Annotated in this window: 49 protein-coding genes and 1 other RNA gene (1 of these 50 running past the window's edge); 25 read left to right on the top strand and 25 right to left on the bottom strand. The window is 38.8% G+C overall.

Translation table 11 applies throughout. The annotated features are described in order from the left end of the window. Window positions 1-316: 316 nt before the first annotated feature. The gene (locus G564_RS0105410) at window positions 317-1810 is read left to right on the top strand and encodes a TolB family protein (protein WP_084625585.1); all 1494 of its coding nucleotides are present in this window, start codon (window positions 317-319) and stop codon (window positions 1808-1810) included. 404 nt (window positions 1811-2214) lie between these two features. On the opposite strand, the gene G564_RS0105415 is transcribed toward G564_RS0105410, so the two are convergent. Genes G564_RS0105415 through G564_RS0105425 form a run of 3 tightly spaced genes read right to left on the bottom strand, consistent with a single transcriptional unit; the run spans window position 2215 to window position 4046 of the window. Then, window positions 2215-2643 carry a DUF4268 domain-containing protein gene (locus tag G564_RS0105415; RefSeq protein WP_029036762.1) on the bottom strand — a complete coding sequence of 143 codons (429 nt, stop codon included), beginning with the start codon at window positions 2641-2643 and terminating at the stop codon, window positions 2215-2217. A 3-nt stretch (window positions 2644-2646) separates the two neighbouring features. Next, window positions 2647-3315 carry a ZIP family metal transporter gene (locus tag G564_RS0105420; RefSeq protein WP_029036763.1) on the bottom strand — a complete coding sequence of 223 codons (669 nt, stop codon included), beginning with the start codon at window positions 3313-3315 and terminating at the stop codon, window positions 2647-2649. Beyond that, the gene (locus tag G564_RS0105425) at window positions 3315-4046 is read right to left on the bottom strand and encodes a class I SAM-dependent methyltransferase (RefSeq protein ID WP_029036764.1); all 732 of its coding nucleotides are present in this window, start codon (window positions 4044-4046) and stop codon (window positions 3315-3317) included. Before G564_RS0105425 ends, G564_RS0105420 begins: the two co-directional genes overlap by 1 nt. 45 nt (window positions 4047-4091) lie before the next feature. Between G564_RS0105425 and G564_RS0105430 the strand changes: the two genes are divergently transcribed. Continuing rightward, window positions 4092-5252 carry a THUMP domain-containing class I SAM-dependent RNA methyltransferase gene (locus G564_RS0105430; RefSeq protein ID WP_029036765.1) on the top strand — a complete coding sequence of 387 codons (1161 nt, stop codon included), beginning with the start codon at window positions 4092-4094 and terminating at the stop codon, window positions 5250-5252. Here the strand turns inward: G564_RS0105430 and G564_RS0105435 are convergent, their stop codons facing one another. Genes G564_RS0105435 through rlmD form a run of 3 tightly spaced genes read right to left on the bottom strand, consistent with a single transcriptional unit; the run spans window position 5253 to window position 7814 of the window. Further along, complete coding sequence (locus G564_RS0105435) at window positions 5253-5951, bottom strand: DUF6048 family protein (protein WP_029036766.1); 699 nt, start codon at window positions 5949-5951, stop codon at window positions 5253-5255. Beyond that, a complete protein-coding gene (locus G564_RS18640) occupies window positions 5917-6405 on the bottom strand; it encodes a DUF6452 family protein (protein ID WP_051205326.1) in 489 nt (162 codons plus the stop codon). Before G564_RS18640 ends, G564_RS0105435 begins: the two co-directional genes overlap by 35 nt. Then, a complete protein-coding gene (gene rlmD / locus G564_RS0105445; protein WP_029036767.1) occupies window positions 6402-7814 on the bottom strand; it encodes a 23S rRNA (uracil(1939)-C(5))-methyltransferase RlmD in 1413 nt (470 codons plus the stop codon). The genes G564_RS18640 and rlmD overlap by 4 nt, the downstream gene beginning before the upstream one ends. A gap of 301 nt (window positions 7815-8115) precedes the next feature. Between rlmD and rocD the strand changes: the two genes are divergently transcribed. Then, window positions 8116-9360 (top strand): ornithine--oxo-acid transaminase, encoded by a 1245-nt coding sequence (gene rocD / locus G564_RS0105450; RefSeq protein ID WP_029036768.1) that lies wholly within the window; start codon window positions 8116-8118, stop codon window positions 9358-9360. Window positions 9361-9720: 360 nt separating this feature from the next. On the opposite strand, the gene G564_RS0105455 is transcribed toward rocD, so the two are convergent. Genes G564_RS0105455 through G564_RS0105465 form a run of 3 tightly spaced genes read right to left on the bottom strand, consistent with a single transcriptional unit; the run spans window position 9721 to window position 12204 of the window. Beyond that, a complete protein-coding gene (locus G564_RS0105455; RefSeq protein WP_029036769.1) occupies window positions 9721-10047 on the bottom strand; it encodes a CCC motif membrane protein in 327 nt (108 codons plus the stop codon). Window positions 10048-10076: 29 nt separating this feature from the next. Further along, window positions 10077-10361, bottom strand: coding sequence for a DUF2752 domain-containing protein (locus tag G564_RS0105460; RefSeq protein WP_029036770.1), 285 nt, complete (start codon window positions 10359-10361; stop codon window positions 10077-10079). A 4-nt stretch (window positions 10362-10365) separates the two neighbouring features. Then, window positions 10366-12204, bottom strand: coding sequence for a T9SS type A sorting domain-containing protein (locus G564_RS0105465; protein ID WP_156879179.1), 1839 nt, complete (start codon window positions 12202-12204; stop codon window positions 10366-10368). A gap of 75 nt (window positions 12205-12279) precedes the next feature. Here G564_RS0105465 and G564_RS0105470 point away from each other — a divergent pair, with 75 nt between their 5' ends. Both G564_RS0105470 and G564_RS0105475 read left to right on the top strand, forming a co-directional pair. Continuing rightward, window positions 12280-12510, top strand: a complete 231-nt coding sequence (locus G564_RS0105470) for a hypothetical protein (RefSeq protein ID WP_029036772.1) — start codon at window positions 12280-12282, stop codon at window positions 12508-12510. 5 nt (window positions 12511-12515) lie between these two features. After that, on the top strand, window positions 12516-13064 hold the full coding sequence (locus G564_RS0105475; RefSeq protein ID WP_029036773.1) for a Smr/MutS family protein: 549 nt from the start codon (window positions 12516-12518) through the stop codon (window positions 13062-13064). Here G564_RS0105475 and G564_RS18645 read toward each other — a convergent pair. After that, a complete protein-coding gene (locus G564_RS18645; RefSeq protein ID WP_051205327.1) occupies window positions 13061-14041 on the bottom strand; it encodes a hypothetical protein in 981 nt (326 codons plus the stop codon). The genes G564_RS0105475 and G564_RS18645 overlap by 4 nt on opposite strands. Window positions 14042-14128: 87 nt before the next feature. On the opposite strand from G564_RS18645, the gene G564_RS0105485 reads away from it, so the two are divergent. After that, window positions 14129-15277 carry a cysteine desulfurase family protein gene (locus G564_RS0105485; RefSeq protein WP_029036774.1) on the top strand — a complete coding sequence of 383 codons (1149 nt, stop codon included), beginning with the start codon at window positions 14129-14131 and terminating at the stop codon, window positions 15275-15277. Window positions 15278-15386: 109 nt separating this feature from the next. Here the strand turns inward: G564_RS0105485 and G564_RS0105490 are convergent, their stop codons facing one another. Together G564_RS0105490 and G564_RS0105495 are read right to left on the bottom strand one after the other, a co-directional pair. After that, entirely contained in the window at window positions 15387-17840 is a 2454-nt protein-coding gene (locus tag G564_RS0105490) for a TonB-dependent receptor (RefSeq protein ID WP_084625582.1), read from the bottom strand. Between the two features lie 8 nt (window positions 17841-17848). After that, window positions 17849-19540 (bottom strand): M23 family metallopeptidase, encoded by a 1692-nt coding sequence (locus tag G564_RS0105495; RefSeq protein ID WP_029036776.1) that lies wholly within the window; start codon window positions 19538-19540, stop codon window positions 17849-17851. A 181-nt stretch (window positions 19541-19721) separates the two neighbouring features. Here G564_RS0105495 and G564_RS0105500 point away from each other — a divergent pair, with 181 nt between their 5' ends. The 5 genes from G564_RS0105500 to G564_RS0105515 all read left to right on the top strand — a co-directional run bounded on the left by G564_RS0105500 (window position 19722) and on the right by G564_RS0105515 (window position 22733). Further along, on the top strand, window positions 19722-20012 hold the full coding sequence (locus G564_RS0105500) for a hypothetical protein (RefSeq protein WP_029036777.1): 291 nt from the start codon (window positions 19722-19724) through the stop codon (window positions 20010-20012). An 11-nt stretch (window positions 20013-20023) separates the two neighbouring features. Continuing rightward, window positions 20024-20314 (top strand): cell division protein ZapA, encoded by a 291-nt coding sequence (locus G564_RS0105505; protein WP_029036778.1) that lies wholly within the window; start codon window positions 20024-20026, stop codon window positions 20312-20314. Between the two features lie 59 nt (window positions 20315-20373). Next, window positions 20374-20480, top strand: a non-coding RNA gene (gene ssrS / locus G564_RS20115) — 6S RNA. Window positions 20481-20532: 52 nt separating this feature from the next. After that, window positions 20533-22104, top strand: a complete 1572-nt coding sequence (gene rny, locus G564_RS0105510) for a ribonuclease Y (protein WP_029036779.1) — start codon at window positions 20533-20535, stop codon at window positions 22102-22104. Between the two features lie 197 nt (window positions 22105-22301). Next, window positions 22302-22733 carry a hypothetical protein gene (locus tag G564_RS0105515; protein ID WP_029036780.1) on the top strand — a complete coding sequence of 144 codons (432 nt, stop codon included), beginning with the start codon at window positions 22302-22304 and terminating at the stop codon, window positions 22731-22733. Between the two features lie 563 nt (window positions 22734-23296). On the opposite strand, the gene pncA is transcribed toward G564_RS0105515, so the two are convergent. Genes pncA through G564_RS18650 form a run of 3 tightly spaced genes read right to left on the bottom strand, consistent with a single transcriptional unit; the run spans window position 23297 to window position 26247 of the window. Further along, complete coding sequence (pncA, locus tag G564_RS0105520; RefSeq protein WP_029036781.1) at window positions 23297-23902, bottom strand: bifunctional nicotinamidase/pyrazinamidase; 606 nt, start codon at window positions 23900-23902, stop codon at window positions 23297-23299. Next, window positions 23899-25311 (bottom strand): nicotinate phosphoribosyltransferase, encoded by a 1413-nt coding sequence (locus G564_RS0105525; RefSeq protein WP_029036782.1) that lies wholly within the window; start codon window positions 25309-25311, stop codon window positions 23899-23901. The genes pncA and G564_RS0105525 overlap by 4 nt, the downstream gene beginning before the upstream one ends. A gap of 42 nt (window positions 25312-25353) precedes the next feature. Further along, window positions 25354-26247 (bottom strand): transporter, encoded by an 894-nt coding sequence (locus tag G564_RS18650; RefSeq protein WP_037373559.1) that lies wholly within the window; start codon window positions 26245-26247, stop codon window positions 25354-25356. 105 nt (window positions 26248-26352) lie between these two features. On the opposite strand from G564_RS18650, the gene G564_RS0105535 reads away from it, so the two are divergent. From G564_RS0105535 to G564_RS0105550, 4 genes are read left to right on the top strand one after another with little or no spacing between them, the layout of a single operon-like run. Next, window positions 26353-26631 (top strand): hypothetical protein, encoded by a 279-nt coding sequence (locus G564_RS0105535; RefSeq protein ID WP_029036783.1) that lies wholly within the window; start codon window positions 26353-26355, stop codon window positions 26629-26631. Window positions 26632-26655: 24 nt separating this feature from the next. Continuing rightward, complete coding sequence (locus G564_RS0105540) at window positions 26656-29073, top strand: YfhO family protein (protein ID WP_029036784.1); 2418 nt, start codon at window positions 26656-26658, stop codon at window positions 29071-29073. A gap of 19 nt (window positions 29074-29092) precedes the next feature. Further along, entirely contained in the window at window positions 29093-30376 is a 1284-nt protein-coding gene (locus G564_RS0105545; RefSeq protein ID WP_029036785.1) for a glycosyltransferase family 4 protein, read from the top strand. Continuing rightward, window positions 30376-31833: a lipopolysaccharide biosynthesis protein gene (locus G564_RS0105550; protein WP_029036786.1), complete on the top strand. Its 1458-nt coding sequence runs from the start codon at window positions 30376-30378 to the stop codon at window positions 31831-31833. Before G564_RS0105545 ends, G564_RS0105550 begins: the two co-directional genes overlap by 1 nt. A gap of 73 nt (window positions 31834-31906) precedes the next feature. Here G564_RS0105550 and G564_RS19825 read toward each other — a convergent pair whose 3' ends face one another. Together G564_RS19825 and uvrA are read right to left on the bottom strand one after the other, a co-directional pair. After that, window positions 31907-33019 (bottom strand): hypothetical protein, encoded by a 1113-nt coding sequence (locus G564_RS19825; RefSeq protein ID WP_051205328.1) that lies wholly within the window; start codon window positions 33017-33019, stop codon window positions 31907-31909. Between the two features lie 251 nt (window positions 33020-33270). Then, the gene (gene uvrA, locus G564_RS0105560; RefSeq protein ID WP_029036787.1) at window positions 33271-36057 is read right to left on the bottom strand and encodes an excinuclease ABC subunit UvrA; all 2787 of its coding nucleotides are present in this window, start codon (window positions 36055-36057) and stop codon (window positions 33271-33273) included. A 248-nt stretch (window positions 36058-36305) separates the two neighbouring features. Here uvrA and G564_RS0105565 point away from each other — a divergent pair, with 248 nt between their 5' ends. Continuing rightward, window positions 36306-36890, top strand: coding sequence for an RNA polymerase sigma factor (locus G564_RS0105565; protein ID WP_029036788.1), 585 nt, complete (start codon window positions 36306-36308; stop codon window positions 36888-36890). Window positions 36891-37097: 207 nt separating this feature from the next. Here G564_RS0105565 and G564_RS0105575 read toward each other — a convergent pair whose 3' ends face one another. After that, entirely contained in the window at window positions 37098-37760 is a 663-nt protein-coding gene (locus G564_RS0105575; protein WP_029036789.1) for an endonuclease III domain-containing protein, read from the bottom strand. 943 nt (window positions 37761-38703) lie between these two features. Between G564_RS0105575 and G564_RS0105580 the strand changes: the two genes are divergently transcribed. The 5 genes from G564_RS0105580 to G564_RS0105605 all read left to right on the top strand — a co-directional run bounded on the left by G564_RS0105580 (window position 38704) and on the right by G564_RS0105605 (window position 46255). Further along, on the top strand, window positions 38704-39096 hold the full coding sequence (locus tag G564_RS0105580) for a hypothetical protein (RefSeq protein ID WP_156879180.1): 393 nt from the start codon (window positions 38704-38706) through the stop codon (window positions 39094-39096). A gap of 5 nt (window positions 39097-39101) precedes the next feature. Continuing rightward, window positions 39102-39941: a hypothetical protein gene (locus G564_RS0105585; protein ID WP_029036791.1), complete on the top strand. Its 840-nt coding sequence runs from the start codon at window positions 39102-39104 to the stop codon at window positions 39939-39941. Then, window positions 39938-40432 (top strand): hypothetical protein, encoded by a 495-nt coding sequence (locus tag G564_RS0105590; RefSeq protein WP_029036792.1) that lies wholly within the window; start codon window positions 39938-39940, stop codon window positions 40430-40432. The genes G564_RS0105585 and G564_RS0105590 overlap by 4 nt, the downstream gene beginning before the upstream one ends. Window positions 40433-42366: 1934 nt before the next feature. Further along, window positions 42367-45510, top strand: coding sequence for a type ISP restriction/modification enzyme (locus tag G564_RS18660; protein ID WP_316928844.1), 3144 nt, complete (start codon window positions 42367-42369; stop codon window positions 45508-45510). Between the two features lie 88 nt (window positions 45511-45598). Continuing rightward, complete coding sequence (locus G564_RS0105605; RefSeq protein ID WP_156879181.1) at window positions 45599-46255, top strand: hypothetical protein; 657 nt, start codon at window positions 45599-45601, stop codon at window positions 46253-46255. Between the two features lie 143 nt (window positions 46256-46398). Here G564_RS0105605 and G564_RS0105610 read toward each other — a convergent pair whose 3' ends face one another. After that, window positions 46399-46929 carry a tyrosine-type recombinase/integrase gene (locus G564_RS0105610; RefSeq protein ID WP_029036794.1) on the bottom strand — a complete coding sequence of 177 codons (531 nt, stop codon included), beginning with the start codon at window positions 46927-46929 and terminating at the stop codon, window positions 46399-46401. 42 nt (window positions 46930-46971) lie between these two features. Then, complete coding sequence (locus tag G564_RS0105615) at window positions 46972-47469, bottom strand: hypothetical protein (protein ID WP_037373563.1); 498 nt, start codon at window positions 47467-47469, stop codon at window positions 46972-46974. A gap of 866 nt (window positions 47470-48335) precedes the next feature. Between G564_RS0105615 and G564_RS0105625 the strand changes: the two genes are divergently transcribed. From G564_RS0105625 to G564_RS0105635, 3 genes are read left to right on the top strand one after another with little or no spacing between them, the layout of a single operon-like run. Beyond that, window positions 48336-49802, top strand: coding sequence for a PAS domain S-box protein (locus tag G564_RS0105625; protein WP_029036796.1), 1467 nt, complete (start codon window positions 48336-48338; stop codon window positions 49800-49802). Then, window positions 49777-50184 (top strand): response regulator, encoded by a 408-nt coding sequence (locus G564_RS0105630; RefSeq protein WP_029036797.1) that lies wholly within the window; start codon window positions 49777-49779, stop codon window positions 50182-50184. Before G564_RS0105625 ends, G564_RS0105630 begins: the two co-directional genes overlap by 26 nt. Window positions 50185-50224: 40 nt before the next feature. Then, complete coding sequence (locus G564_RS0105635) at window positions 50225-51367, top strand: sensor histidine kinase (protein WP_029036798.1); 1143 nt, start codon at window positions 50225-50227, stop codon at window positions 51365-51367. Window positions 51368-51672: 305 nt separating this feature from the next. Here the strand turns inward: G564_RS0105635 and G564_RS0105640 are convergent, their stop codons facing one another. The 5 genes from G564_RS0105640 to G564_RS0105690 all read right to left on the bottom strand — a co-directional run bounded on the left by G564_RS0105640 (window position 51673) and on the right by G564_RS0105690 (window position 56633). After that, window positions 51673-52137: a hypothetical protein gene (locus G564_RS0105640; RefSeq protein ID WP_029036799.1), complete on the bottom strand. Its 465-nt coding sequence runs from the start codon at window positions 52135-52137 to the stop codon at window positions 51673-51675. 201 nt (window positions 52138-52338) lie between these two features. Next, complete coding sequence (locus tag G564_RS0105650) at window positions 52339-52587, bottom strand: hypothetical protein (protein WP_029036801.1); 249 nt, start codon at window positions 52585-52587, stop codon at window positions 52339-52341. Between the two features lie 906 nt (window positions 52588-53493). Continuing rightward, the gene (locus G564_RS0105660) at window positions 53494-53901 is read right to left on the bottom strand and encodes a BLUF domain-containing protein (RefSeq protein ID WP_029036803.1); all 408 of its coding nucleotides are present in this window, start codon (window positions 53899-53901) and stop codon (window positions 53494-53496) included. Window positions 53902-54783: 882 nt separating this feature from the next. Further along, a complete protein-coding gene (locus tag G564_RS0105675; protein WP_029036804.1) occupies window positions 54784-55155 on the bottom strand; it encodes a hypothetical protein in 372 nt (123 codons plus the stop codon). Window positions 55156-56264: 1109 nt separating this feature from the next. Then, window positions 56265-56633, bottom strand: a complete 369-nt coding sequence (locus tag G564_RS0105690; protein WP_156879182.1) for a hypothetical protein — start codon at window positions 56631-56633, stop codon at window positions 56265-56267. A gap of 207 nt (window positions 56634-56840) precedes the next feature. Here G564_RS0105690 and G564_RS0105695 point away from each other — a divergent pair, with 207 nt between their 5' ends. After that, a protein-coding gene (locus tag G564_RS0105695) for a DnaJ domain-containing protein (protein WP_029036807.1) crosses the window boundary here: on the top strand, window positions 56841-57671 show its 5' portion. It continues 756 nt past the right edge of the window; the window shows 831 of its 1587 coding nt (coding positions 1-831); it begins with the start codon at window positions 56841-56843; its stop codon lies off the right edge, out of view.

Here is a 57671-nt window from a genome sequence, read left to right on the forward strand (position 1 = left end):
TTTTGGTTAACAACGAACTTTAAATCCTGAACAAACCGCTGTCAGGGTTTAAAACCGCTGACAGGGTTGCATATTGGTAGAAAAGCCCTTTAAGTTTCGCTGGCGCGGATTTTTAATCCGTGCCGGGATATAAAAAGCTTTCCACAGTTAACAAACCTGGTAGCTTCTGCTGCTAAACTTAAACTTATTTCTTTGCTCTTCACAAAACATCACTTAAATTTAAGGTGTTAGATCTTCCATGATCCGGAATGCTCTTTAATTTGATCATTCCTTAAGGAGGAGGTACTGAATATCCCCATTTACCTAAATGAAAAAAATGAAATCTTCTCTGGTGATTTTTTTAATTCTTACAACAGTTCCAACCATGGCTCAAGATAGTATAGGCATTTTTAGTCAAAGCAGAAGTGTGGCAAGTGTTGATAATAAAGAATTTGCAATCTTCGATCCTCAAGACCAAAGTTATCTTTTAAGAAGTCATGGATTAGATAAGGAGGATAAATCCAATTTTATCTACAATGATTTAAATGGTGATTTTATCATTACTGCTAACATCGATCCTTCCGTTATGGCACCAGGGATTCAGGCAGGATTACTCATCGAAAATTCTACACAAGAAAATAATGGTCAGATCAGCGCAACAGTAGAAGGAAGTGGGCAAACTTTTTTCCGGTGGAACCAAATAAAAAGGGGTACAGGGACCGAAAAAGAGCAAGTGTTAGCACCAAAATTTAGATATGACATACTCCAATTGGAGCGACAGGGGAAAGAAATCATTATGAAAGCCGCACATTTTGGAGAACCATTGCAAAAGATTGGTTCGGTAAAATTGCAGCGCCTGGATGAGACAGTGCGGGTAGGTTTATTCATCAATTCACACAATCCGGATATCACTCAGGAAGCAAAATTTTATAATGTAAGAATAGACAAACCGGTACCTAATGAATATGATCCGGAACAGGATGGGTGGCTGGGCTGCCGAATGGAAATAATAGATGTAGAGAATGGGAAACGGATGGTGATCTTTGAAAAAGATGATCGTTTTGAGGCACCAAACTGGATGCCCAATGGAGATCACCTCCTTTTTAATATGGAGGGGTCTTTGTTTACGATTCCGATTGAAGGCGGGGAACCGGAAAAATTGAATACAGGATTTGCAGACGAGCTTAATAATGACCATGGTATTTCTTTTGACGGCCAAATGATCGCCATTAGTCATCACGTGAAGGATAAAGGTTCTATGGTATTCACTGTTCCTATTCAGGGAGGAGTGCCGCAACCGGTAACCGATGAAGGGCCTTCATACTGGCATGGCTGGGCGCCAAATAATGAAGGAGTGGTTTATGTTGCAATGCGTAAAGGCAAACCTGGTTATGACATTTACAAAAAGCCAATTCATGGCGGTGATGAAATTGCCTTGACCAATACCAGAGAAGGGGAACATGTTGATGGCAGTGAATATTCACCAGACGGAGAATATATTTATTACAATGGCAGTGCCTCTGGTACCATGCAAATATGGAGGATGAAACCAGATGGTTCCGGGAAGGAGCAACTTACCTTTGATGAGCGGAATGATTGGTTTCCACACATTTCGCCCGATGGGAAATGGATAGCTTATATTTCTTTTCCTACTACTATTCCTGTAAATTCCCATCCTTCGTTCAAAAGAGTCACTTTAAATTTAATGCCTACGTCTGGAGGTGCACCAAAGGTTATAGCTTATCTCTATGGAGGACAGGGTAGTATTAATGTCCCTTCCTGGTCTCCGGATAGTAAGTATCTGGCCTTTGTAAGTAACTCCGGAAAGTAGACATCCTGCCCTGAGTGATTTTAATAATTGTAAACTCTTGATCGACTCCTTTAGGTCTTATTTATTATGTCCTCAGGGTGCAACCGCTGTCAGGGTTTCAAACCGCTGACAGGGTTGATCATGAACTTTGAATCTTGAATCTTGAATCATTGTTGTCCGATGAAAAAGAAGGAACCTTTGAAAAAGCCCGCTAATGCTGATTAGAGATCTTATCTATCAATCTGAGGGGGTGGTTTTTAATTCTTTGAATTTCAAATATTCTACCAATGAAAACAACTTTTCACAACATTGAATTTCAGTATCTTGAAAAAAGTCTTGGTTCTAGATTCTAGAAGCGGAGCGATCTAGATTCTTTTTCCGGACAACAATGATCTTGAATCTTGAATTTTGAACCTTGAACCCTTTCACTGCTCAATAAAATCCCTGTACTCCAAAAAGAATCTTTCCAAAGCATCCATTTTTTCAGCCAGCCATTCCTGTACAATTGGCCAGTCATTTTTATTGTGGATGTTTACCGCTTCCTTGGTCACATAGACGCGGGAGATGATCTTGCCATTTTCCAGTTTATATTCTTCAGCGAATACAGCTTCGGGTAAGAATTCATCTTTTAGAATGGATTGCAGGCTTTGTAGTTTTTCAAAGTAGTAGAGCCTCATGATCTCATCTGTAGCATCCAGGTCTATGGAAACTTCAGCAATTCTTCGGGTGAAAGTAAACTTCAGAGAAAAATCCTTGATCCTGGTATTGTACAAAAGCCACTTATGGGGATAATTTTTTCCGAAGCTGGTCCAGAACTCCTGGCGGATCTTTTTGCTTTCTTCCCGGCTGTACATTACCTACAGGAAATATGCAATCAAAATTCCGGCAATGACCACAGCAAGTTTAGTGGCATTAAAGCTGTGATTTTTTGAGGCTTCAAAAAGAATGGTAGTAGATACATGAAGAAAAATTCCTATCACAATAGAATTAATATATACTGAATGCACTTCAGAAATTGAAAAATTCTCATTTATCCAGCTTCCCAGCGGTGTCATTAGTCCGAAGATGGCAAGAAAAAGAAAGGCTTTTATTTTTCCTATTTTTGAGTGGAAAAGGAAAGCTGCAAGTATAGCAGCTACGGGAATTTTATGAATTACGACCCCGTGCAGAAGATCACTGCTTTGGTTTAAAGGAAAACCTTCAAGTAATGCATGCAGGGACAGGCTGAAAAGTAACAGGAAAGGAAATTTAACCGAATTTTCGTTATGATGCATATGTCCGTGCTCCACACCCTTAGAAAGAAACTCCAGAAAGATCTGTAGCAGGAGTCCGGCCATGATAAAGAGGCCAACCTGATCAAATCCTGAGCTATAGACTTCGGGTAGCATTTCGAAAACTGTCACCGAGAGGAGGAAAGCTCCACTAAAAGAAAGCAGTAGCTGAAATCCTGTCGAGGAAGAAGGCTTGAGAAATAGAGATATGAAATATCCTATAACTACCGCGAGCAATGGCAGTATATACAGCATTATCTAAAGACAAGTATTAGACGGTCCGATACAGTTTCTTTATAAGGTTCAAGTTCATAATTGCCAAAGATGTGCACCAGTTCTATACCTGCCTGATCAAAATAATCCTTAAATTTTTCCAGGCTTATAGCCTTTACTTTTTCAGTAAAGGCATAATCTTCACCTTCATCTTCGAATTCAATATCTTTTAAAATAAAGCCGTTTTCGACTCTTCTGGAGATGTGAAAGTCTATGCCTTTAACTGTTTTAACTTCAGAAGGTACAAGATTGGATATCACTTTCTTTACGTTCATAAAGTCTATAACTCCCCATCCTCCTTCTTTGATCTCTTGTTTTATTGCTAAAATGCTTTCCCTGTTTTCTCTTTCATCCTCAAAATATCCCAGACTGGTGAAAAGATTGAATACCGCATCAAATTCTTTCCCCACCGGTTTACACATGCAGTGGGTGCGGAAATGCAAACGTTCATTTTCAAACTGTTTGGCATATTCAATGCTATTGGCGGAGAGATCGACACCGGTAACATCGTATCCCAGTTTATTCAGGTAAACAGAGTGCCTCCCTTTCCCACAGGCAAGGTCAAGAATGCTTGCGCCTTTTGGTAGTTTTAGAAAGTTGATAAGGTTCTGCATGAACTTTTGTGCTTCTTCGTCACCCCTGTTTTTGTAGAGAATATGGTAGTAGGGAGTATCAAACCATGAAGAAAACCACTTATTTGCTGCTAATTCCATATCCTGCAAAATTAATGTATTTTTGTCTCTCACAGAAACGAACAAATGGGAAATAATTATCAAATGCTGGCCAAAACTCTTTTTGGCTTTGAACCCTTACTTGCGAAAGAATTAAGAAATTTAGGAGCTATAGATGTTAAGGAAGGTGTACGTTCTGTGTCTTTTATTGGGGACAAAGGTTTTATGTATAAGGCAAACCTCTCCCTGCGTACAGCGATAAAGATCCTTAAACCGATAACCGGATTTAAAGTTTATTCTGAAGATGATCTATACCGTGAGGTCAATAAGATCTCCTGGGAGAAATATCTGGATTCTAATCAAACCCTGGCTATTGATGCCACTGTGCATTCCGAAAAGTTCACTCACTCTAAATATGTGGCTCTAAAATCCAAGGATGCTATTGTGGACAGGTTTAGAGACAGGACAGGAGAGAGGCCGGGAATTGATCTTGACCATCCTTCATTGCGTATCAATATCCATATCGAAAAGGATTATTGCACCGTTTCACTTGATAGTTCGGGGCAGTCACTGCATAAGCGTGGTTACAAATCGGCAACTAATATAGCGCCCATCAATGAGGTTTTGGCGGCGGGTATGTTGTTACATTCAGGTTGGGATGGACAATGTGATTTCTTGGATCCTATGTGTGGCAGCGGTACCATTCTTATTGAAGCTGCAATGATCGCCTGTAATATTCCGCCGAATCTAAACCGAAAGGAATTCGGTTTTGAAAAATGGAAGGATTGGGATGAAGATCTTTTCGAGAAGATCCAGGAATCGGTATTAAAAAAGGTGAGGGATTTCCACTTTACTATAAAAGGTTATGATAAAGCACCTTCGGCAGTACACAAGGCCAAGGATAATATTGAGAATGCAAATCTGGCGGAATTCATCACTGTAGAACATGAGGATTTCTTCAAAACCGAAAAGCAAACCGAAAGGCATCTGCATATGGTCTTTAATCCGCCATACGGGGAACGGCTGAATATTGATATGCCCGAATTCTATAAGTCGATTGGGGATACCCTGAAGCAAAGCTATCCCGGCACCCACGCCTGGTTTATTACTTCCAATCTTGAAGCCATCAAACATGTTGGCCTGCGTCCCTCCCGTAAGATCAAGCTTTTTAATGGTTCCCTGGAATCAAGGTTGCTGAAATATGAGATCTACGAGGGTAGCAAAAAAGCAAAAAAACAGGAGGCTTAATTATTTTTTGTAGAAAGGAAGGAGGTAAGATATTGTATAACCGTATCCCACACCTATGGTACTGTCATCATAGGTCCTGTTAAATCCCGGAATGTATAAATTGTCAAAATTGTTTGGCCGGGTTTCGTTTACTCTGCGTTTAAGCTGTACATGAGTTCCCAGAAAAAGGTTGTTTAAAACTTCAACTTTTATCCCCAGCTGAAGTTCGATCCATCCTGCGGTGAGATTATTAAACTCCCTGGCGTCAAAACGAACATCGGGTTCAAAGTATGAGTTTGTGGTATAAATGGAATACTGCTGAAGTTCACTTGAAAAGGTAGCAAAACCGTACCTGATCCCAACATAGATCAAATTCTCCATTCCTGCCCAGTTGTCGTAAGCGTTGTAATTCGCTCCAAGTTTTATATAGCTGCCTTTTGCGGAAGCCGTGACATTAGGTTCAGAAATTACATTTTGTTCGTTACCCAATTCCCCGGCAAAATAAATATTCTCATACAAGCGATAATCTCCAGATAGTTCCAGCCCCTTATAATCTTCTTCAATTAAACTTCTTACCGGCTTGCTCAGGTCTATTCCCACACGAATACCGTATTTTTCGCGGGTATCTACAGTATCTGTTTGCCGGGCCTGTTGTCCCCAAACTACAGAAGAATGAAACGCAATGCTAATGAGTAAAAGAAATATGTGCTTCTGTTTCATTTTCTACGTTTTCTTGTAATATTATTTCTGAAAGGATCCAGTTTTGATCATCTTGCTGGATTCCGACATCGAGATTGGTGTAATTGATCTTATACCCGCACGCCCTGTTGATATATTGTGGATTGGGAGAATAGCTGAAGCTTACCAGATCCTCATTTTCCTGGTCACTACCACTATTATAAGTAAAAATATACTCTGTTGAGTTCGCATCTGTTCTTAAAGGAATGCTAATTTCATTTGTAGTAACGGGGCCCAGATAATTTTCCTCCATTCCGCTGGCACGAACCGTTAAATTCTGCACAGCTTTGAGACGGGTTGGATCCTCAGGGTCATAAAACTGTATGATCAACAGGGGAGTAGTTTCAGTTCCCTCCGGACAAATATCATCTTTTTGGCAACTCAAAGAGAGAAAAATAAATATTCCTGAAAAAAGCCATTTTTGGAACTTTCTCATTTTCGTCTTTCTAAACATACTACGTTCTCTACATGAAAGGTTTGCGGAAACATATCTACTGCCTGTGTTCTTGTTACTTTATAATGCTCATCCAGTAAAGAGAGATCCCTCGCCTGGGTGGCCGAGTTGCAACTAACGTACACAATTCGCTGAGGCAAGATACCAATTATTTGCTCAACTACATCCTTGTGCATGCCATCGCGGGGCGGATCTGTAATGATCACATCGGGATGCCCATGTTGCTCAATAAAGTCTTTGGTAAAGACCTTTTTCATATCCCCTACATAGAATTCAGTATTGGATATATTGTTATTTCGGGCGTTTTCTTTAGCGTCTTCAATTGCTTCAGGCACTGCTTCAACTCCGATAACTTTTTTTGCTTTAGCTGCGACAAATTGAGCAATAGTTCCTGTGCCGGTGTAAAGATCGTAAACGAGTTCATCTCCGGTTAGTCCGGCGAAATCACGGGTGATCTTGTAAAGCTGGTAAGCCTGCTCAGAATTTGTTTGGTAGAAAGATTTTGCATTGATCTTGAATTTCAGGCCTTCCATCTCCTCAAAGATATGATCCCGGCCTTTATAGCAGATCACTTCCTGGTCATAAATAGTGTCATTTCCTTTCGGATTAATGACATACTGCAGGCTGGTTATTTCAGGAAATTCTTCCGCAATATGATCAAGAAGCAGCTCCCTCTTTTCTTTATTTTCCTCAAAAAACTGAATTAACACCATGATCTCTCCCGTAGAAGAAGTCCTTATCATCAGGGTTCGCAGCATGCCTTTCTGTTCCCGGGTATTGAAGAACGGGATGTTATTGGCAATTGCGAATTTTTTAACGCTGTTCCTTATTCCGTTGCTGGGCGCCTGCTGGAGGTGACACTCCTTAATATCCAGGATCTTGTCCCACATTCCGGGAATATGGAATCCCAAAGCATTTCTGTCCTCAATGTCTCTCCCGCTCTGAATTTCTTCCTGTGTCAGCCAACGGCTGTCGCTAAAGGAAAATTCCATTTTATTCCGGTAAAAATAGATTGCTTTACTTCCTAAGATCGGAGTAACCTCCGGCAATTCTACCTTTCCAAGGCGGGTAAGATTATTCACTACCTCCTTTTCCTTATAATAAAGCTGGTGTTCATAACCCATGAATTGCCATTTACAGCCACCACAAACACTAAAATGTACACAGGGAGGATCCACACGTTTGTCTGAATACTTGTGAAACTTCGTAGCCGTTCCTTCATAATATGCCCGCTTCTTTTTAGTGGTCTGCACATCAACCACATCTCCGGGAACCGCATTTCCTATAAAGATCACTTTTCCGTCCGGAGCCTTTGCAATACTTTTTCCCTTTGCACCCGCATCCAGTACGCTAAGCTCCTTAAATTCTTTATTCTTGTTCTTTCTTGCCATGTGGCAAAAATAATCTTTTGAAGAAGGAATAGATAAATTAGCAACGGAAATTTCTATATCCCAAAATTTTGAACAAGATCTCTGAATTGGAGTATGTGAGACAAAAATTACATACTAACGAAAGACTTTCCGGCTTTCCCGAAACAACTATGATTGAATAAGGTATTTACAGGAATATTAGGTAATTTTGTGGCACTCCCGGATGATTTCTCTCCTATTGTATTTAATTTGAGCTGTTTACGTTCAAATGAAAAACAAGAAAGAAGGAATAAAGAGATACTAAAATTTTAAATTAATTGAAATGCATTTAGAAAAAATCACATCATCACAACAGGCCATTGACCTTGAAGATAAACACGGTGCACATAACTATCACCCGCTTCCGGTAGTGCTGGCAAAGGGGGAAGGAGTCTACGTGTGGGATGTAGAAGGAAAAAAATATTTTGATTTCCTTTCAGCATATTCGGCAGTAAATCAGGGGCATTGCCATCCGAGAATTGTGGGAGCAATGACAGAGCAGGCGGAAAAACTTACCCTTACCTCAAGAGCATTCCATAATGACATTTTAGGGAGGTATGAAAAATATGCTACGGAATATTTTGGTTTTGACAAGCTGCTTCCAATGAATACCGGAGCCGAGGCTGTCGAAACTGCTATAAAACTTGCCCGTAAATGGGCATATGAGAAAAAGGGAGTAGAGGAGGCCGAGGCTAAGATCATTGTCTGTGAAAACAATTTCCACGGAAGAACTACTACTATTATCTCCTTCTCAAATGATGAAGGCGCCCGAAAAAACTTTGGACCCTATACACCGGGATTTATCAAGATCCCTTACAATGATACCGAAGCTTTAGAAAGAGCTTTGAAAGAAAATGAGAATATTGCCGGATTCCTGGTGGAGCCAATCCAGGGTGAAGCCGGTGTTTATGTTCCTGCCGAAGGATTTCTTACCCGTGCAAAGGAACTTTGTGAGCAACATGGTGTTCTTTTCATCGCAGATGAAGTACAAACAGGAATTGCACGGACCGGAAAACTTTTGGCCGTTGATCATGAGAATGTAAAGCCCGATGTACTTATTCTTGGTAAAGCAATTTCAGGGGGAGTATATCCCGTTTCGGCGGTATTGGCTAACGATGAAGTGATGAATGTGATCAAACCAGGCCAACATGGCTCAACATTCGGAGGTAATCCTGTGGCCTGTGCAGTAGCCATGGCTGCTCTGGAGGTTATTAAAGATGAAGATCTTGCCGAAAATGCGGAAAGACTCGGAAATCTTTTCCGTAGAAAAATGAATGACTATATACGTAGCTCTAATATTGTGAATCTGGTGAGAGGAAAAGGTCTTCTAAATGCCATTGTGATCAATGATTCTGAAGACAGTTCAACTGCCTGGGATATCTGTATGAAACTTAAGGAAAACGGACTCCTGGCAAAACCAACTCATGGTAATATTATTCGTTTTGCACCTCCATTGGTTATGAATGAAGAGCAATTGCTGGAATGTGTGGATATCATTTCCAAAACCCTACAGGATTTCGAAAAATAAACTTCAGGAGTAAAAATAAATAGGGGCGAAAAATAGCATTTTTCGCCCCTATTTATTTTTGGTTCCAAGTTCAAGGTTCAAAGTTCCAGGTTCCTCGTTATCCGAGCTTCTGACCACTGATCACTGAGCACTGATCACTGAGCACGGGGTTAACACCCCGGGCTACCTATATTTCGCCCCGCTGGGGCTGGCAAAAGCAGAAAATCAAATATGTACGTCTAAAATCTACATTTTGCCTTCCTGAAAAGTCATATTGCAGGTTAGTCCCGCAAATGGGCGCGGGAGGTGACCACTTACCACTGGAACACTGAACACTATACACTGATCACTGAACACTGAACACTGAACACTGAACACTTCCTATTGATTCTCATAGACCCTCATCCATTCTTCAGACATCTCCTGTAATCCGTCCCAACCATAAATTGCGATGAAAACTATATTTACAATGAGATATAGGGCTGAAAGAATAATTCCAATGATCGCCAGGATCCTTCCGGTCTTGACATTATTATAACCTTTGTACATCTCTGGCTCTGCCAGGTATATTTCTTTTGCTTTCCTGGCGAGGACAAGGGCTACGATTCCAAAGATGAGACCAAGGATACCATAGCAGCAGCAGGTAACAATGGAAAGAATTCCGAAGATGAGAATAAGAGTTGAATTTGGTAAGGTTGGTTTTTCCATAATTATTGGTTAGTTAGGATATATTGACTTTAATTGATTAGAAAACTCATTTTATAAAAATAGGCACCTATGATAATTAGTGCATTGACTATTATCAGTCCGGCTTTGACATACCAGTCACCTTTAAACTTTAGAAAAAGGTTGGAGATTAGAAATCCTAAAAGAAGCAGGATGGTATAAATTGCAGGAAACATTTTTAAAGCAGCAACAAATTCTCCTCTAAACACCATTACCAGTGCTCTTTGAGCGCCACACCCCAGGCAATCCAATCCAAAGAGTTGCTTGTTAAGGCAGGGAAGCATAAATTCCTCCATAAAATTATTTATTAAAAACGGTGATCTTTTTAATGGTTTTGGTATTGTCCATTCCTGTTACTTTCACAATATAAACAGCATTGGCCCAATAGCTTGTTCCAATACTTATTGATCTGCGGTTATCGAAGTTCGTGCGGTACAACATCCTCTTCCCTTGTAAATCAAATACTCCCACTGCTTTAACGGGAAACTGATCATTGCCAATGATCTCCAGTTCCTTCAGATAATTATTCTGCACAATATCAAATTTAGGTAATACAGAAACATCTTCAAAAAAGACCTGCGGCAACTCCTCCTGCGATATTTTTTCAGCAAAGCTAAGCCTGAAACGTCCGTGGTAGGTACCCGGTGGCAATTCAAAAGTCAAACCTTCTTCGGTAATAGCAGAATAATCATTTGTTTCTGTGTCTAAGATAAAAAGATTATTAATATCTGTGCTTTCTGAAAATCCTTGTGAAAATGATATTTTCGAATGGGCTTCATGCACTTTTAGAAAAAGTGGAATCTCATCTGAAATATCCATGGGACGTACGTCTATCACAAAACTCCTTTCTTCATGCAGCCAACCCGCATCTGTGGCTGCCATCTCGAAAGCTTCGGCATCCATTCCGGCATCAATGCCTGGTGTCGCTTCATTCCAGAAGGCCATGCTAAGCCTGCGTTCGTATAAGTTATCTACGGAAAATATCAGCTGAATTTTTGAAAGTTCTACCGGTTCTTTTTGTTCTATATGTTTCTTATGTGCTGAAGCCGTTTCTTTTTGAGAGGTTTGATGTTTTTCAGTTTTAAAGACTCTCTGGCCATTTTGGAAAATCACCTTTCCCTCCTGTACAGCCTGCACCATGAATCCGCGTGCCATTGAAAGGATACGCGGATCGAAATTTTTGCCTTTGCTACCGGCATCTTCGCCGCTTAGTACCTTTTTAAAGACCGGCACCTCATAAACTCCCGTGGTACAGGGATCTACAGGGCTGTAAGCACCATAACCTCCAATGTAATCCTGCAAATAATGGGAGGAGCCATCTTCTTTTGAATCCCAGAAATATGCAATTCCTGTGGTGATATTCCTCCTGTCCAGGTCTCCGTAACAGCCCGTTTTTAAAGTTCCCTGCCCGGAATTTTCCAGAAGGAACAGACTAAGGTCAAGACCCGAAGGATATGGATTGCCAAGGAGAACAAAGTCATTTTCTTTTACAGGGATCTCTATCTTTCCCGAATTTGGCCTGCCTCTAAAATCATATCTCTGGGCATTACCCGGATTGTTTGCTCTTCCGTCCACAAATGTAGGATCTATTCCGTCTGTACCCTTCATGGTGAAACCATAACCGGGAGGTATAACTATTCCATCACCTACGAAATTCCAGTTGGCATAGCCATTTCCGGTAAAGGTATAAATCCAGCGGGTGGAGATGGTGAGTGGATTTGCTTTACCGTTAAGAGACGGACTTAGTTGCGCAGGCGCACTTTGTAAGATGGAAACAGGGGAATGAAGTAAGGCAACTCCAAAATGACCTTTTTCAGGAGAGATGACCGGGGAGCCCCAGTAGTTATAGTCATATGCATTTGCTGTTCCTTCAGAAAATACAGAGATCAAACCTGTGCCCGTGTTCTTATGCTCTCCTTCTCCCTGAAGGAGTTGTGCTTCGTCTCTTAAAAAAATGGATGGTTCACGACCTGAAGAAGGATTTTTATTCAGTTTAAGATCAGCATTTACGTAAAGGAGATCTCCTTTTACATAAATATATTGGTCTGTCTGGCCGCTTTGGGAGGGGATAACCGTTAATTGTGCAAAAGACCAGTTGGAAATAAATAAAAAAGTTGTAATCAGCAGAAATCCTCTCATTTTACCGAAATTTGTAGCATCAATTTTGAAGTTAATATTCTTCTTTGTATTTAATGCACTGGTAAACAAATAATTATGAAAAAACCTACAACTCAGTTTCTCAATTCAATGCTAATCATTGTAGGTGGGGCTGCCCTGCTTTTTGAGATTTCGGGAGAAGAGAGAAATGTTTATGTAATGGTGGGAGGTCTCATAATGCTAATGCTCGGCCTCTACAGGGCCACGAACTTTTGGGTAGAAACAAAGGATGATCATAAAAAAGATCCTGAAGAAGAGGATAAAAAGGAATCTGAAGATAAACTCTAACCAGTATGTTTAAACCCGGAGATAAAGTCGCTGTACTGGATGAAGACCTTGAAGGAAAAGTGCTTTCTGTTTCCGGTTCTCAGGTGGATATTGAAACTAATGAAGGATTTCTGCTAAGCTTCGAAGAAAAAGACCTTGTAAAGATAGGGTCCGGACTTCCAAATATTTTACCCGAAGATGTGAATGATCTTTCTGAGGTCATTAAACAAAAAGAATCTTTCAGGAAGAAAAAGTCTGTAAGGGTAAAACCTAAAGAACGAAATATTCCACCAATGGAAGTGGACCTTCATATCAATAAACTGGTGCCAAAAACAGGTGGTCTTTCCAATTATGATATTCTTTCCATACAGACGGATACTGCAAAGAGGCAGTTGGAATTCGCAATGAAGAAACGCATTCAGAAGGTAGTTTTTATTCACGGAGTAGGGGAAGGTGTCCTTAAGGCAGAACTGGAAACCTTATTCAACCGTTACGAGAATCTGAAATTTTACGACGCCGACTACCAGAAATATGGCTTAGGTGCTACAGAGGTGTATATATTTCAGAATTACTAATCTTCTCCAGTACCGTCTTCGCCTGTATTATCTTCTTCATCTCCATCTTCATCTTCATCTCCATCACCTCCGGTGGGATTAATGACCACATTTTGAGAAGGAGAAATGATCACACCTAATTCGTAATTCTCAAGCCTTATTTGCTCCCCGTCACCACCCTGGTTGACCAGGCTAAGGTTCTGTGCAGTCACTACATACCTGAAACTTCTGGAGATCGTATTTTCTCTGGAACCTGTTACAGGAAAGGAATCGGTGATCTCCGGGTTCAAATAATGCGGAATTCCTTCAGAGTTTCGATCATCTGCGGGATTAAGATTTTGGTTCCAGTCTTCATTCCGGGTAAGCACTCCATCATTATCATCATCTGCATCGAGATAATCGGGAATTCCGTCTCCATCTGAATCGGGATAACCATTAGCTGTATTATCGGCTTCCACTTCCCGCTCAATCCGGGTAAGGATATTGTCACCGTCATCATCTATATCGAGATAATCAGGAATTCCGTCGCCATCGGTATCCCGCTGCTCTGCCATTCCTTCATTTGCAGAGAGAATACCATCACCATCATGATCTGTGACATTGCTTAGAGTAGAAGTGATCACTACCTGGCCTCCGCTGGTGCTTCTAAATTCTCTTATCACATTCGGATTTACCGGCGGAACTTCATTACAAAAATAGTCACTCCTTACTTCGCCGTCAAAAACCCTGTAAATAACCTGATTGGTAGCGTTTATTGGAATAGTGAGTCGGCCTTCTTCCGGCAGGAAGAACTGTGGATTTGGAGTATTGAGATCAAACCTGAAAGCTATAGCTTCATTAACACCTGTATTGTTAGTTTTAAACAGAACATGGGATTGTGTATCTCCACACCATTGTAGTTGTGGGTTCTCAAAATTAAAGTCGGTCACAATTATCTCCCCGTCGTCACACGAAAACATCAGTGAAGCTGCAAAAATTAGGCTCAGAATTTTTCTCATAAGGAGGATTTTCAGCAAAATTAAAAGTAATATATAATTTTGAGGAGTGTTCCTTAAATAATTTTAAATCTATTATTTTTGTGGACCATGAAAAAAGTCTACTTTGATAATGCCGCAACTACGCAGATCCGCGAAGAAGTGGTAGATCGCATGGCAGATGTTTTGAAGGAAGTCTACGGGAATCCTTCTTCCACTCATGCCTTTGGTCGCAGTGCAAAAACCCTGATAGAACAGGCCCGTAAAACAGTCGCCGGTATTTTAAATGTTGCCGCGTCTGAAATTATATTTACTTCGGGCGGTACAGAAGCCGATAATCTTATTTTGAACTCGGCCGTAAGGGATCTCGACGTAAAGCGGATCATCACCTCAAAAATTGAACATCATGCGGTTCTGTACACACTTAATAAACTACATGAAGTCTATGGTGTGGACCTGCAATATGTTGATCTTGATGACTGCGGAAGGGTAGACCTTCAACATCTTGAAGAGCTTCTTAAGGAAAGTGATGTAAAGACTCTTGTGAGCCTTATGCACGTCAATAATGAAGTAGGGAACCTTCTGGATATCAAAAAAACAGGAGAAATTTGTAAAGCATATAATGCTCTCTTTCATTCCGATACCGTACAGTCGGTAGGTCATTATGAGCTGGATCTTTCCCAGATCAAAATAGATTTTGCAGCTGTTAGTGCCCATAAATTTCATGGTCCTAAGGGTGTTGGTTTTGCTTACATCCGCAAAAACAGCGGACTGCAGCCGCTTATTTTTGGCGGGGAACAGGAGCGGGGTTACCGCGCCGGTACCGAGGCGGTACATAATATTGTGGGCCTGGAAGAGGCTCTCAAACTTGCATATCTGCATCTCGATGAAGAGCGGGAATATATTACCTCTCTAAAAAGGCATTTTACAGACCTTCTTAAAAAGGAAATTCCTGAAGCAAAATTCAATGGAGATTGTGATGATTTCGAGCATAGCACCTATACATTGCTGAATGTATGCCTGCCTATGTCTCAGGAAAAGGCTTTGATGTTGTTATTCCAGCTGGACCTTCACGGAATTGCCTGCTCTAAGGGAAGTGCCTGTCAAAGCGGAAGCGGCCAGGGATCTCATGTGCTAAATGCATTTTTGTCTCAAGAAGACCTGCAGAAACCCTCTCTTAGATTTTCTTTTTCCAGGTATAACACTAAAGAAGAGGTGGAATATGTGGTGAAGGTGTTGAAGGAGTATATGGAGAAATAGGAAGGGTAAGCAACAAATTTCAGGCACCAAATCATTATTGTCCGATAAAAGAATCTGCACCGCTCCGCTTCTAGAGCCTAGAGCCAAGACTTCTATATTGGTAAAACTGCTATAATTTAAATCCTATCCTTACATTATAGATACGGGGGCTAAGATAATTAGGAACGGAATATTGTGTCTTAGTGTAGGCATCCCTCACAAAAGTATTTGTGATTGAATTCTGGGCATTAAAAATATTCAGGATCTCGAGGCCTATGGAAATTTCTCTGAATATTTTATTCTGAATAAAATTCTGTTCAGAATTTTCACTTCTAAGAAGGTAAAACAATCCGAGGTCGGCGCGCTTATAATCTGGAAGTCGGGATTGGTAAAGGTATGGATCTGCGTAGGCGGGGGAACCGCCTGGCAAGCCGGTATTGTAGACCAAATTGAGATACATTTTCAGGTTGGGGATGCTGGGCACATAATCCTGAAACAGCAATCCGAATTTTAGCCTTTGATCTGTAGGTCGGGAGATATAACCACGGTTCTCGATATTTTCCTCTGTCTTTAGGTAACCAAAGCTGATCCAGCTTTCTGTACCGGGAACAAATTCTCCATTGAGCCGCAGATCAAGTCCATAGGCATAGGCTTCAGCATTATTTTCTGCCGCGTAACGAATCCGGACATTCTCCAGAGTATAGGGGTTAACATTCTTGAGATCCTTAAAATACGCTTCAGAAATGAGCTTGAACGGTCGCTCAAGAAGTTTAAAGCTGTATTCATTTCCCAATACAAGATGAAATGAGCGCTGTGCCTTGACTTCAGGATTTAATGCTCCGGAAAAATTCCGGAGTTCCCTGTAGAATGGCGGCTGATGATAAATTCCTCCCGAAAGCCGGAACAGCATATCTGCTTCCCAGGCTGGTTTTAGAGCTATTTGTGCCCTCGGACTAAACACAGTTTGAGGAGCAGCATTTTCTTCAGAAGAAAGCATCCAGGTGTGGCTTCTCAATCCCGCGTTGGTCCACAGCTCGTGCTCACCAATTGTTCCGCGATGACTCCATTGGAAAAATGCCTGAAAACGCTCAATGGTCGTTTCATTAAAGGCACGAATGGAAGTGAAAGGCAGCAGTGGCGCTTCATATGGTTCGTAGGGCTGATTATTTTTAAGATCAGGCAGGGGAGGGCGGATAGAAAATCCGGCGGAGTCGACGATCTCATATTCTCTTATCCTGTCCCGGATATCTTCATGAGTATATTTGATTCCGTAGTCAAGGAGGTGATCTTCAAGCTGAATGTTTCCGGAATGGTCAAGGTTGAAAATCAGTGCATCAAGTTTATTTCTTGCGTGCGTGAGTTGAGCCCCCACGCCTTGTGAAGACTCTACTTTTCCGAAGTCTTTTCCGTAGTCCAGATTAATTGTCCCTAACCGGTATTGAGCTACAATGTCATAATATTCCTGTTCTTCTGTATTATAGGCTGAAAGTGTGAAATTTCCCGTATAATTTCCGTCAGATTTATAGGAAGTTTTGATCGCTCCAAAAAGGGTGGAGTAAATATCCTCCTCTCTTCCGTTATAATATATCAAGAGGGCTTGCGGATTAGCCAGTGTTCCAAAATTGGTTTGCCTGGTAAGGGGACGATAGCTGTATTCGTTTTTGGATGCATTTCCCAGGAAACTGATTTCCACCTTATCGGAAAATTGATAGATAAGATTGAGCTGCGCATCGGCAAATAGCGGGGTAAAATTTGTTTCAGTCTCCTGTGCCTCCACGAGCAGACTGTTATCCCTATACCGTATTCCTGCAAGAGCACTGAATTTTTGATCTTTTGAGACTCCTTCCGCAGCTACGTTCACACCTAAAAAACTGGCATCAAGAGAGGCCCGGAAATTCACGGGTCTTCTGTATTGAATGTCTAAGACCGAAGATAGCTTGTCTCCGTATTTCGCCTGAAATCCACCTGCCGAAAAATGGACTTTCCGCACCAAATCGGGATTAACAAAACTTAAGCCTTCCTGCTGTCCCGACCTTATGAGAAATGGCCGGTAGACCTGGATGCCATTTACATAAACCAGATTTTCATCGTAATTACCACCTCTAACGGAGTATTGTGTACTTAATTCATTGTTTGAACTTACTCCGGGTAAGGTTTTAAGGAGATTTTCTACACCTGCGTTTGCGCCCGGAAGCTTTCTTATAGCTTCGGGATCTACAGATGTCATTCCCGTAAAGGCTTCCCGTTGTTCTGATGTTAAGACTACCTCCCCAATCTGTTCAATCCTGCTGTTAAGCACCGGATTGAATTCCAGGATCTCCCCGCTGTATAATAGAACTGTAAAAACAGCATTTTTGAAACCAATATGCGAAACCGTTATCCTGACTTCCCTGCCGGCAGGGATCTCAAAGAGGTAAAATCCGGCAGAATTGGTTTGGGTTCCACCTTCCGGAATAGTAATGTTGGCATTAACAACCGGTTCATGATTTTCATCCAGTACCACTCCTTTTATAACTGCTGTTTGAGAAAAGCCGGTATTCCAGCAAAGCAGGCAGTAAAAGAAGAAGATGGCAGTTGCTCTCAACCGAAGGTTTATTTTCTGTAAAAGGTACTTTCAAATATAGTGGTATTTCCTACATTATCAGTCACCTCGATCTTTAGAAGGTTTTCGGTTTCGCTTACTACACCATCTTCGAAATTATGTGTAAGCAGGTTTTGCTTGTACTCATACTCCATAAGTATGAATTTTCCGTTTACGGTTGCCCTGTAATCTTTGATTCCCGATAGATCATCTGAGATCTTCACCTTCAGGTCTTTATTGGATGAGATCCACTGCCCATTCTTAAAATTAATGGGTATTACCGAGGGTGCTTTGGTATCTCTTGCTAAAGTATATGTGCCAAAACTGCGCGTTTTAGTGGTAAAACGTTCTCCTTCCTTCGTAGTAGTAGAATAATTAGGAGTTCCCCATTTATTGAGTCGGGCAATAAACATTTGCTCCCTGTCTTCGGGCTTATATTTACTTAAGTCGAATCCAATGCTGATGTTTGTATGAATTGGCACAACATCTTCGTGCAAGGTCAACTTTTCATCTTCAAAAGTGACATCCAGATATACGTCCTGGTATAAACTGTTCTTAGGAATATAGACGTCGATTCCGTTTTGTTCAAATTGTGCCCCGGCCCCGGCTTCAACAAAATATTCCGTCCTTTTTTCGGGATTTGGGGTAATGGCATCACGGTGCTTTCCTTCAATAGGAATTCGAACTACACGTTCGTTCCCTGCAAAGTCTGTCACTCTAATGACATAATTGTATGAAAGACTATCCTCCACATTTAAGATCCCATCATTAGAAACATGGCTGTAAATGCTTAGGGGATTGGAAGGTTCTACAAAGAGCTTCTGAATTCGCCTGTTGTTGGTAGCATAGTAACCATAATCTATCAACTGGTTAAGATGACGGGTTTCGGCAAAGGAGAATTTTTCAAAGTTGGCCTGAAAAATCTTTTCTCCGTTGGCATTGCTTTCAATTCTAAAGACCCCGTTCTGATTGGGAGCTGCATCAAGCTGATCTACCGTATTGATCCCAAAACCTATGTCTCCACAGGCTTCGATCTTTTCTGCCTGAAAAGAACCATCCTGCTGCGGAATTAACCTGAGCTTTTGTCTTTGCGCCGATCCATTGACATGTGCGTCTTCTCCCATAGGGTAAACATAAACTCCAGAAACCAAAGGAGCGCGATTGTCTTTAATATCAAATCCAAACATGAGAGGATTCATAGGGCGCTGTTCGCCGTCCCTGATCTCGAAATGCAGGTGAGGTCCGCCGCTTCCACCGGTATTTCCACTATTGGCCACTAATTCCCCACGCTCAATGGGTAGGTCTGAGGCAGTTGGATAAACTTCTACTTCATAGCTTTCCCGTGCATACTGGATCTTCTTTATGTATTCTTCAATTTTTGGAGAAAAATTCTTCAGGTGGGCATAAACTGTAGTATAGCCATTTGGATGCTGAATGTATAAAGCTTTTCCATAGCCAAAATGAGCCACATTGATTCTGCTTACATAACCTTCGGCAGAAGCATAAACCGGTAATCCTTCCCGCTGCTGGGTCTTAATATCGAGACCACTGTGAAAATGGTTGGACCGAAGTTCGCCAAAAGTTCCGGAGAGGATAAGCGGTACCTGCAAAGGATCGTCGAAGTAGTTAGCAGGAACTTCAGGAGCCTGGGCGTGAACGATAAAAGAGCAAAAGAGCAGGAGAGGGGCAAGGAGCCTTTTCATGTATTTAAAATTTAACTTTTTATAGCGGGTTAAAGATACCAAACCAACGGCAAAAATTAAACCCTTATTTTTGAGGTGGTTAAAATTATTTTAAAATTCAGACCTAAAATAGATTTCAAATTATTGGGATATTTCGGCAGGTATGTTAACTTTGTAAGGGTAAGAAGCAGGTTTAGCTTTAATGAGCGATTTAACAGAAATAGTTGATAATCTTGAAAATAGGATTGGTAAGTTGCTTCAGAACTATAATAAACTGGAGCAGAAACAGCAAACCCTACAAGATGAATTGACTAATTTGAGAGCAGAAAAGCAGGAGTTGCTAACCTCTCTTGAAGCTTCTGAAAATCGGGTGAAAACTCTTAAAGCCGCCAATGCCTTGCTTGGCAGTAATGAATATAAAAAAGAAACCAAGCTAAAGATAAATAGCTTGATCAGGGAGATCGATCAATGTATTGTTCACCTCTCTGAATAGAAGAATAAAAAATGTCAAATCAGCTTAAAATAAAGATCTCTATTGCAGACCGGGTTTATCCTATGACGATTCTGCCTCAACAGGAGGAAGGGCTTCGAAAAGCTGCAAAAAAAATAGAGTTTATGATTAAGCAATTTGAGCAGAGTTATGCCGTTAGGGATAAGCAGGATGTTCTGGCCATGTGCGCCTTACAGTTTGCAGCCCAGACCGAGCAAAAAGCAATTGACAATAGCAGCGAAGTAGTATTGGCTGAAGATAGATTGAAAGCGCTCAATGAATTGCTTGAAAAGCACCTGGTTTAACTGTTCTTTGATTTAAAAAATAAAGGTTACTGCCTGTATTAGTTAATTTTTTTTGATAAACTCAACACCAATTCTTTAAAAAGGGTGAGTTTAAGTTGTAAAAGCAAGCCGTCTTTGAGCGGATCCTTGATCAGCTTGTTAGCCCTAAACTTGATTTAAAGAGTTTATACAAATCCAAAACTAATACAGGCTTTTTTTTTTATAATAAAAACTAACTAATGGATACACTAACTATAGCGCTTATCATTATTTCTCTCGCCCTGGGCCTTGCAATAGGTTTTGGAATAGCTAAATACCTGGAGAGGAAAAATGCCTCCAAAATAATTCAAAGAGCTAAGAAATCGGCTGCCGGAATCCTTAAAGAAGCCAAACAGGAAGCCGAAGGGATCAAAAAAGATAAGATCCTGCAGGCAAAGGAAAAATTCATTGAACTTAAATCTGAACATGAAAAAGTAATCCTGTCACGGGATAAGAAGATAGCCGATGCCGAGAAAAGGATAAGAGACAAAGAATCCCAGGTTTCCAGCGAACTGGCAAAAAGTAAAAACCTGAACAAAGATCTTGAAGAAAAGATCGCCGATTACGACCACAGAAATGAGATCCTGGAAAAGAAACAGGAGGAAATCGATAAACTTCACAACAGTAAGGTACAACAGCTGGAAGTGATTTCAGGTCTCTCTGCCGAAGATGCCAAAGCCCAACTTATAGAATCTTTAAAAGATACTGCACGGGCAGATGCAATGGCTCTGGTACAGGATACTATTGAGGAGGCTAAGCTTACCGCACAACAGGAAGCTAAGAAAATTGTGATCAATACCATCCAGAGAATAGGTACAGAAGAAGCAATTGACAATTGCGTTTCGGTCTTTAACCTTGAAAGCGATGACGTAAAAGGACGTATTATTGGTAGGGAAGGAAGAAATATCCGGGCAATTGAAGCAGCGACAGGTGTGGAGATTATTGTTGATGATACGCCCGAGGCTATCATACTTTCTTGTTTTGATTCGGTAAGAAGGGAAGTGGCACGTTTATCATTGCATAAGCTGGTGACAGATGGAAGGATCCACCCGGCAAGAATCGAAGAGATAGTTAAGAAGACCACCAAACAAATTGAAGAAGAGATCATTGAGGTAGGAAAACGTACAGTTATCGACCTTGGTATTCACGGCCTGCATCCCGAATTGATCAAAACTGTAGGTAGAATGAAGTATCGTTCTTCTTACGGACAAAACCTGCTGCAACATTCAAGAGAAGTAGCCAAGCTGTGTGGCGTTATGGCTGCAGAACTGGGGCTTAATCCAAAACTGGCCAAACGTGCCGGACTTCTGCATGATATTGGGAAGGTTCCTGAAACAGAAACTGAAGTACCTCACGCAATTCTGGGAATGCAGTGGGCAGAAAAGTATGGTGAGAAACCCGATGTATGCAATGCCATAGGTGCACACCATGATGAAATTGAAATGACATCTTTACTATCTCCAATTATTCAGGTTTGTGATGCTATTAGTGGCGCGAGACCGGGAGCAAGAAGACAGGTGTTGGATTCATATATTCAGAGACTGAAAGATCTTGAAGATATAGCCTTTGGTTTTGGAGGCGTTAAGAAAGCCTATGCCATCCAGGCCGGTAGAGAGCTAAGAGTAATCGTAGAGAGTGAAAAAGTGAGTGATGATAAGGCTGCAAATCTTTCTTTTGAGATCTCTCAGAAGATCCAGACAGATATGACTTATCCGGGACAGGTAAAAGTCACTGTGATAAGAGAAACCCGGGCAGTCAATATTGCCAAATAGGTTTTTTTATTTTATAAAAACCAGCTCCCGTTTCCATTAGGAAACGGGAGTTTTTTGTTCAGCAGTTTTGAGTACTATGTGACTCCTGATTTTCAGTTTTATCAGGTATTTCCAAAAACCTACAGTAGAGATGGATTTAAAAGAAACATTAGGTATGACTTTCCTTGTGTGTCCTTTGTTTTTTCTAAATTGTAGATATGAAGAAAAAAACTGTTCTGGTGATCATTTTCCTATTGCTGCTGGTTTATCCGCTGTACTCCGTTTTCCAACTGGAGCAGGTAATCACCGACGGCGGACTTGCAAAAGAGGCTCAGGCAGAGCTTAATGACCTTCAAAGGAGTCTCTGGATCTCCTGGATCATTCTTGTTTCTATTGCCGTTTACTATAAATGGACTTTTAAAAGGAACCTGGTTTTTTACCTTACCTATGCTTTTCTCTTTGTGGCATTTGCAGTTTTCGGAATATATGTACAGAGGCTGGTATCCGTTTATAATATTCCTTCCAGCTTTGAAGATTCCTATACTCTTGGTGTCTTTTCGGCTTTTCAAAACATAGTGGTATCGGGCGTTCTAACCGGCTTCTTACAGGCCGCGGTCTGGTGGTTTACGCGGAGATGGCACAGAAGGTAGTGTTCAGTGATTAGAGCTCAGTACCTCCCCCGCTTAACAGCGGGATTACCGCGGATTATGACTGTAGAAGATTTTGTGTGGATAGGAAAAAAAGCCCCGGAGGGGCGAATTATCGGTAGCCCGGTGTTTTAACACCGGGATCAAAAAATGCCCCCTCCAAAAAGAGCCCCGGAGGGGCGACATATTTGCGATTGTAATTACATCATTATTTTTAGTCATATGATAGTGCTCAGTACCTCCCCCGCTGAACAGCGGGACTACCGTGCAGTGTGACTTTTCAGAAAAGTAGAAGTTAGATTTTAGAAGTACGAATTTTGATTTTCTGCTTTTGCCTGCCCCGGCGGGGCGCAATATTAATAGCCCATGGTTTTAACCCCGAATTTAAAGAACCACCTGACAAGAGCCCTGGGTGACACATATACATCAGATTATTGGTTTAGTCATATGATAGTGGTCAGTGATCAGTGATCAGTGCTCAGCGATCAGTGCTCAGCGATCATTATGAGTTATGAGTTATGGAATATCCGACACTTCTGAAAAGAGGGTGTCAAAAATGGCATTTTTCAGACCTCTTCCGAATTCGTTATTCTTCCGCCACCGGAAATAATATCACGCCTTATCTTGTCGAAGCCTTCAGGTAAAAGAGGCACAGCTGCGTCTTCAATAAGAGTTGCTTTAAAATTCTCGCGAAGGGCATCAAGTAAAGTATAATAGACACAAATATCTGCAGCAAGTCCGCAGAAGTAAAGGTCAACAGCTCCCTTTTCCTTTAAATAACCGCTAAGCCCGGTTATTTTTTTATGCCCGTTATCATAAAAGCCACTGTAGCTATCTATTTCGGGATCCATTCCTTTTCTGAAGATGGCTTCAATGGGTTTCATTTCCAGATCGGGATGAAAATCTGCCCCTTTTGTACCCTGAACGCAATGTGTAGGCCAAAGCTTTTGCTCGAGGCCGTTAAGATCAATCACCTCAAATTCTTTTTTACCGGGATGATTCACAGCGAAGCTTTTGTGATTGGCAGGATGCCAGTCCTGGGTGGCAACCACCAGTTCGAATTGGGATAAAATGCTGTTTATTACAGGAATTATTTTATCCCCCTGCTTTACTTCAAGGGCACCCCCGGGCATAAAATCATTTTGGGCATCTACAATGATCAGAGTTTTCATGATTTTTTTTCTTTATGTGCATCTATAAGCGTATTCCTTTCATCCCGAAGGTCTTCACTTAACCCCACCTTATAAATATGCGGATAGGAAAATCGTTTAAATTCGGGTGGTAGTTTTTGAAGTCTTTCCCTTCGGAAATTAGAAATATCTTCAACACTTTTTCTTTTTCGAGTCCTTTTCTGATCTTCCATTACCAGCTCCAGCAATTTTTCTTTGTTAACTGCAGAAATATCCTGGTATTTTAAACGATCATAAGGATGAAACATCATTTTTGGATCCTGTTCATCCAGAAGACATATTACATCGGCACCTAAAAAATTACCACTCTCATCGAGTAGTCTGTAAACCTGCTTGCGATGTGGTAAAGTGATCTTTGAAATAGTTTCAGACAGCTTAATGCGCGGTTGATCTTTAAAATGGGCAAGTTTGTACACCCCATCGAGGGCAGCGTCGGGTTTTCCCGTCACCAGACTTGTTCCCACTCCAAAGACATCGATTGGAGCCTCCTGGTCAATTAAACTTTTGATAAGGTGTTCATCCAGCTGATTGGATACTGCGATCTTCACGTAATCGAGACCTGCCTCATCGAGCATTTCTCTTGAGCGGCGGGAAAGATAGGCAAGATCCCCGCTATCCAGTCTTATTCCCTTTAATTTTTCCCCGCGGCTTTCCATTTCTTTCCCCACGGTGATAGCATTAGGAACTCCACTTTTTAAGGTGTTATAGGTGTCGACAAGTAAAATGCTGTTGTTGGGATGGGCTTTTGCAAAATCCCGGAAAGCTTCCAGTTCTTCTTCATAACTCTGGATAAATGAATGGGCCATAGTTCCCGAAACTGCAAATCCAAAGTCTCTTCCCGATCTTGTATTGCTTGTTGCGTCAAAACCACCTACCATTGCTGCCCGGCTGGCATGATAACCACCAATTCCCTGGGCGCGGCGTAAACCAAAATCAATTAACATACGGCCTTTTGCCTGTATCTCCATTCTGGTAGCTTTGGTGGCAATAAGCGTTTGGAAGTTAAGAATATTCAGGAGGAGGGTCTCGACAATCTGGGCTTCAATGATATTAGCCTCGACCCGCACTACAGGTTCTCCCGGAAACACAAGCTCGCCTTCCCTCATGCTATAAACTTTTCCGCGGAAGCGGAAATCTTTAAGAAAATCCAGGTAATCTTTATTCAGGTCCAGAGTCTTAAGATATTTTATGTCCTCCTTTGAAAACCTGAAATTCTCCAGAATATCCAGCAGGGTGTCAAGTCCGGCAAAAACAGCAAATCCTCCATCAAACGGAAGTTTTCGGAAAAAGTAATCGAAAACTGCGGTTTTCTCTGCTTCTCCCTTTTGAAAATAAACCTGGCCCATCGTGAGCTGATACTGGTCTGTATATGTCCCGCTGAAATCTATCATTATGAAATTATTTGCACCGCCGCGGCTGGCGTAAAAAGATTTTTATTTTTCCTGAGCTTCGAGGTATTGATCCTGCTTGTGCCAATCGAACCTGTAAGATAATCCGCCGGCCACCTGCCAACGGGAGGGAGTGTCTTTAAAGTTTACAAGTCCGGAGATATCGGCCTGGAAATTTTTATGAAACAAATAGGCAAAACCTCCTCTTGCTATTTCGTCACTGTAAAGATCATTGATGAAGGTCTGGAATTCTCCAAACATGGCAAATTTGGATGAAAAAGAGTGAGTAAGTGTCACAATACCTGAATAAATTGGATATTCCTGTGCAATTTGATCGGCCATAAGGTTTATTACCAGAACCCACGGACCCCAGTTGTTTTGGGAGATCACTGCAAACCGGGGAGAGAAATTAGCCTGACCTTCATATTGGTACGGATTGTCTCCAAAAGAAAAATTTGCCCCTGCATAAAGTGAGACTGCCGGAATAAGAATATTCCAGTCAAATCTTTGGTTGGCTTTCCAGCTGTAAAGGTTTGGCTTCCTTTCTTTACCCTCTTTGTACGGGTCATAAACAAGATATTTTACGCCAATGGCATTCGAGTCGAAATTACTAATGCCGGTAGATTGAGTGGAACTACCTACTGTATAATTAGTAGTTTGATCCAGAAAAGAACCCATCAGGTTGATCTCTAATTCTTCCACAAGAAGTCCAAACCTTACGGAATAATCGATCCCCCAAAGATCTGTATCTGTTTGGAGGAGCTCATGATTATCATTACCAAATTTACCTCCTGCTTCAATTTGAAGCACCTTAGGGCCAACGGCGAAAGCACCCTGGGAATTCCCGGGGCGGTTGGAGTTGATGGTTTCGGTATATTGAGCAGAGGCAAAAAAAGTTCCGAAGAAGAAAAGGACGAAAAAAATCGTGTATATCCTCATTTTTGGGCTGATTGGTTGTAACCAAAGATATAGATTTTATCATTTTTTTCGACTGCTGTGATGGTTTTCTTTAAGTAGAGTAGTAATTTTACCAAAACTTTTAGAATGCACGAAGCTTCATTGTCTGAAGTATTAAGAGTGATACTTATCGTACTCCTCGTATACTTCGGGTTAAAACTCTTTTTCCGCTGGTTTGGTCCCATCCTGCTCAGATATATTCTGAGAAAGGTAGGGAAGAAATTTGAACAAAAATTCGGACAGTTTGGTGCTCCCGGGGAACAACCACGACAGCAGGGAGAGGTTACCTTAGATAAAAAGCCAAAGAAAACAGGAAAGTCAAAGAATGATGTTGGAGAATATATCGATTATGAAGAAATTGACTAATTTCAACTCCAAAATCAAGACTTTATGAATTTTTCCCTCAAGAAAGTACTCCCTCACATATTTGTTTTTCTTGGTTTCATCGTACTTTCATTAACTTATTTCTATCCGGTCCTACAGGGAAAAGAGATATTTCAAAGTGATATAGCCCAATACATCGGGATGGCCCGGCAGCAAAACGAATTCCGGGCAGAGACAGGGGAGGAGCCTTACTGGACAGACGCGGCATTTGGTGGAATGCCAACATACCAGCTGGGCGCAAATTATCCACATAACTATGTCAAAAAAATAGATAGTCTCCTCCGGTTTTTACCCCGGCCTGCAGATTATCTTTTTCTATATTTCTTAGGTATTTACATTCTGCTTCTGGTATTAAAAATAGATTACAGGCTCGCGATCCTGGGAGCGCTGGCTTTTGGCTTTTCTACCTATCTCATAATTATCCTTGGCGTAGGACATAATGCAAAAGCCCATGCTATAGCATATATGCCCTGGGTGCTCGGGGGAATTCTGCTCTGTTTCAGGCAGAGATATATTATTGGTTTTCTGCTTCTTGCCTTTGGAATGGCCCTGGAGATAAGTGCCAACCACTTCCAAATGACCTTTTATCTGCTCCTGCTGGTGATCGTTTTAGGTATAGCTTATTTGATCGATGCCATCAGGAAAAAGAAATTGCCGGGCTTCTTTAAGGCGATTGGAGTCATGATCGTTGCTGTTGTTCTTGCAATAGGTGCGAATGCCACAAATTTAATGGCGACCCAGGAATATGCCAATTTCAGCACAAGGGGAGATACGGGACTCACTATCACTCCCGAAGGCACCAAAGATAAATCTGAAGGTCTCGATTACAATTATATCACTGAATACAGCTACGGGATCATCGAGAGCTTTAATCTCTTTATTCCTCGTTTTATGGGTGGCTCCAGTGCCGAGAATGTAGGGACAGATTCGGCCATTTATAACCAGTTATTACAACTGGGAGCAAATCCCATACAGGCGGCACAATTTGCGGAAGCCGCACCCACATACTGGGGCGATCAGCCGTTTGTGGGCGCTCCTGCCTATATTGGTGCAACTGTGCTTTTCCTGTTCGTATTAGCGCTTTTCCTGGTGCGGGGTAGAGCAAAATGGTGGCTTGTAGGTGGAACTGTGCTGGCCCTGCTTTTATCCTGGGGAAAGAATTTCGGACTTTTAACGGATTTCTTCATTGAGTATATCCCGTTATACAACAAGTTTCGTGCAGTCTCCTCCATTCAGGTGATCCTGGAACTCTGTATACCTGTTTTAGCTATCATAGGCCTCTGCGTTTTCTTCTTTAAGGAAGAAACCCTGGAAAGAAGAACTTATGCTCTTAAATGGGCTACAATAATCACCGGGGGAATTGCCTTATTATTTCTTTTATTTAAAGGTATGTTCTTCAGCTTTACGGGTGCAAGTGACGGCATCCTTATTCAGCAGCTGGGACCCGAATTTGTTAGAGCTCTTAAAGAAGACAGAAAATCAGTTTTCACGGCCGATACGATTCGCAGTCTGATCTTTGTGCTTTTAACTGCTGCAGTTCTGTGGTTCTTTCTGAAGAAGAAGTTTAGCCTGAATATTGCCGTAATTGCCTTAGGGATATTAATTCTTGCAGATCTTATTGCCGTTGACCGAAGATATGTGGACAGTGAAGATTTCGTAAGATCCAGTCAGGTAAACCGGCCATTCCAGGCTACTGAAGCCGATCGGGAAATTATGCAGGACAATGGTCATTATCGGGTTTTTGACCTTAGCGGAAGTCCTTTTAACACTGCAAGAACTTCTTTTTTCCATAATTCGGTTGGGGGATATCATGCCGCCAAGCCAGGAAGAATGCAGGAGCTATATGATTTTTACCTTTCCCAAAACAACCTGCAGGTCCTGAACATGCTTAACACCAAATATTTTATTATTCCCACTGAAGAGGGGGTAGTGGCACAGCCTAATCCCGAGACCAATGGAAATGCATGGTTTGTGGAGGAGGTGAAGATAGTAGAAGATGCTAATGAAGAAATTTTGAGTCTGGAGGGAATCAATACCAGAAGGCTTGCTGTGGTGGATGAGGATTTTGCTGAATATATACCGCAACAAAAATTCTCTGCCGATACAGCTGCAAGTATTGAGCTAATTTCTTATCAGCCAAATGAGCTGAAATACCGTTCCTCTTCTGAAAATGAGAGAATGGCGGTATTTTCCGAAATATATTATCCACATGGATGGCAGGCCTATATTGACGGAGAAGAGGTGCCGCATTTTAGAGCAAATTATGTACTGCGGGCAATGATGATCCCTGCAGGGGAGCATGAAATTAGCTTCAGGTTTGAACCGCAGGTGGTCAAAACCGGTAGTACGATTGCGCTGGCGAGTTCGGTGATCCTTGGATTGCTCCTGCTGGGCGGAATCTTCTACGGAATAAGAAGAAAATAAACCCTTTTAGGGCAGGGCTATGAAAAAAGTACTCATTGTTACTTATTACTGGCCTCCGGCCGGTGGCCCGGGGGTGCAGCGCTGGCTCAAGTTTGTAAAATATCTTCCGCAGAATGGGGTTGAACCGGTAGTTTATGTGCCGAAAAATCCCCATTATCCTTTAAAGGATGCTTCTCTAGAAGCCGAAATACCTTCAGAAATAAAGGTGCTTAAAAATGACATTTTTGAGCCCTATGCTTTTGCTGAAGTTTTCTCTAAAAAAGATACGGAGAAGATAAGTTCGGGGATCATTCCGAAGGAGCAGAACCAGGGATTTTTGCAGAAGTTACTGCTGTTTATCCGCGGAAATTTCTTTATTCCGGATGCCCGAAAATTCTGGATAAAACCTTCTGTCAAATATCTTTCGAAGTATCTGCAGGAAAATGGAATTGACACCATAATAACTACGGGACCGCCGCATAGTATGCACCTGATAGGCCTGGAGCTTAAGCAAAAAGCCGGGGTGAGGTGGATAGCAGATTTTCGGGACCCCTGGACACAGATTGGCTATCACAAAAAGCTGAAGCTTTCTTCCCGTTCACAAAAAATACATGAACAGCTTGAGAAAGGTGTACTGCAGGCGGCCGATAAGATTATCACCACCAGTTTTACCACACGGGATGAGTTTACATCTAAGACAGATAAGCCGGTGGAGGTGATCACTAATGGTTATGATGTGGAGGAGGTAGAAAAACTTCCAATGGACAAAAAGTTCAGCCTGTCACATATTGGATCCCTGCTTTCCGGTAGAAATCCGGAGAATCTCTGGAAAGCCATTTCCGAATTAATTTCAGAAAAACCAGATTTTGCAGAGGATTTTCAGTTAAAGCTGATAGGCGCAGTAGGGGAGCCCGTGCTGGAGAGTATCCAAAAATGTGGTTTAGGAAAGTATCTTTTATTAAAGGACTACATGTCCCATGCGGAAGCTTTACAGTTGCAGCGGAGTTCACAGCTGCTGCTTTTGATAGAGATAGACAGTGAGGAAACCAAAGGGATAATCCCCGGAAAACTTTTTGAGTATATGGTAAGTGAGCGGCCCATTCTGGCTGTAGGACCCGAGGGAGCCGATATTCGGAAGATCATAACTGAAACAAATACAGGATCCTTCTTTCTCTACTCTCAAAAAGGGGAAATTAAAACTTTTCTTTTGGAGAGCTATGAATTATATAAAAGGGATGAATTGAGATCATTTCCTATAGGATTACAGCAATACAGCCGTAAGGCTTTGACTAAAAGGCTGGCACATTTAATCCAGGAAAATTAATGGGAGTTGTTGTTAACCAGTCGGCAAAGAACCTCTTTACTACCTACCTCGGTTTTGGAATAGGAGCGATCAATACGCTGTTTCTGTACACGAATTTCTTAACTCCGGAATATTACGGACTCGTGGGATTTCTTTTATCGGCCGCCAATCTTATCTGGCCGCTTATGGCCTTTGGAGTTCATAACACCCTCGTGAAATTTTATTCTTCCTACGACTCTCAGGCTGAAAAGGATAAATTATTAAGTGTTATTCTCTGGCTGCCCCTGGGAATTTCGCTGATCCTTGGTCTTCTGGGTTATTTCTCCTACGGATTGCTACTCGATTATTTTTCTGATGGGAAAGGTCTTGTAAAGCCTTATATCTGGTTAATTTTTGTCATTGCTCTCGCCACTTCTTATTTCGAGATCTTTTTTTCCTGGGCCAAGATCCACTACAAAAGTGTTTTTGGAAATTTCATGAAAGAGGTTTTCCATCGCACCTGCATTTCATTGCTGTTAGTGGCTGTTTATTTTGACTACCTTTCAGTAGAAAATTTTGTCTATGCTATAGGATTGGTGTTTATTTTAAGGTTGCTCATCATGAAAGTTTATGCCTTCAGGCTGTATTTTCCGAAGCTGAGTTTTGCATTTCCACGAAACAGATCCTTTATTTTAAAGTATTCTGCTCTTATCTTAATAGCGGGTTCGGTCGCAATGGTTTTACTGGATTTGGATAAGGTAATGATCGAAAGATTTCTGCCCATTGAAATGGTGGCGGTTTACGGAATTGCTGTTTATATTTCTTCTGTGATCGCAGTCCCTTCCCGGGCTATGCACCAGATTACTTACCCAATGACGGCAACACTGCTGAACAAGAAGGATAAAAAAGGACTTTTAGAACTCTATAAAAAAAGTTCCCTTAATTTGCTCATCATTAGCGGACTGATTTTTCTTTTGATCATTACTAATGTCTCCCAGTTATATGAACTCATTCCCGATGAATACCAGATAAGTTTTTCTATAGTGATCCTTATTAGTTGCGTAAAGCTTTATGATAATCTGTTGGGGAACAATAACAGCATTCTTTTTAATTCAGATTACTATCGTCTTGTTTTAGCTATTGGAGTCTTTCTTGCTGCTTTGGCTTTTGTATTAAACATTTTACTTATTCCAAGGCTGGGATTGCTGGGAGCTGCGTTGGCAACCTTCCTGGCTTTTGCCAGTTATAACACGGTAAAATTGTTTATTGTAAAGACAAAGTTCAACATTCAGCCTTTTACAAAGCAGACCTTTTACGGGCTGTTGCTAATTTTACTGTTCAGTTTTGGATTTTATTACTGGGATTTTCCCTGGCATCCTGTGATCAATATAATTTTGAAGTCGGGCGTTATAGCCGTGCTTTATGTGCTGGTGATCTACTTTTTAAAGCTATCTCCGGACATTAATTCTATCATCGATAAGACTCTGAAAAGGAAATAAAAAATCCCCGGCACTTTCGCAACCGGGGACCTACCAACTAACCAACTAACTAAAATTAACTAATCAAAAATTATTATCCTCCTCTTGAACTTCTTGTTCCTCTTGAAGGAACCGGCTCCTGAGTTCTAACCTGGGGAGTATTCTCTGTCCTTGCAGGAGTGTGTGAGCGGCGGGTTTGCGCCTGAACTTCTCTTGCATTACTTGCGGTCCTTTCAGGAGTGGTATTTACCTGAGGGCTTCTTCTTTGCACTGCAGGAGTTTCAGCTCTTTTTGCAGGGACTCTTGTTTCTATGTTTTTTTGTACAGTTACATTCTCTGTTCTTGAAGTTCTCACCTGAGGCACTTCATTTCTGTGTACAGCGGGTGCTACCTGTCTGGTGGTACTTGTTCTGGTTTCTGCTCTTTGTGGCGGAAGGGTACGGGTATTTGACTGCCTGTAAGTCTTTCGCTCTGGAGTAGTGGTAATATTATTCCGTGAGGGGGCAACTTCCGTTCTCACTTCACGACGGGTTTCATCTCTTCTTCCCCTGTGATAGGTGGTTACTTTTTCTCCCGGTCTGTAATAGCTTTTCTGAAAAGAGCCGTTACTGTAATGATTATTATAGTATCTCTTGTAATGGTTATACTTCATCCTGTTTGGAGCGTAGTAGATCCTGTAAGGCTGATGATGTACTACCGTGTAGGAATAAGGTCTAACATAGTATTCATGCCAGGGGCGATATACGTAATGAGCATTCCGACTATTAATGAATCCTGAAGTATGGGTGAACTGATTGTAATAGTTGTAATGTAAAAACATATTACCGATCCTGTTCACCATTCCGAAAGCATTATATCCAATGTTTACACGACCCGCCCGAATGATTCTTCCATAGTAATCGTAGTACACCGGAACAGTTTCAATTTGTATAACAGCACCGTAATCATCGTACTGTACAAATGGTCCGTAATTATAACCGGAATTAAAACTGTAATTTATATGCGACGGTATTCTATTAAAATTACCGCGGGGATTAAAGAAGAAATCAAACTGTCCGTCAGGGAAGACGGCAAATTCAACTCCTCTTTCAACAAAAATAAAGGCATCGCCATTATTAGGGCGGTCGAAATTTTCCACTGTTCCTGGAACAGCTTTAGCAGAAAACCCAATCACCAGGAAGGACAATAAAAGATATATGTTTTTCATCACAAAGGGGAGTTATTAGGTTAATAACAGTACCTGAATTTTTTGGTACATCTTATTAAAATCAAACTGCGTGCCATAAATTAGAAAACCCCGGGAGCTCAAGGCTTCACGGGGTTTCCAAACTAACCAACCAAAAATTATTAATTACTCTCTTAACAAGTAAACTTATTTTCGCAATTATCTATTTTATTTCAAAGGCTATGCCAAGTTTCAATAATTTAAAGTGGGAAGATGTTAAATATTATGTTCTATTAAAGTTTTTCTTTTAAGAAAGGGGCGGTGTAGGATTCCTGATTTTCGGCAACTTCTTCCGGTGTCCCTTCTGCAATAAGTCGGCCACCATTTTCCCCTCCTTCCAGTCCAAGATCGATCACATGATCTGCACATTTCACAAGATCCATATTGTGTTCAATTACAATTACCGAATGACCCTTTTCGAGTAAGGCATTAAAGGATTTTAATAACTTCTGGATATCGTGAAAATGCAATCCTGTTGTGGGTTCGTCAAAGATGAACAATGCTTTTTCTTTGGTGTTTCCTTTTACCAGGAAGGAAGCCAGTTTTATTCTCTGAGCTTCTCCACCCGATAGCGTTGAAGAGCTCTGACCCAGTTGAACATAACCCAGGCCAACATCCTGTAAAGGCTTCAGCTTCATGGTGATCTTTTTCTCCTCGTTTTCTGCAAAGAAAGCTACCGCATCATCAATAGTAAGATTCAGGATTTCATCAATATTCTTTCCGCCGAAAGTGACCTCCAGGATCTCCTTTTTGAAGCGTTTCCCATTGCAGGTTTCGCACACCAGGTGAACATCGGCCATGAATTGCATTTCGATCGTAACTTCACCTTCTCCTTTACAGGTTTCACAACGTCCTCCATCAACATTGAACGAGAAATGTTTAGGTTTATAACCTCTGATGTCGCTGAGTTTCTGATTTGAAAACAAGTTCCTGATATCATCATAGGCCTTGATATAAGTCACCGGATTCGATCTTGAGGAACGTCCAATCGGGTTTTGATCCACAAATTCTACTGTGGTAACATTTCCTAATTTACCTTCTATTTTAGTGAATTGTCCGGCCTTTTCTCCGTAACCACCAATTTCCTTGCACATGGCCGGATACATTATCTTTTTAACCAGGGTACTTTTGCCACTTCCCGACACACCTGTCACAGCAGTGAAAATCCCTAATGGAAAACGAACATCAATATTCTTTAAATTGTTCTCACGGGCACCAAAAATATCAATGTAGTATTTTGATGTCCGTCGTTTTTCAGGCACCTTTATCTGCAGGGTATTATTCAGATATTTAGAAGTAAGAGAATCTGAAACCAGGATATCACTGAAGGTACCGGTGGCGACAACTTCTCCGCCGTTTGTTCCTGCTTCGGGACCGATATCAATAATTTCATCTGCAGCTTTCATGATATCTTCATCGTGTTCCACCACGATCACCGTATTCCCAAGATCCCGAAGGGATTTTAGCACCTCTATTAGTTTTAAGGTGTCTCTGGGATGTAATCCAATCGATGGCTCGTCAAGAATATACATCGACCCCACCAGGCTACTCCCAAGCGAAGTTGCCAGATTGATCCTCTGGGATTCCCCTCCCGATAACGTATTTGATTTTCTGTTGAGAGTGAGATAGGTGAGACCTACTTTGGTTAGGAAACCTAACCTGTTCTTTATTTCTGTTAGTAATCTTTTTGCAATAGCAGCATCAGACTCATTAAGTTCAAGATTTTCAAAGAAATCTGCCACCTTGTTGATAGGCATTTCTACCAGATCGGTAATCGTTGCTCCTCCAACTTTTACGTAATTAGCTTCAGGTCTTAACCTTTTACCTTTACAAACAGAACATCTTGTTTTTCCGCGGTACCGGGAAAGCATAACACGGTTCTGGATCTTATAAGCTTTAGATTCCAGAAAGGCGAAGAATTGATTAAGACCTTCAAAATACTGGTTCCCGTTCCAAATGAGATCTTTTTGTTCCTGGCTTAGTTCAAAATATGGTTTATGAATAGGAAAATTGAATTTGTGGCTGTTGTTTACCAGTTGATCCCTATACCAGCTCATGCTCTCTCCCCGCCATGGAAAGATTGCATTTTCATAAACCGATAATCCGGTGTTTGGGATCACAAGATCTTCATCTATTCCTATCACATCTCCGTAACCTTCACATTTGGGACAAGCGCCGTAAGGATTGTTAAAGCTAAAGAGATGGATGTTTGGTTCCAGGAAGGTGATTCCGTCCAACTCAAATTTATTGCTGAATTGCCGGAGTTTGTTATCGGAAAGATTTTCGATGAATAATTCTCCCTTTCCCTCAAAAAAAGCGGTTTGAACAGCATCTGCCAGGCGGTTATAGAAATCTTCGTCATCTTTGGTTACGATCCTGTCTACTACAAGAAAAAGGTCTTTTTCCTTGATTTTTGAGAGGTCGGTTTCATCTATCCGCAGCACCTCCCCATTATATTTTATACGGCTGTAGCCTTGCTGCAGTAATACCTTGAGTTTTTCTTCTGGGGTACGGCTTTTTTCAACATGAACAGGTGCAAGCAGAAGCATTTTAGTGCCTTCAGAAAAAGACTTTACATAATTGACAACATCTGTAACCGTGTCCTTTTTAACTTCATCACCTGAAACAGGAGAATAAGTTTTTCCTATTCGGGCAAAAAGTAATTTGAGGTAATCATAAATTTCAGTCGAGGTTCCTACCGTGGAACGCGGATTTGTAGAATTTACCTTTTGTTCAATTGCAATAGCCGGGGCTATTCCTTTAATGAAATCTACCTGGGGTTTATTCAGTCTGCCAAGGAACTGCCGGGCATAGGAGGACAGGCTTTCCACATAGCGACGCTGGCCTTCGGCATAGAGTGTATCAAAGGCAAGGGAGGATTTTCCCGAACCGGAAAGCCCCGTAAGCACAACAAGCTTATTGCGGGGAATGATGACATTTATATTCTTGAGGTTATGGAGTCGTGCTCCTTTTATTATGATGTTCTCCTTCGGGTCTACGCCGGAAATATCGATCTGCATAATTGAATTTCTGATGAATTTGCAAAGGTACTTAAACTCCCAGTTTTACAAGGTGAAGAAAGTGCTAATGTAAACACCTGAAACTTAAATTGTTAAAAACATTAACCTTTTATTTGTATATGTGAAAATTTTCCTGTTATATTTGCTAATACGAACGAATAAAAAGAATTTGCCTATTGCATAAAGTTACTTTGAACTTGTATTAACTAACCGGCGGGTACCCCAACAGCCCGTAAAAAGTAACTCTTATGGAACACACCGAGGCAAATGATGCTTTTCTCGTGAAAAGCTATATTGAAGGAAATGAAAACTCTCTTTCAATTCTAATCAACCGACATCAGCATAGAATTTACAGTTTTATCTTTTCAAAAGTTTTTGATAAGGATGTCGCAGAGGACATCTTTCAGGATACTTTTATTAAAGTGATACGGACCCTTAAAAGGGGAAAGTATAACGAGGAAGGCAAATTTTTACCATGGGTAATGCGTATTGCCCATAATCTCGTTATCGATCACTTCCGAAAGAACAAAAGAATGCCTAAGTTCGAAAATAGCGGGGATTTTAATATTTTCTCTGTTCTGTGTGACTCGGGACTCAATGCAGAAAAACAGATCATTAAAGATCAGATAGAAGCCGATGTAAAGGAGCTAATTAAAGAGCTTCCCGAAGATCAACTGGAAGTTCTGGTAATGAGAATTTATAAGGATATGAGCTTTAAGGAGATTTCAGAGCGCACCGGGGTGAGTATTAATACTGCCCTGGGCCGTATGAGATACGCCTTAATAAACCTGCGAAAGGTCATTGAAAAACATAATCTTGTTTTAACCAATTAATACAATATGAAGAAAACTTTGCCGTTATCATGTTATAACCTTAAATAACCAATAATGGCAAAACTTTACTCCGAAAAAAAATTGAAACAGATGTCTCCAAAAAAGGAAACAGTCAATTTCCTTTTGAACTATTCTAAGGCTTTGCGAATAAGTACTTATAAAAAGCTACAGTTCGAGAGTTTTTTAAACTAAATAAATAGAGACCCGTTAGCTTCGGGTCTTTTTTTTGTAATATTGGTCGAGAACCTTCTTTCGTCCTATGGTACGGGTAATAATATCTTTTTCCAGATCCCAACCACGAGCCGGTGAATATTCCCTACCGTACCAAATAATTTGCAGATGAAGCTCATTCCAAAGTTCCCTGGGGAATAATCTTTTTGCGTCCTTTTCTGTTTGCACCACATTCTTTCCGTTAGAAAGATTCCATCTGTACATAAGTCGGTGGATATGCGTGTCAACAGGAAAGGAAGGAATATTAAATGCCTGTGACATTACTACGCTCGCAGTTTTGTGTCCCACAGCCGGAAGTTCCTCCAGGGCCTCAATATCTGCAGGTACTTCACCATTATATTTCTCAATGAGAATTCTGGACAAGCCATAGATCCCTTTTGCCTTCATGGGAGAGAGGCCAACGGGCTTAATGATCTCCCTTATTTCTTCTTCAGAAAGCTTTACCATGGAATAGGGATTATCGGCCCGGGCAAAAAGCAGCGGAGTGATCTGGTTAACCCTCACATCTGTACTTTGTGCCGACATTAATACGGCAATCAACAGCGTATAAGGATCTTTATGATCTAATGGTATAGGAACATTGGGGTAAATATCGGCCAGAGTATCTATGACGAACTGAACTTTTTCCTGCTTGGTCATTAATATGTAACTTTGAGACAAAAGTAATTTATAAACATTAAATAATTGATTAACAGTATTTAATATTGCTAGTTTTTGTATGTAACAAACATGTAGCAAACCATCTGCTGATCTACTGTTGCTTTAGAATCAGTAGTGAGACAAATATACAGTCTTTTTATAAGCCCATATTGAACAGTGATGGGACTTTGACTTTTGGAGCTGTGTTAGAAGCTCCCAGAAACTCTTACTTCTGGAAAAGGAGAGATTAATTACCTGGAATTAAAAAAGGGAGACCATTATAGATCCCCCTTGCCGTTTAAAGTATTTAATCACAAATTTCTATTAACAGCTTATTGAGCGCAGTCAGGTAAAAAAGCTCTCTTATTTATAAAGACATCTTTTTCTGTATCATTTACGACCTCGACTAAAAACAGATCTACGGAATATGTGGCAAATATAAGATTTTCGCATTGCTCAGAATCTTTAAAAGTACCCTTGGTAAAAATAGTCTGATGCTGTTGTACATCTGCTAATTTTAGAAAATCTTCAATCCTGTGAGGCAGGTTCTCCGGGATGGTTCGTGTTCACAATGAATGTTTTGAGTAACTAATATATCTTATTTTTCATTTCCTTCTCCACCTAGGGAAATTATTTTAAGTTAATTATTGTTGGTAAGATTGGCATTTTCTCCGGCATAAAAATGTTAGGATTATATATGTCCCATTACTTCCTTTAGCAGTTGTCGGATTTGTCAAGGAAGTTGGTGAATTAAGAACCTATGTAGTTGAAGTGCTCATATTCATGAGGAAAAGAATGCTTATAGTTTCAAGTGCCGGGGAAGCAAAATAGATTACTACAACATATTGAATAATTGTTGTTGCTAAATTTTTATATCAAGTATTGCATTAACATAAAAAAAATATAATTTAGCTTAAACTTAACATAAACAAACTATAAACGAATGAAACAAATTAAACTATCTATTTTACTGTTGATGACAGTGTTTTTTGTAGGATGTGGTGCCTATAATGAAGTAACTACTTTCCCTCCATCTGATGAAGTTTTTATCACCTCAGGTGATGGAGACATTCAGAAACCCTACACTCCTGTAGGACAGCTTATTTATGCCAGATCTGGCTATAGATTGGGTCTTCCCATATTAGGTTTAATTCCTTTTAATGATGTAAATCCGGATAGGGAATTAAGGGAAGAAGTTATCACCGAGATTAAAAGGCAAGGTGGTGATGGATTAATTAATATGCAGATAACCTTTGAAGCTCCAAAAAATGGTATCCTAGGGATAGGTGCAAAGGGTGGAGTTCTTTTTGTTACTGGAACTATAATTAAGAGGTAAGGACAATGATCAGAAAGATTGTTTTCTTTTTGTTTATTATTTGTAGTTATGAGGGACTAAGTCAATCTTGGATTGAAAACTATAATTCTGCATTTTCATCCCAGGAAAAGGTTGTAGGTCACTTGTCATCATATGAAGTTGAGTTCAAAGATGTGCGACAATTCGATGAGTATCAAATAAATCCTGAGCAACTACAGAACTACATTCTTGGTTTTAGTGAATTATTACTGGAAGGAGAAACTTCTGGTATTAAACCAGACCTGACTCAAGTTAAACCAAAAAAAATAATCGTTGATCTAGAGTTTTATAATCTCACAGAAGGTTCCTCTAATAAGGCAATTCTGAAAGCTATAGCTTCTATCAGTTTAATCGGTGGAGGCTATAGTACCCTTGATACAAAATTTAATATAAGTGCCGAAGAATTTACTTCCATTAATCTCAAAAATGTCCAGAAGGCGAAACATAGTACGGACTTAGAATCTTTAATTGAGAATTTTTCAAAGAAATTTGCCAAAAAAATTGTTGAACGAATAGTTCAAGAATCAGAAGGGGAAGAGCACTTAATATTTGAAATTACTTCAATTGGTACTGCTAATAAATCTAGTACTATTGAAGAGACTAAAGAAAAAGCAGCTCTCGTAGCCTTGGTGAGAGCATCAGAGATGGCTTTTGGAACAAAGGTTACTAACACTTCTGAAATTGTTGATTTTGGAGATGTTTCTGATGTTGTTTTATCAGAAGCTGGAGGAATTGTTTTAAGTCACGAAATTATTGAAGATAGTGTAAAAATCACCGAAGATGGGCATTGTGCCTTAATGGTTAAATCATTAATTATGAAAAAATGAAAAAAATATCCTTAATTGCTATTATAGCGTTAGTCCTTTGGTCTTGTGGATCAACTCAAAGTGTAAAGACTACAATGAATGCTGATGGCTCTAGTCAAAGAACGGTTTCTAATTCCAACGTTTTTGGATCTAAAGACATTGCCGTTTTAAAAGAAGAATGGGAGTATGAAACTTTAGTTGAAACCGGAGAGGCACCAGTACTAAATAAATATGATGAAGTTTCTCGAAATAGACTATTAGCTAGAAAAGGTGCTATTCTAGAAGCCCAGCGAAAATTAGCTGAAAAGATAGGAACTATAAGATTAAACGCTACGACTACAATGCAAGATTATGCTGCGACTGATTTTGTTCAGAGTAGAATAAATGTTTTCCTTAAAGATGTGGAAGTCATTGGTGAAGAGCATGATGAAAAAAATGGTATTTATAAGGTGACCGTACAAATGCCAAAGGTAAAACTGGTTAATATATTAGAAGAATATTTAACCCCTTAGTTGGTTTCAATAAATTAAAATTAGAACCCCGCAGCTTTAGCGGGGTTTTGTTTTGGTAGTTGATTCAATGTAGATTTTGCTCCTGTACAGTACTTAGATCTCTTCTGAAGGATTCTCCCGGTCTCTTTTTTTACGGTTCTTTTTCTTTTCCTCCTTAATGGCTGCATTGAGTTCATCTTTCATAGGCTTAAAAGTTTTCATGTGGCTGCTAACAGTATTGACAGATTGAAAAAGTAGTCAAAGTCTTACTAAGATATAATCGAGGGAAACTAAACTTTTTTCAAGTCTTTTTCATTATTTCCTCTCAATAGGACGACAAGCACAGAAAGATTTTCCCGGCACAAAAGAGAGAGCAATCTACGGTTCGTTAAATACGAACTTAGAGAGCATTTATTTCTACGAAGGGGGGGGTAGCTCTCCTAAAAACTCAAACTTCATAAAAAGCACCTTAAAATTAACGCAACATGGATTGGAGAGATCCCTTTGCAAACGATTTGTCATTAGTCAGCTTTAAATCCGGGAAGATCAATAAAAATTAACAAATAATTAATAAATCCATTTTTGAGCCCTAGATATATAAAGGATTGGTTAATAGGCGTATAAAATTCTGTATATCAATAATGGCTTAATAAATTTGTGATTTCATTAACACTTTTGTATATTTGTATGAAATAAGCCAAACCTTCAAAAGTATGACTTTCCAGGTATAACTACCCTGAAAAAGTTTTTAGATTTTCGTAGTGAGCTTATTAATTGTAAAGTCGAATAATATAGATGAGTTGACCCAGCTACTTTAATAGCTGCGATTCAGTCCAAGAATCCATGTAGCGATATAGGCTTGGACTTTCAGGGGTTTAGTAACTGCACCGGCAACGGAAACATAGCAGTGAGGTTTGAAGTCTGATTACAGGCGTAATCCCTAGTCAAAAATGATAGATATAAGGTTTTCTACGGAGTATTTAAAGTAGCTCCGACTAACCGCCCCTAAAGAATAGCAGCGACTATTTGCCGGGTATGGAATTGGGCGAGGTTTTAACCTTGAAACGATTAAACTGAAATTCTATCTAAGAACACGAACATAGGAAAATCAACTTCAAAATTTTTGAAAACCGGGTTCTTCCTATAGGTTTGGTGTGTTCCATCTTTTCCACCGTAGGAATAATTTTTTTCTACAGCATCTCGATCTAACGGGGTTCAGACTTCGGGAAACGGCTTACTCAGACTAAGAGTCTCCTCAAGAGAACTTTAAGAGCGGTCTTCTTATTCCTACTCTAGAGGTAATTTAGTCCTTCATGTTAAATTTAAGAGCGGTCTTCTTTCCTTTAGAAAATTTTGACTGCATTTCAAGTTCCTTTAGAAGATCCCTACAAGTTAATTAAGAAGCAGTCTTTAGTTCTCTAGAGTAGTTTGACTGCTCCAAAAGTTCCCGTTAAAGATTCCCTTAAGTTAACTAAGGAGCGGTCTTCTAATCTATAGAGTAAGATGCTCTGACTGCTTCAAGATTTCTTGTGGAGGATTTCCGCAAGGTAGCTAGAAGCTGTCTATTAACTTAGACTGTAGAGTGTTTTTGACTGCGCCTAAGTTCTCAGGAGGATAGGGTTTAACAGTACCAAGAATGATAACTTCCTGATTAGAAGAAATTCCTTCACAGCTTTAGAGATCTTCTACCCAAAGCCGGGATACTGACATATACTGTTCTATAAGGAACGGAGGTAACCTCGTTCTGAACTGAATATTTAAAAATCCTCTACTTAAGAAATAATCAACTGGTAGTAATACTGTAGTCTTAAAATGTGTTAAAGAATTTTTTATCTTGGTACACTAATCAAGACCAATCGATGACTACCGCACAATACATAACCCGTCTAAATACTTTATATCACACCGGGACTGCTACAGAACATTCCTATAGAGGAGATCTTCAAAATTTAATTATGGATCTGCTACCCGACATTCTGGTGACGAATGAACCAACCAGAGTGAGTTGTGGAGCCCCGGACTATGTACTGACAAGGAAAGAAGTGCCTGTTGGCTATATAGAAGCTAAGGATGTTGGGGTAGATCTTAATAGTAAGAGCTTAAAAGAACAATTTGACCGATACAAAGCCGGACTTTCCAATTTGATCATCACGGACTACCTCCATTTCCAGTTTTTTAAGGATGGAGAATTTATTACTGAAGTAAGTATTGGGGAGATTGAAGGAGGTGAAATAAAGCCGTTACAGGAGAGTTTTAATGAGTTTGAGCATCTAGTGCAGAACTTTGCTTTAAAGGTCTCACAGAGCATCAAATCGCCAAATCGATTAGCTAAAATGATGGCAGGGAAAGCACGGTTAATGGCAGATGTGATAGAGAAATCTTTAAATGATGATGATGCACATGACCGAAGATCCAACCTAAAAAATCAAATGGTAAGCTTTAAGCAGATGCTTATTCATGACATTACGAATAAGTCATTTGCTGATATTTATGCTCAAACTATTGCCTATGGAATGTTTGCAGCCCGTTATCATGATCCTACATTACCCACTTTTTCTAGAATTGAAGCTGCCCAATTAATACCCAAGTCTAATCCATTCTTGAGAAAGCTTTTTCAAGAGGTTGCCGGATATGATCTGGATGACCGCCTAGTCTGGATAGTAGAAGAATTGGTGAGCATTTTCCTGGCTTCTGATGTGGCTAAAATCATGAAGAATTTTGGGAGGGCAACAAAGCAGGAAGATCCAGTAGTACATTTCTATGAAACTTTCCTAGGTGAATATAGTCCCAGTTTAAGAAAAGCTAGAGGAGTATGGTACACACCACAGCCTGTGGTAAACTTTATTGTAAGAGCAGTTGATGACATTCTGAAAGAGGAGTTTAATTTACCTCAAGGATTAGCAGATTCTAGTAAGACAAAAGTAACTGTCAAAGTGCCTACTCATGACAAGAGATATTCTGCCGGGATGAGGGATTATGAGAAGGAGGTTCATAGGGTCCAGATATTAGACCCGGCTACTGGAACAGGAACTTTTCTTTCCGAGGTTGTAAAACATATTTACAAGAAGTTCGAAGGGCAGCAAGGAATATGGAGCCGGTATGTAAATGAGAATTTAATTCCTCGTTTAAATGGCTTTGAATTACTCATGGCTTCATACGCCATGGCGCATTTACAGATGGATATGCTTTTAACTGAGACGGGATATAAACCTCAGGATGATCAGAGGTTTAGAATCTTCCTCACCAATAGTTTAGAAGAAGCTCATCCTGACACAGGTACATTATTCAGTAGCTGGTTAAGTGATGAGGCAGATCAAGCGAATGCCATTAAAAGAGATACTCCTGTAATGGTGGTGATGGGGAATCCTCCCTATGCAGTAAGTAGTACTAACAAAGGGGAATGGATTCAATCACTTATTCAAGACTACAAAAAGAACCTCAATGAGAGAAAAGTAAATTTAGATGATGATTACATTAAATTTATCCGATATGGACAGCATTTCATAGATAGAACAGGAGAAGGGGTATTGGCTTACATCTCGAATAATAGCTATATAGATGGATTGACCCATCGGCAAATGCGTAAGAGTTTGCTCAAAACTTTCGATGAAATTTACATTCTGGATTTGCATGGAAGTACCATGAAAAATGAGACAACTATTAATGGGGGAAAGGATGAAAATGTCTTTGATATTCAACAAGGAGTGTCACTAAACCTAATGATCAGAAACAAGAAAAAAAAGGGGGAAATAGGAAAGGTTTTTCACTCTGATCTTTTCGGTCTCCGAAGTGAAAAGTATAATTTCCTTTTAAATAATGACTTCTTTTCAATCGATTGGAAAGAGCTAAAAACTGAGGAACCTTATTATTTCTTTGTTCCCAAAGATTTTGTAAATGGTGAAGAGTATAAAGAATGGATTTCTTTATCAGATCTGTTCATAGTATCAGGTTCTGGTGTTAAAAATGAGAGGGATAAAATCTGCCAGCAAATATCCGATGAAGAAATTAGAGAAGTCGTAAGAGATTTTTTGGTATTACCAGAAAGAGATATCAGGACTAAGTATAAGGTTAAAGATACCCGGGACTGGAAAATTAATAATGCAAAGGAAGATTTGATAAAACATGAAAATGAGGATCTTTTCTTGAAAAATCTCTATAGACCTTTCGACTTAAGACATACTTATTTTACAGGTTCCACTAGAGGGTTTATAGGCACTCCTGGAACTAAAAGAATGAATCATCTTATCGGGAGAGATAATTTTGCCTTGTTGACTTGTCGGCAACAAAGTACCTTTGATTTTCAACATGTTTTTTTATCAAATACTATAGCAGATATATGTGCCTTATCATCACAAACCAAGGAGACCGGTTACGTTTTTCCTCTTTACTTATATCCTGAACATTCAGATCAGAACTCTTTTGATCAACCTGTTGAAAGGACTCCTAATCTTAATCAAGAAATCGTTGATAAAATAGCTGAAGGAATTAATCATGCTTTTTTGCCGGATGAGAATTTGGTGGCTGATCTTGAACCCGGAATAGACGGCTCTTTTTCACCTTTGGATGTTCTGGATTACGTATACGCTGTCTTACATAGCCCTGCTTATAGAAAGACATATAAAGAATTTTTAAAAATAGATTTTCCTAGAGTGCCATATCCCGACAATACAGAGAAATTCTGGCAGCTAGTAGAGCTAGGAAGAGAGCTAAGAGAGATTCACCTGCTAGAGAGTCCTGTAGTAGAAAATTTCATTACAGGGTACCCGGAAGACGGAGACAATAAAATCACTAGGAAGATCACTAAAACAAGCCCCGGCTATGAACCTATAGATGATATTCAGGGGAGAGTATGGATAAATGATCAGCAGTACTTTGATAAGGTGCCTTTAAAGGCTTGGGAGTTCTATATTGGCGGTTATCAGCCTGCTCAGAAATGGCTAAAGGATAGAAAGGAGAGGGAACTAACATTTGATGATATTCTGCACTATCAAAAGATAATAGTAGCCCTTGCAGAGACAGCTAGAATAATGGAGGAGATAGATGAAGTAGAATTGGTAGAAAAACATACAGAGGAGTCTGCGACAGCAAGTGCGAATTAAAGCTAATGTGTATATAACGTGAAGAAACGGATTAAACGGAAAAAACTATTAAAAAATATACATTATTTAAACCTTGATTTTTTGACATATGACAATGGTAGAAGGGTACATCTTATTTTTTACATTTTTCGGAGCTCTTTATTTGGTGACTTTTATTAAGAGAAAAAAAAATCTTAGAAAGGCAAAAAAAGCTTTTATTCAGATGCATCAAGCACTTGACAGGTATGAAATGGATATTCTAAATTCTTTTGATGAATATCTATTACATCATAAAGTGTTGAAATACAACAATGAAAATGAAACCCTTAAAAGCTTCAAAACAGAAAAATATGTCAATGCGGACATTCAAGAAGCTTTTGAGGAGGTTAGAAGAAAGCTTTTAGAGAAAATGGATGAAAAAGTATACGATTATGGTAATCGGAAAAAAACTGGTTTTCTCTATAATAAATTTGTTAGTGTGTTTCTCAATTCGGGTGGAACTGAAAAAATCTACTTTCTCAATGAAGAATTAGAAGAGTTTTCTACTCAGGTTGCTATCGAGAATTATACCTATAAAGAAAATCCGGTTGCATTAGGCGGTGAATATATTGCCCTTTGGGTCTATAAATCTAAGCTAAAGTACAATGGTCAAGGATATCCGGAGGGCACGTGGAAGAATTTAAAGAGAGGAAGGAAGAGGAGGTTGGAAAGTTCTGAGAAATCTAACTCTGCATTCTGGGCGGATATTCAAGCAATGGGATTCTAAGAAATTCAGTTTTAAATATTTGGTGTAAAGGAGCTTCTTCACTGGACATACAGCCTGAAAAATACAAAGAGCCCCCGAATCACCAAGGGCTCATGTCAATAATTACCAAACACATTACATGCTCAATAATTATTGTAAAGGTATTATAAATTATCATAAAGATCATGGATTTCCTCCCTCCTAATTCCTAAATATCTTCGGGTAATGGCGGTATTGGTGTGATTAAAGGTGTCACTTAAAAGCATTAATGCTTCATCACTTTTATTATATTTTTCCCATATCCTCCTTCCGAAAGTTTTTCTTAGGCTGTGGCTTGTGGCATTTTTATTAAAGTATTTCTTCATTAATCGGTTTACATGTTGTGGCGTATAAACACTGCCCTTTTGACTTCTAAAGGCATGGAAATTATCGGGCTGTTCCTTGAAATACCCCATAGCTGCCTTGATATTATCGTTAACCTTCAACTCACGTTTCTTCTTCGTCTTCTGCTCATTAAGTATTATGGTTTCTCTCCTCAATTGACCATAGGTCAAGGAAAGTAAATCTCCAATCCGTAGTCCTAGATTTATGCCGGAGATAATTAACAAACCAAAGGTAGGATTGTCTCCTGTACGGATCAATTTCAGCCCCTTTGAGCCTGCTTTATCAAAATCCAAATAAGTTGAACCTGTCATATTAAAAGCTTTAAAATAAGGGCTCCGGAGAGCCCCTTCTGATTAATTTATATTGTAAATTTCTCTAGTATTGTACTCGTGAGATCCATATCTCTCTTTTATCTCTTCTAAGCTTTTTCTGCTTTTCCCTTTTTGTTTATAATCTTGAGGACTAAAATACCAGTTCTTTTTTTGCCTAGCCCATCTGGCATTGTTATAGCCTTCTATTTGTATCTCCTTAATTGCTTTCCTCTGTCTATACATTGCGCCAGGCTTAATGTCTTCTAGCCAAATAAAGCTACCTACAAAACTGATTTGAATATCTGTTAGTTTCTCAAACTTTTTAATGATGTCGTAGAAGCTCTCAGCGGAAAATTCTTTATCAGCCTCAAACCCTGTACTAAACTTAAGCTTGCTAGTTAAGGTTTGAAATTCCTTGTACATCGCTACAAAGTCGGCTTGTGAATCATAGCCGCTTGTGTCCGGGTGCAACTGAATGCTTAATTTTCTAAATAGATTTTTTGCTTCATTTAAATTCTGAACATTTTTAAAGTAATTCATGATGTAGTGATTTTGATAATTATTGACACAACAGAGATAATGTTCTTTTACATACTTTGCAAGATAAAAATGAACTTTTTATTTAGTTTAACATCTGCTAGGGCTTGGGAATAGGAAGAAAGTTCTACATGACCATTAATGAACATTTTTTAAAACGATTAAACCCACTTTAAACCTTCCTTTAAGATTTGGTTATTAATTTAAAATTTGTTTTAGAAAAATCTTTCCCTGAATATCTTTATAAATTTTAGATTCTGTCCGGGCTGCCGTATAATTTTTAATAGTAGGGAAAAACAGGTAGGGGTGGGGCGAAATCTTACTTTAAGCCGGGGGCACTTTCCTTACGGTACCTCTTAAACCTGGCGCTTTATTAAAAATGTTCAAATTTTGTGAACAGGGAGTTTCAGTTGTATTAGCTAAAATGGAACTTTTGACTGATTCTTTATAATGTCCCAGAAAGACTTTTCGAAATCCGGCTAAAGAAGCTCAAAAACCGTCCATTTTGCCCCCGGTCTTTTTATTCCGATATTTTTCTTCAGGTAAGAAAACAGAAATTTTAGAAAATTTCACTCATGTAGAAAACCCGGAACGGGAGAAAAATACTACATTCCGAAACGCCTCCTTCTCCTGACGGGCTCGTCTTTTGGCGATCAATTGAAATCACAATTATATTCTTTGCGATATATCCTTAATAAACCTATTGAATACTGCAGTAATGGTAACTCTGAAGTCCATTATCAACATTATGTAGGAAGAAAGCTACAGTAAGTTATCGAGATATCGTTAAAGAGTAAGAAAATTCCTTGAAAAGTCAGAATTGATAAAATTAATAAATTTTTTAAGAAAATTTTAACTACTATTGGGGGATGGAATTAGTGAATAAAAATATTGAAAATCCGGTTCACTTAAGAAAGATTATGAAAGATAAATGTAAAATTTTGTTTAAAAATTTACCTCTAGCTTGTTTGCTTCTCAAACCAGACGGGGAAGAGTTTATTGTGAGTGATGTAAACGATGAGTTTTGTAGAATTTTGGGAAAGAAAAGAAAAAATATTCTGAATCTATCAATTCGGGAAATTTTTCAATATAAAACAGTACAATTTGAGACTGTAACCGCTTCTCTACGCCAGACTCTCTTAGACAAAAAGCCTGTCATTTTTGATTATCTCGGCTATGATAACACAAAGACAAGCCAGGAGAGTTTTTGGCAGGTTACTAATATTCCTATAAAAGAAAATGATCAGGAGAATATCACTTATATTCTTCACTTACCATGGGACAAAACAGCAGAGGTTATTGAGGAAAGAAAAAGATTAGATACAGAAAGAGAACTGGAGGAAAAGAAATCAGAAAATGATTGTTTTATACAAAAAAGCCAGGACGGTTTATTCTCTTTAGATCCAAAAGGAAATTTTTTAAGTGTGAATGCTGGGATCGTTAATCTCGCCGAGGTTCCTGCTGAACAACTACTTAAAATGAATTTTTTACCATTTTGTTCGGCTCAGTACCGTGACCAAATTTTTGGTTCCTTTTTGAAGGCTCTTGGTGGAGAGGATCAAAACTTTGAAGCAGATTTTATTTCTTCTAAGGGGAGAAAAGTAATCCTTGATGTTTCGTTGGTACCCATGAAGATTCACGGCGAAATAATGGGAGTATATGGTATAGCCAGAGATATTACGAATAAAAAACTCTCGGAAAAAATCATTAAAGAACAGCAGGATCAATTGATAGGAAGTAAGAATAAATTCAGGGCTCTCGTACAGGAGTCGTCAGATCTCACGGGTATATTAGACCTGGAGGGAAACTACAAGTTTGTAAGTGAATCTTCAATTTCTATTTTGGGAATTTCTCCTCAGGAATTTACAGGTAAAAATGCATTCGATTTCATTCATCCGGATGACAAAGAAACGGTCATGTCATATTTTATACAAGCGCAAAATAAGAAGCAGGTAAATATTCCCTCCCTTAGGTTTATTGATAGGGAAGGAAACTACAGATGGCTCCAAACAACTGTGACCAATCTTACAAATGATCCATTTGTTATGGGATTTGTAACTAATTCTAGAGATATAACCGAATCCAAACTACTATGGGAGGAGACTCTTAGACAGAATAAAATTCTTAATACAATAGCCTGGGAACATGCGCATATAGTACGTGCTCCGGTAGTAAGATTGAAGAGCTTACTTGATTTGATGCAAAGGGAGAATTATAAGATTTGGGATAAAAAGGAACTAGTTCGATTGATGAATGTTTCTTTAGAAGAATTGGATAATATAATTTTAGAAACGGTTAGAAAAACTGAAGATGTTGAAAACAGACAGCCAAACTGAAAACCTTCCAGAAATTCTTATTTTGGAAGATGATCTTATTATTGCCAAACTCCAAGAATATCTAGTGGAGAAAGTTTGCAGAAGAAGTCCACTTATATTTAAAAACGGGAAAGAAGCTATTGATTATTTAGACACGAGAACAGAAAGAGAAAGAGATATTCTGGTGCTACTGGATATTAACATGCCTATTATGAACGGGTGGGAATTTATGGAAGCCTGTGAAAAGAGAGCATATAAGTTCCAGATCCATGTTGTTATAGTGACTTCCTCGCTATTTAAAGAGGATTGTGAAAAAGCAAAACAATTTGATGGTATTATTGGCTATTATACCAAGCCTCTTAAAAAAGAAGATATGCAGGAAATCATGAAACTAAAAAAATGAGAACAGGATTTTTTACTACCTGTTAAAAACTTTTCCTATTATGAGCCAAAGCAAAAAAAAAGATATCTCACTTGATCAAATTGTAAAAGAATTTAGGTTTGTAATTGATCTAATGCCACAAATGGTTTGGGCAACTCGAGGTGATGGTTACCATGATTTTTTCAATGAGCGGTGGTATGAATTTACAGGGCTCTCTTTTGAAGAGACAAAGAATCAGGGCTGGTCGCTGGTGCTTCATCCTGACGATTATGACCGGACATGGGAAGTGTGGCAAAATTCTTTAGATACCGGAGTCACTTATGAAATTGAATATCGAATGAGAAAATTCGATGGATCTTATAATTGGTTTCTTGCTCGCGCCCAACCTCTACGAGACGAGAGGGGAAACATTTTAAAGTGGTTTGGAACATGCACAGATATCCAGGAACAAAGAAAATTATTAGAAGAACTCCAACAAACAAAAGCTGAGCTTTATAATGCTAACAATGAATTAAAAAATTCCAATGATGAATTAAAAAGAATTAATCTGGAACTAGATAACTTCGTTTATTCTGCCTCTCATGATCTTAAGGCACCTTTAAATAATTTAGAAGGACTTATTAGTCTTCTAGAGCCTTCCAAAGAAGGTATAGCAAACCAAAGTGAAATTTTTGAAATGATGAGTGCTTCTGTGAAGCGTTATAAACAGGTCATAGATGATATGACTCTCATTGCGCAAACAGCAAAGTTTCAATATACGGCACCTCAAGTATATTTAGCTCCTTTAATAGAGGAAATAAAAAGTGATCTAAGTAATCTTATCAGCTCCAACCATGCCTCTATATTCCAAGAGCTTAAAGTTGAATATTTACATTATTCAAAAAAGGATATAAGAAGTATTTTATTCAATTTGATTTCAAATGGGATTAAATACCGTCATTCTGATCGCCCTCCGGTGATCACCGTCCGCACTGATTCGACTCCTGAAGGAATACATTTAGAAGTAGAGGACAACGGTTGCGGAATAAAAAATGAATTAATTCCGAGTCTGTTCAATAAATATTTTAGAATCAAGTCTTCGGTAGGAGGATCAGGTTTGGGGTTGTTTATTGTAAAAAGACTGGTGGAAAATCGGGACGGAAGAATAGTAGTTACGAGTGAAGAAGGAAGAGGATCAAAATTTACAGTAATTCTTAAAGTCTAAAATACTTCACTTCATCACCCGGAGAGGTCATGGTACTGAAATGGGGTAAGTAATTAAAGGTCAAACTAAAGTAAGTTGTTTATTTTTCGCTAAAACTCTCTTAAGGTATTAATGAACATTTCTTAGAAAATTAAAATAATTACTTTTGAGGGAGCGAGTTCAAATAAAATAACTATCACGAGGTTAGGGAAGGGGCGGAGTAAAAAAGAGTGCTGCCTGGGGCGTTTATCTTTAGGGTACTTTTAGCCAATTACACGCTTATTATTTTCTCCTTAAAAATTTTTTTTGATGAAAGAAAGGTCTGGTCAACTAGAGACCTGTGTGATTAGATCTTTAAAAAGTGCCAATTTGTATCTATTACTCTTCAGTTCTAAGTCTACAAATCTTTTAACCCCTTCAGGCAAATCCTTATTGTAGGGTGTTTTCCGTTGGTGTAAAGATTCAAATTTATTCGTCAATTGCAAAGCCAGGGAATAAAAGCTCTTACTTTTTTGGAAACTCTGCTCATTTAGAGCAGATACTATTTCATAGTGGCTTTTCTGCCAACTCTCAAAACCATTAGGAAACCGGGAGTCAAGAACCAACTGAAACTCTTCTCTGGGCATGTCCGCAATATGATTCTGCTCGATATTCTCTTTTCCTTCCGAAAGGTCATATACTCCTATGGTGTCATATAGTTCTTCTGCTTCACTTATTGGTACTGAACGATAATCTACCTCTCCATCTTGGCGATTCTTAAAGTAAACGGCTCTAAAGCAATAATTTTTCATGTTTAGTATTTCTGTAACCTACAGCTCCCCATATCCTTCCAAAATTTGTAAAGTTCTTCTGGAATATGAACCTCTGTTACTGGAACTTCTCTCATGGATTTAGCAATAGGGATCCGTATTAATTCTCTTTGACAGGATATTAAGTTGATCCAAACGACTTCCCGGAACGGTTTTTTCCCCTTTGTATAATCAACTATAGTTTTATTTGCCATTTTCAAGTAGTTCAATTGTTCCAAGTGCGGTGACAAGGGTTTTATTTTTTATATTTCTTAATCTTCTTTTCTGAACAATATAAAATGCAATGGAACCCAACAAAAGCATTGGATAGAGCAAGCAGAAAACAAAGAAATTTACTTCATAATAAGAGATGTTCATAATGTTTGCCAGATTGATAAGAAAATCTGTGCAATAGACATATAGGGACATAGCATGTTCCACTAAGTAATTCATTTCCGTCTCTTTAAAGTGGATATCTCATCTTGCATATTCATAGACTTCACAAGAAAGAACCAAAGTAATAAGGGCACTATGATCACCAGAAAAACAATATTTGCCAAGCCATAGTTTCCTGTGCTCTTAAGTAGATTTATTGCTCCAAAGTAAATCGGGTCTGTGTATTGAAAATAAGAACTCAAGTAAGTAACATGGTTTTGCTTACAGAATCCGGTATCGTTGTGACATATCCAGGTGCATTTTACTGTATTTCTTTTCGCAGAATTTATTGCTGTTATGTTATGTTTTGAGTATGGCTCATCTGGGTTTTTTTGTCTTGAAATTTCGTTCACTATTATCATCATCAGAAATGGAAGGACTAATAGGGTCAAATTTCTAATTGTTCTTTTCATAATTAAAAATTAGTCCTAAAGTTTTTTTGACTTCGAGTGAATGTCTATTCCTAATGAGACTACAGAAATAGGGAAAAAATATTTTATAGAAAAGACTGTCGTAATATTTTTCTTGTCTAGCAGTTATAGGTCTCAGAAAGCACTTTGGTACAATACACCGATATGTGTCTAATGATCTAAGCTATACTTAATTTTTAATCAAAATTCTCCTTTTTTATAGGGATTTTAGCCACCGCTCTTTTTGCCGGGCACAGGAAGATTCTGATATAGGTAATTAGGGAAGTCGAGAACTGGAGTAGATGAAAATTCGTGAAATTTATTAGAGGAAAAAGTTATTCAGTAAAAATAGAAAACCTCAGGTTGAATAATTCAATTATTCTGACCCAAGGTTTTTGTATATAAAAGTGATTTAAATATAAGATAAATAGGAATAGTAATTATAATGGCAGGACATTTTTTTCTTTCTAAATAACAATAATAAAATCTTCTGGATAATTTGATGCACGATCTTTCATCGAGTTGATATAAATCTTTCTAGCATTCTCTCCATAGTTTTTCTAACATCTAAAGGTATTCCGAGGAGAGCTTCACTATATTCTGAAGGGATTTCATAAGTGGAAATTTTTTCATCCGTCAGAATATCAACTTTATAACCATCGTAAGAGCCTGTTGGGATATCTCTCCCTATTATTTGGATAATACCATGATGACGGGAATCCTTTTCTATCTTTTGAAAAATTTCTAAAACAACTTCCTTCTCACCCTCTAAAATTTGAAAAAAATTTCCGTCAGAATATAGTAATATTCCCTTTATTTCTAATGATCGGTTCTTTTCTGCACAAAATTCGAGAAGTTGCCTTACTTCCAGATAATCTAAATCCTTACTGGCAGTACTTAAATAACAAATTGCATGTCTCATTTCTACTATTTTTAATTAAAATAAGGGGAGTTTTTGATAACATATAAAAAGCAAAGGTTTTTAACAATAATTTGAGGAAAAGTTATTGAATATAAAGGGAGGAGCAAAACATTTTTCAGGGATCAAAATTTTGAATAATTTTGTCAACCTATTAAACATAAATGGTTGCATTGTATTTAGGACTTTTCTTACTAGTGGTCGGGATTGTGATTTTCTTTGCATGGAAAAAGCTCCGTAGTGAGCGAAAATTTATTCGAGAACAAATAAAATGCCTAGAAAAGAAAGAAGAAGAATTGTGTGAATGAGATTGTAATATTTAAAAAGTCAAATTTGTATAATTTTTTTATTTCCTCTAATATTAGAATAAAATAACTGCTCTTCCTCTTAAGCACAGTGAGTTAAACTTTTATCAAAAACAGTTTTATTAATTCATTTCGTTTAATTTAGAGAGAAATATTTGTTGGGCTAAAACTCAGGACGTTTTAGGGGGGCGTTTTGAGTTTTTTCTTTTTTGGAGCTTTATTAAAAGACACAAATTTTCTTAAAATTAATGATTTGATTCTTTATTAAACCAATGAAGAGGTGAAAATCGGAACCTTCACCTCTTCTTACCAAAAACATTAAAATCTGGAAGACTTCTTCACTAAGATAGTTTAAATATTTCAAAGAATTAATAGTCTCCCGGCTGGACTCTTAATTGAATAGTAATAAAAAGATAAAAAAACCCCCGCCATAGCAGGGGTCAAATCTCCAAAAAACTGTAGGGGGAAACCATTGGAGAAAGAAAAGTTTCTATACGATTATAAAAAAAACAAAAAGAAATATCACCAGTTACAGCCAGCGTTCTTTGGGCAGTAAAGGATCTTAAAGTTTTATCATTTTTCAAAAATTAGAGGTACAATTGGTGAGACTGATTACTACAAATAAACCTATGAGAGTTAAACTTAAACCCACGCATATTGGCAATACATAGGACTCTTTTTTCTGCTCATCCCGAGAAAAGTCTTTTAACTCTTCCTGATTATTTAGTTGAAATAATACTTTTGAGAATCCAATTTCTTTGGCGTCCTTACCCTTAGGTGTCAAAACTACTTTGTCATTTACAAGGTCTATCAGTTGGTATTTTAGAAGCTCATTAAAAACTTCAACAAAAGAGTCCTGGGCTAAAATCGGAACTGGATCTCCTTGTTCAATAAGGGAAATGATTTCTTCTACTGATGTCTCTGAGTTCATATATAATTGTAAATCAGTCATAATATTCAAAAATAAAAAGTGGTGAAAATATGACTTTGGTCATGTTTTAAGTGTTAAAATTCTTAAAACCTACAATCTTGATCTATTTTAGATGCTCAGAATATTCAAAAACAGAACTAAACTAATTAAAAATGTACCACTTACATTAATTTCTATGGTTTTTCGTTTATTAACAGAAAAAGGCATTAAGTTTTCCATAATACAATTGAAGGTGCATCTTTTTCTGACATTTGATAAGCCGGCAAAATTTTCCAGGTAATTTCTCTAAAAGCCTAAACGTTTTAGTTCAAGAGGTCTGAAGAATATTTTTTTAATCAATATAAAAAGTATTAGTTAAATCCTTTATATTTAAGGTCTCATAATTAAGCTGTTAAACTTCGAGAGGGGTAAAGTGTTGTGACTTTATCCCTTTTTCTATAAATCGAGCTAAAGGTTATTTGATTTCTCTATACTTGGTTAGTAAAGAATAAGGCAGGGGTAGAGAGACCTTTACCTTTTTAATTTAAAACCCTAGCCTTTTTTTTCATTAGGTCTAACTACTCAATATCCTCTAGGAGTCTTGAAATATGATAAGACTCTTTCTGGAGTTCCGTTATCAGAATCTTCTACAATTAAGTGGTTGTCTTTTAGATCTTTATTCTTTATATTTAAAGTGTCGTAATCAAACTAAAAAGATAAACCCGTTCACGGCTTACTTATACTGAGATATTGTGGGTTTGGCATTAGAAGTTTAAATTATCCCGTCATGAGTAAAATTAGAGATATGTAGAAAGGAATTTATCCTAGTGTTTCTTGTAGGCATAATATCTTTCATACTATATATTATTTGGTTATTCTAACCAGGAACAGTAAAATCCCTCCCTATTGGACAAATGAATTTTTATGGCTCAAGTTCCTTTAGGAGAGGGTCAAACTGTTGATCAAAGTTCTTTTGCGAATGACTTTCATGTAACTTTCCAAATCTTTTCAATTACCTCCGTTTTTCGATATCTAATGGAGAAAATTTATCTTCATTATGTAATTGATCTTCATCCAGATTATTTGTATTGGGTTCAAAAAGATAAAGTTGTTGAGAAGAAAAAATTTCTAGATAAATATACTCATTACACTTAATTTTCGGGTTGTCTAAAAGACAAATCCAGCAGAAACCTGTAATGTAGTTGAACCTCTGGATCGTTGGGATCACTTTGTATTAGATCCAGAGACGGAGGATCATTTGTTTGTAAAAGAGCAGTAGTAAGTACTCTGCCGTCTTTTGATGTACACACAAATATTGGATCTCCATCCTCATTTTTTAAACGGGATTGAATAATTAGAGACTGAATATCTTTGCCTTCAGGAGTATCTGATATAATTGTTATTTCTTGATCAGATACTATGATCTTCCTGTTTATGTCTTCTATTAATCCGGAGGGGAAGTGCTGTGTATAAGGTGAAGTATAGGTAGTTTGGCTCCACATGAAAGATGAGAGTACCATAAAAATTAAATTAAATAAAATTTTCATCTTCTGAAGATACTACTTTTTGATGGCTCCCCACTTTTTGACCTATTTAAACACGAACTGTTATCACGTGGAATATTTTATGTGTAAAATTTTGTTCTATTCACTCCTAAACTTTTTCTAATTTTTTTATATTTACAAATACAATCCCCTGATCATCAATTGATTATACATAACTCAGGGATGAATCAAAAAAGCAAAAATTATTATCAGATTCTAGGAGTAGATTCGAATGCTTCACCAGAGCAAATTAGATCTATGTATAAACGCCTAGCAAAAAAGTATCATGCCGATGCAAATATTGACGATCCTATTTTAGAGAAATGGTCTCATGAAAGAATGGCGGAATTAAATGAAGCATATTCTGTTCTAAAAGATCCAGATTTAAGAAAACAGTATGATAAAGAATTTCATGCCTATCATTCGGAAGAAAAAGAGAATTTTATTGAAATTCTTGACTATGAAAAAGGTGTCAAGGAATTACATAATTTGGTAGACATTTATTACTCACAGTTTGATGCTTCTGAGTACAATGAATTTCATAAAAAGAAAACCAAAGAATTAATAAAAAAACATCCAAAAAATTATTTACGTCTAAGTGTACCACATGCTTACAGCTATTCATATTTAAACGATGCGGTTATTTCTGCATTTATCGATGCGACAGAATATTTTAAATTAAAAATTAAAAGGGTAAAAGTTTATTACTTCTTCTCGATTAGTTTTCTAGCACTAGGCGCTTATCAGATTTTTAAGTACAATTCCTTTGATTTAAGTGGTATTATAGCGCTTATTATAGTTACCTTAATAGCAGGTTCTATATTTGACCTTTTATGTAGGTTGGTTAATTTTATTTTCCGGGGATTACAATTTAGTATAAATAAGTTCGCATACATAATATATGGTAGTATAGGTTTTGTTTTTCTAGTACTAGCAATTCCAAGTTGGTCTCCTGCTTCACCTTCAAATGAAACTAACCCTTTACAATTAAAAACTACGCCCGTTGGTGAAGTT

This window comes from Salinimicrobium xinjiangense DSM 19287 (assembly GCF_000423585.1).
Classification (GTDB): domain Bacteria; phylum Bacteroidota; class Bacteroidia; order Flavobacteriales; family Flavobacteriaceae; genus Salinimicrobium; species Salinimicrobium xinjiangense.

Bases quoted from the DNA above. Each gene is read 5' to 3' on its own strand.
- G564_RS0105410 (WP_084625585.1), top strand. From the start codon at position 317: ATGAAATCTTCTCTGGTGATTTTTTTAATTCTTACAACAGTTCCAACC.
- G564_RS0105415 (WP_029036762.1), bottom strand. From the start codon at position 2,643: ATGTACAGCCGGGAAGAAAGCAAAAAGATCCGCCAGGAGTTCTGGACC.
- G564_RS0105420 (WP_029036763.1), bottom strand. From the start codon at position 3,315: ATGCTGTATATACTGCCATTGCTCGCGGTAGTTATAGGATATTTCATA.
- G564_RS0105425 (WP_029036764.1), bottom strand. From the start codon at position 4,046: ATGGAATTAGCAGCAAATAAGTGGTTTTCTTCATGGTTTGATACTCCC.
- G564_RS0105430 (WP_029036765.1), top strand. From the start codon at position 4,092: ATGGGAAATAATTATCAAATGCTGGCCAAAACTCTTTTTGGCTTTGAA.
- G564_RS0105435 (WP_029036766.1), bottom strand. From the start codon at position 5,951: ATGAAACAGAAGCACATATTTCTTTTACTCATTAGCATTGCGTTTCAT.
- G564_RS18640 (WP_051205326.1), bottom strand. From the start codon at position 6,405: ATGAGAAAGTTCCAAAAATGGCTTTTTTCAGGAATATTTATTTTTCTC.
- rlmD (WP_029036767.1), bottom strand. From the start codon at position 7,814: ATGGCAAGAAAGAACAAGAATAAAGAATTTAAGGAGCTTAGCGTACTG.
- rocD (WP_029036768.1), top strand. From the start codon at position 8,116: ATGCATTTAGAAAAAATCACATCATCACAACAGGCCATTGACCTTGAA.
- G564_RS0105455 (WP_029036769.1), bottom strand. From the start codon at position 10,047: ATGGAAAAACCAACCTTACCAAATTCAACTCTTATTCTCATCTTCGGA.
- G564_RS0105460 (WP_029036770.1), bottom strand. From the start codon at position 10,361: ATGGAGGAATTTATGCTTCCCTGCCTTAACAAGCAACTCTTTGGATTG.
- G564_RS0105465 (WP_156879179.1), bottom strand. From the start codon at position 12,204: ATGAGAGGATTTCTGCTGATTACAACTTTTTTATTTATTTCCAACTGG.
- G564_RS0105470 (WP_029036772.1), top strand. From the start codon at position 12,280: ATGAAAAAACCTACAACTCAGTTTCTCAATTCAATGCTAATCATTGTA.
- G564_RS0105475 (WP_029036773.1), top strand. From the start codon at position 12,516: ATGTTTAAACCCGGAGATAAAGTCGCTGTACTGGATGAAGACCTTGAA.
- G564_RS18645 (WP_051205327.1), bottom strand. From the start codon at position 14,041: ATGAGAAAAATTCTGAGCCTAATTTTTGCAGCTTCACTGATGTTTTCG.
- G564_RS0105485 (WP_029036774.1), top strand. From the start codon at position 14,129: ATGAAAAAAGTCTACTTTGATAATGCCGCAACTACGCAGATCCGCGAA.
- G564_RS0105495 (WP_029036776.1), bottom strand. From the start codon at position 19,540: ATGAAAAGGCTCCTTGCCCCTCTCCTGCTCTTTTGCTCTTTTATCGTT.
- G564_RS0105500 (WP_029036777.1), top strand. From the start codon at position 19,722: ATGAGCGATTTAACAGAAATAGTTGATAATCTTGAAAATAGGATTGGT.
- G564_RS0105505 (WP_029036778.1), top strand. From the start codon at position 20,024: ATGTCAAATCAGCTTAAAATAAAGATCTCTATTGCAGACCGGGTTTAT.
- rny (WP_029036779.1), top strand. From the start codon at position 20,533: ATGGATACACTAACTATAGCGCTTATCATTATTTCTCTCGCCCTGGGC.
- G564_RS0105515 (WP_029036780.1), top strand. From the start codon at position 22,302: ATGAAGAAAAAAACTGTTCTGGTGATCATTTTCCTATTGCTGCTGGTT.
- pncA (WP_029036781.1), bottom strand. From the start codon at position 23,902: ATGAAAACTCTGATCATTGTAGATGCCCAAAATGATTTTATGCCCGGG.
- G564_RS0105525 (WP_029036782.1), bottom strand. From the start codon at position 25,311: ATGATAGATTTCAGCGGGACATATACAGACCAGTATCAGCTCACGATG.
- G564_RS18650 (WP_037373559.1), bottom strand. From the start codon at position 26,247: ATGAGGATATACACGATTTTTTTCGTCCTTTTCTTCTTCGGAACTTTT.
- G564_RS0105535 (WP_029036783.1), top strand. From the start codon at position 26,353: ATGCACGAAGCTTCATTGTCTGAAGTATTAAGAGTGATACTTATCGTA.
- G564_RS0105540 (WP_029036784.1), top strand. From the start codon at position 26,656: ATGAATTTTTCCCTCAAGAAAGTACTCCCTCACATATTTGTTTTTCTT.
- G564_RS0105545 (WP_029036785.1), top strand. From the start codon at position 29,093: ATGAAAAAAGTACTCATTGTTACTTATTACTGGCCTCCGGCCGGTGGC.
- G564_RS0105550 (WP_029036786.1), top strand. From the start codon at position 30,376: ATGGGAGTTGTTGTTAACCAGTCGGCAAAGAACCTCTTTACTACCTAC.
- G564_RS19825 (WP_051205328.1), bottom strand. From the start codon at position 33,019: ATGAAAAACATATATCTTTTATTGTCCTTCCTGGTGATTGGGTTTTCT.
- uvrA (WP_029036787.1), bottom strand. From the start codon at position 36,057: ATGCAGATCGATATTTCCGGCGTAGACCCGAAGGAGAACATCATAATA.
- G564_RS0105565 (WP_029036788.1), top strand. From the start codon at position 36,306: ATGGAACACACCGAGGCAAATGATGCTTTTCTCGTGAAAAGCTATATT.
- G564_RS0105575 (WP_029036789.1), bottom strand. From the start codon at position 37,760: ATGACCAAGCAGGAAAAAGTTCAGTTCGTCATAGATACTCTGGCCGAT.
- G564_RS0105580 (WP_156879180.1), top strand. From the start codon at position 38,704: ATGAAACAAATTAAACTATCTATTTTACTGTTGATGACAGTGTTTTTT.
- G564_RS0105585 (WP_029036791.1), top strand. From the start codon at position 39,102: ATGATCAGAAAGATTGTTTTCTTTTTGTTTATTATTTGTAGTTATGAG.
- G564_RS0105590 (WP_029036792.1), top strand. From the start codon at position 39,938: ATGAAAAAAATATCCTTAATTGCTATTATAGCGTTAGTCCTTTGGTCT.
- G564_RS18660 (WP_316928844.1), top strand. From the start codon at position 42,367: ATGGATCTGCTACCCGACATTCTGGTGACGAATGAACCAACCAGAGTG.
- G564_RS0105605 (WP_156879181.1), top strand. From the start codon at position 45,599: ATGACAATGGTAGAAGGGTACATCTTATTTTTTACATTTTTCGGAGCT.
- G564_RS0105610 (WP_029036794.1), bottom strand. From the start codon at position 46,929: ATGACAGGTTCAACTTATTTGGATTTTGATAAAGCAGGCTCAAAGGGG.
- G564_RS0105615 (WP_037373563.1), bottom strand. From the start codon at position 47,469: ATGAATTACTTTAAAAATGTTCAGAATTTAAATGAAGCAAAAAATCTA.
- G564_RS0105625 (WP_029036796.1), top strand. From the start codon at position 48,336: ATGGAATTAGTGAATAAAAATATTGAAAATCCGGTTCACTTAAGAAAG.
- G564_RS0105630 (WP_029036797.1), top strand. From the start codon at position 49,777: ATGTTGAAAACAGACAGCCAAACTGAAAACCTTCCAGAAATTCTTATT.
- G564_RS0105635 (WP_029036798.1), top strand. From the start codon at position 50,225: ATGAGCCAAAGCAAAAAAAAAGATATCTCACTTGATCAAATTGTAAAA.
- G564_RS0105640 (WP_029036799.1), bottom strand. From the start codon at position 52,137: ATGAAAAATTATTGCTTTAGAGCCGTTTACTTTAAGAATCGCCAAGAT.
- G564_RS0105650 (WP_029036801.1), bottom strand. From the start codon at position 52,587: ATGAATTACTTAGTGGAACATGCTATGTCCCTATATGTCTATTGCACA.
- G564_RS0105660 (WP_029036803.1), bottom strand. From the start codon at position 53,901: ATGAGACATGCAATTTGTTATTTAAGTACTGCCAGTAAGGATTTAGAT.
- G564_RS0105675 (WP_029036804.1), bottom strand. From the start codon at position 55,155: ATGACTGATTTACAATTATATATGAACTCAGAGACATCAGTAGAAGAA.
- G564_RS0105690 (WP_156879182.1), bottom strand. From the start codon at position 56,633: ATGGTACTCTCATCTTTCATGTGGAGCCAAACTACCTATACTTCACCT.